General features: G+C 63.8%; 51 protein-coding genes (1 of these 51 cut by a window edge). 29 read left to right on the plus strand and 22 right to left on the minus strand.

Annotated features, from left to right (window positions below):
• Positions 1–181: 181 nt before the first annotated feature.
• From O4H32_RS09495 to O4H32_RS09510, 4 genes are all read left to right on the plus strand, one after another.
• Positions 182–586 carry a hypothetical protein gene (locus O4H32_RS09495; protein WP_269358594.1) on the plus strand — a complete coding sequence of 135 codons (405 nt, stop codon included), beginning with the start codon at positions 182–184 and terminating at the stop codon, positions 584–586.
• Positions 573–1,115 (plus strand): GNAT family N-acetyltransferase, encoded by a 543-nt coding sequence (locus tag O4H32_RS09500; RefSeq protein WP_269358596.1) that lies wholly within the window; start codon positions 573–575, stop codon positions 1,113–1,115. The genes O4H32_RS09495 and O4H32_RS09500 overlap by 14 nt, the downstream gene beginning before the upstream one ends.
• Positions 1,116–1,195: 80 nt before the next feature.
• Positions 1,196–1,465 (plus strand): helix-turn-helix domain-containing protein, encoded by a 270-nt coding sequence (locus O4H32_RS09505; protein WP_269358598.1) that lies wholly within the window; start codon positions 1,196–1,198, stop codon positions 1,463–1,465.
• Between the two features lies 1 nt (position 1,466).
• Complete coding sequence (locus O4H32_RS09510; RefSeq protein ID WP_269358600.1) at positions 1,467–2,807, plus strand: type II toxin-antitoxin system HipA family toxin; 1,341 nt, start codon at positions 1,467–1,469, stop codon at positions 2,805–2,807.
• An 11-nt stretch (positions 2,808–2,818) separates the two neighbouring features.
• Here the strand turns inward: O4H32_RS09510 and O4H32_RS09515 are convergent, their stop codons facing one another.
• The 6 genes from O4H32_RS09515 to dbpA all read right to left on the minus strand — a co-directional run bounded on the left by O4H32_RS09515 (position 2,819) and on the right by dbpA (position 8,806).
• Positions 2,819–3,517 (minus strand): SDR family NAD(P)-dependent oxidoreductase, encoded by a 699-nt coding sequence (locus O4H32_RS09515; RefSeq protein WP_269358602.1) that lies wholly within the window; start codon positions 3,515–3,517, stop codon positions 2,819–2,821.
• A gap of 24 nt (positions 3,518–3,541) precedes the next feature.
• Entirely contained in the window at positions 3,542–5,098 is a 1,557-nt protein-coding gene (locus O4H32_RS09520; RefSeq protein WP_269358604.1) for a cryptochrome/photolyase family protein, read from the minus strand.
• 106 nt (positions 5,099–5,204) lie between these two features.
• Positions 5,205–5,363, minus strand: a complete 159-nt coding sequence (locus O4H32_RS09525; protein ID WP_269358606.1) for a DUF2256 domain-containing protein — start codon at positions 5,361–5,363, stop codon at positions 5,205–5,207.
• A 33-nt stretch (positions 5,364–5,396) separates the two neighbouring features.
• Positions 5,397–6,950 (minus strand): cryptochrome/deoxyribodipyrimidine photo-lyase family protein, encoded by a 1,554-nt coding sequence (locus O4H32_RS09530; RefSeq protein WP_269358608.1) that lies wholly within the window; start codon positions 6,948–6,950, stop codon positions 5,397–5,399.
• Between the two features lie 121 nt (positions 6,951–7,071).
• Positions 7,072–7,389, minus strand: coding sequence for a YnfA family protein (locus tag O4H32_RS09535; RefSeq protein ID WP_269358609.1), 318 nt, complete (start codon positions 7,387–7,389; stop codon positions 7,072–7,074).
• 28 nt (positions 7,390–7,417) lie between these two features.
• Entirely contained in the window at positions 7,418–8,806 is a 1,389-nt protein-coding gene (dbpA, locus tag O4H32_RS09540; RefSeq protein WP_269358610.1) for an ATP-dependent RNA helicase DbpA, read from the minus strand.
• A gap of 76 nt (positions 8,807–8,882) precedes the next feature.
• Here dbpA and O4H32_RS09545 point away from each other — a divergent pair, with 76 nt between their 5' ends.
• Positions 8,883–9,701 carry a thioesterase family protein gene (locus O4H32_RS09545; protein ID WP_269358612.1) on the plus strand — a complete coding sequence of 273 codons (819 nt, stop codon included), beginning with the start codon at positions 8,883–8,885 and terminating at the stop codon, positions 9,699–9,701.
• On the opposite strand, the gene O4H32_RS09550 is transcribed toward O4H32_RS09545, so the two are convergent.
• Positions 9,668–10,612, minus strand: coding sequence for an LOG family protein (locus O4H32_RS09550; protein ID WP_269358614.1), 945 nt, complete (start codon positions 10,610–10,612; stop codon positions 9,668–9,670). The genes O4H32_RS09545 and O4H32_RS09550 overlap by 34 nt on opposite strands.
• A complete protein-coding gene (locus O4H32_RS09555) occupies positions 10,609–12,027 on the minus strand; it encodes an MBL fold metallo-hydrolase RNA specificity domain-containing protein (RefSeq protein WP_269358616.1) in 1,419 nt (472 codons plus the stop codon). Before O4H32_RS09555 ends, O4H32_RS09550 begins: the two co-directional genes overlap by 4 nt.
• Before the next feature lie 164 nt (positions 12,028–12,191).
• Here O4H32_RS09555 and O4H32_RS09560 point away from each other — a divergent pair, with 164 nt between their 5' ends.
• The 12 genes from O4H32_RS09560 to O4H32_RS09615 all read left to right on the plus strand — a co-directional run bounded on the left by O4H32_RS09560 (position 12,192) and on the right by O4H32_RS09615 (position 31,188).
• On the plus strand, positions 12,192–15,092 hold the full coding sequence (locus O4H32_RS09560; RefSeq protein ID WP_269358618.1) for an HD domain-containing phosphohydrolase: 2,901 nt from the start codon (positions 12,192–12,194) through the stop codon (positions 15,090–15,092).
• Positions 15,089–15,679 (plus strand): putative pterin-binding protein, encoded by a 591-nt coding sequence (locus O4H32_RS09565; protein ID WP_269358620.1) that lies wholly within the window; start codon positions 15,089–15,091, stop codon positions 15,677–15,679. Before O4H32_RS09560 ends, O4H32_RS09565 begins: the two co-directional genes overlap by 4 nt.
• A gap of 169 nt (positions 15,680–15,848) precedes the next feature.
• Positions 15,849–16,622 carry a glucose-1-phosphate cytidylyltransferase gene (gene rfbF / locus O4H32_RS09570; protein WP_269358622.1) on the plus strand — a complete coding sequence of 258 codons (774 nt, stop codon included), beginning with the start codon at positions 15,849–15,851 and terminating at the stop codon, positions 16,620–16,622.
• Positions 16,622–17,707 carry a CDP-glucose 4,6-dehydratase gene (gene rfbG, locus O4H32_RS09575; protein ID WP_269358915.1) on the plus strand — a complete coding sequence of 362 codons (1,086 nt, stop codon included), beginning with the start codon at positions 16,622–16,624 and terminating at the stop codon, positions 17,705–17,707. Before rfbF ends, rfbG begins: the two co-directional genes overlap by 1 nt.
• On the plus strand, positions 17,704–18,270 hold the full coding sequence (locus O4H32_RS09580; RefSeq protein ID WP_269358624.1) for a dTDP-4-dehydrorhamnose 3,5-epimerase family protein: 567 nt from the start codon (positions 17,704–17,706) through the stop codon (positions 18,268–18,270). The genes rfbG and O4H32_RS09580 overlap by 4 nt, the downstream gene beginning before the upstream one ends.
• The gene (locus tag O4H32_RS09585) at positions 18,267–19,493 is read left to right on the plus strand and encodes a class I SAM-dependent methyltransferase (protein WP_269358626.1); all 1,227 of its coding nucleotides are present in this window, start codon (positions 18,267–18,269) and stop codon (positions 19,491–19,493) included. The genes O4H32_RS09580 and O4H32_RS09585 overlap by 4 nt, the downstream gene beginning before the upstream one ends.
• 56 nt (positions 19,494–19,549) lie before the next feature.
• Positions 19,550–20,623 carry an FkbM family methyltransferase gene (locus O4H32_RS09590; protein ID WP_269358628.1) on the plus strand — a complete coding sequence of 358 codons (1,074 nt, stop codon included), beginning with the start codon at positions 19,550–19,552 and terminating at the stop codon, positions 20,621–20,623.
• Entirely contained in the window at positions 20,620–21,495 is an 876-nt protein-coding gene (locus O4H32_RS09595) for an NAD-dependent epimerase/dehydratase family protein (RefSeq protein ID WP_269358630.1), read from the plus strand. The genes O4H32_RS09590 and O4H32_RS09595 overlap by 4 nt, the downstream gene beginning before the upstream one ends.
• Positions 21,473–22,123 (plus strand): LbetaH domain-containing protein, encoded by a 651-nt coding sequence (locus tag O4H32_RS09600; RefSeq protein WP_269358632.1) that lies wholly within the window; start codon positions 21,473–21,475, stop codon positions 22,121–22,123. The genes O4H32_RS09595 and O4H32_RS09600 overlap by 23 nt, the downstream gene beginning before the upstream one ends.
• Before the next feature lie 112 nt (positions 22,124–22,235).
• Complete coding sequence (locus O4H32_RS09605; protein WP_269358634.1) at positions 22,236–29,003, plus strand: glycosyltransferase; 6,768 nt, start codon at positions 22,236–22,238, stop codon at positions 29,001–29,003.
• A gap of 155 nt (positions 29,004–29,158) precedes the next feature.
• A complete protein-coding gene (locus tag O4H32_RS09610; RefSeq protein WP_269358636.1) occupies positions 29,159–29,989 on the plus strand; it encodes a flagellin N-terminal helical domain-containing protein in 831 nt (276 codons plus the stop codon).
• Positions 29,990–30,132: 143 nt separating this feature from the next.
• A complete protein-coding gene (locus O4H32_RS09615) occupies positions 30,133–31,188 on the plus strand; it encodes a glycosyltransferase family 2 protein (protein ID WP_269358638.1) in 1,056 nt (351 codons plus the stop codon).
• 58 nt (positions 31,189–31,246) lie between these two features.
• Here O4H32_RS09615 and O4H32_RS09620 read toward each other — a convergent pair whose 3' ends face one another.
• The 6 genes from O4H32_RS09620 to O4H32_RS09645 form a co-directional block, all read right to left on the minus strand.
• Positions 31,247–31,654, minus strand: a complete 408-nt coding sequence (locus O4H32_RS09620) for a YchJ family protein (protein ID WP_269358640.1) — start codon at positions 31,652–31,654, stop codon at positions 31,247–31,249.
• A gap of 26 nt (positions 31,655–31,680) precedes the next feature.
• On the minus strand, positions 31,681–32,364 hold the full coding sequence (locus O4H32_RS09625) for an ABC transporter permease (protein ID WP_269358641.1): 684 nt from the start codon (positions 32,362–32,364) through the stop codon (positions 31,681–31,683).
• On the minus strand, positions 32,361–33,077 hold the full coding sequence (locus O4H32_RS09630) for an ABC transporter permease (protein ID WP_269358642.1): 717 nt from the start codon (positions 33,075–33,077) through the stop codon (positions 32,361–32,363). The genes O4H32_RS09625 and O4H32_RS09630 overlap by 4 nt, the downstream gene beginning before the upstream one ends.
• A 100-nt stretch (positions 33,078–33,177) precedes the next feature.
• Complete coding sequence (locus O4H32_RS09635; protein ID WP_269358644.1) at positions 33,178–33,996, minus strand: transporter substrate-binding domain-containing protein; 819 nt, start codon at positions 33,994–33,996, stop codon at positions 33,178–33,180.
• Positions 33,997–34,060: 64 nt separating this feature from the next.
• Positions 34,061–35,425 carry a TrkH family potassium uptake protein gene (locus O4H32_RS09640; protein WP_269358645.1) on the minus strand — a complete coding sequence of 455 codons (1,365 nt, stop codon included), beginning with the start codon at positions 35,423–35,425 and terminating at the stop codon, positions 34,061–34,063.
• A 43-nt stretch (positions 35,426–35,468) separates the two neighbouring features.
• Positions 35,469–36,125 carry a potassium channel family protein gene (locus O4H32_RS09645; RefSeq protein WP_269358646.1) on the minus strand — a complete coding sequence of 219 codons (657 nt, stop codon included), beginning with the start codon at positions 36,123–36,125 and terminating at the stop codon, positions 35,469–35,471.
• Positions 36,126–36,301: 176 nt separating this feature from the next.
• Here O4H32_RS09645 and O4H32_RS09650 point away from each other — a divergent pair, with 176 nt between their 5' ends.
• Positions 36,302–37,291, plus strand: coding sequence for an alkene reductase (locus O4H32_RS09650; protein WP_407932642.1), 990 nt, complete (start codon positions 36,302–36,304; stop codon positions 37,289–37,291).
• Between the two features lie 185 nt (positions 37,292–37,476).
• On the opposite strand, the gene O4H32_RS09655 is transcribed toward O4H32_RS09650, so the two are convergent.
• Positions 37,477–37,932 carry a GatB/YqeY domain-containing protein gene (locus O4H32_RS09655; protein ID WP_269358648.1) on the minus strand — a complete coding sequence of 152 codons (456 nt, stop codon included), beginning with the start codon at positions 37,930–37,932 and terminating at the stop codon, positions 37,477–37,479.
• Positions 37,933–37,965: 33 nt separating this feature from the next.
• On the minus strand, positions 37,966–38,730 hold the full coding sequence (locus O4H32_RS09660; protein WP_269358650.1) for an NRDE family protein: 765 nt from the start codon (positions 38,728–38,730) through the stop codon (positions 37,966–37,968).
• Positions 38,731–38,904: 174 nt separating this feature from the next.
• Here O4H32_RS09660 and O4H32_RS09665 point away from each other — a divergent pair, with 174 nt between their 5' ends.
• From O4H32_RS09665 to fabB, 4 genes are all read left to right on the plus strand, one after another.
• Complete coding sequence (locus O4H32_RS09665; RefSeq protein WP_269358652.1) at positions 38,905–40,509, plus strand: methyl-accepting chemotaxis protein; 1,605 nt, start codon at positions 38,905–38,907, stop codon at positions 40,507–40,509.
• Positions 40,506–40,943 (plus strand): flagellar protein FlhE, encoded by a 438-nt coding sequence (locus O4H32_RS09670; RefSeq protein ID WP_269358654.1) that lies wholly within the window; start codon positions 40,506–40,508, stop codon positions 40,941–40,943. Before O4H32_RS09665 ends, O4H32_RS09670 begins: the two co-directional genes overlap by 4 nt.
• Before the next feature lie 119 nt (positions 40,944–41,062).
• On the plus strand, positions 41,063–41,575 hold the full coding sequence (gene fabA / locus O4H32_RS09675; protein WP_269358656.1) for a 3-hydroxyacyl-[acyl-carrier-protein] dehydratase FabA: 513 nt from the start codon (positions 41,063–41,065) through the stop codon (positions 41,573–41,575).
• Between the two features lie 11 nt (positions 41,576–41,586).
• Positions 41,587–42,804 carry a beta-ketoacyl-ACP synthase I gene (gene fabB, locus O4H32_RS09680; protein WP_269358658.1) on the plus strand — a complete coding sequence of 406 codons (1,218 nt, stop codon included), beginning with the start codon at positions 41,587–41,589 and terminating at the stop codon, positions 42,802–42,804.
• 80 nt (positions 42,805–42,884) lie between these two features.
• On the opposite strand, the gene O4H32_RS09685 is transcribed toward fabB, so the two are convergent.
• The gene (locus O4H32_RS09685) at positions 42,885–44,081 is read right to left on the minus strand and encodes a CynX/NimT family MFS transporter (RefSeq protein ID WP_269358660.1); all 1,197 of its coding nucleotides are present in this window, start codon (positions 44,079–44,081) and stop codon (positions 42,885–42,887) included.
• Positions 44,078–45,295, minus strand: a complete 1,218-nt coding sequence (locus O4H32_RS09690; RefSeq protein ID WP_269358662.1) for an MFS transporter — start codon at positions 45,293–45,295, stop codon at positions 44,078–44,080. The genes O4H32_RS09685 and O4H32_RS09690 overlap by 4 nt, the downstream gene beginning before the upstream one ends.
• A gap of 153 nt (positions 45,296–45,448) precedes the next feature.
• On the opposite strand from O4H32_RS09690, the gene O4H32_RS09695 reads away from it, so the two are divergent.
• Positions 45,449–46,330, plus strand: coding sequence for an urea transporter (locus O4H32_RS09695; RefSeq protein ID WP_269358664.1), 882 nt, complete (start codon positions 45,449–45,451; stop codon positions 46,328–46,330).
• On the opposite strand, the gene O4H32_RS09700 is transcribed toward O4H32_RS09695, so the two are convergent.
• The 4 genes from O4H32_RS09700 to O4H32_RS09715 all read right to left on the minus strand — a co-directional run bounded on the left by O4H32_RS09700 (position 46,312) and on the right by O4H32_RS09715 (position 50,714).
• Complete coding sequence (locus O4H32_RS09700; RefSeq protein ID WP_269358666.1) at positions 46,312–48,009, minus strand: cbb3-type cytochrome c oxidase subunit I; 1,698 nt, start codon at positions 48,007–48,009, stop codon at positions 46,312–46,314. The genes O4H32_RS09695 and O4H32_RS09700 overlap by 19 nt on opposite strands.
• Positions 48,010–48,022: 13 nt before the next feature.
• The gene (locus O4H32_RS09705) at positions 48,023–49,006 is read right to left on the minus strand and encodes a cytochrome c (protein ID WP_269358668.1); all 984 of its coding nucleotides are present in this window, start codon (positions 49,004–49,006) and stop codon (positions 48,023–48,025) included.
• Complete coding sequence (locus tag O4H32_RS09710; protein WP_269358670.1) at positions 49,003–49,263, minus strand: hypothetical protein; 261 nt, start codon at positions 49,261–49,263, stop codon at positions 49,003–49,005. Before O4H32_RS09710 ends, O4H32_RS09705 begins: the two co-directional genes overlap by 4 nt.
• A gap of 539 nt (positions 49,264–49,802) precedes the next feature.
• Complete coding sequence (locus O4H32_RS09715; protein ID WP_269358672.1) at positions 49,803–50,714, minus strand: YicC/YloC family endoribonuclease; 912 nt, start codon at positions 50,712–50,714, stop codon at positions 49,803–49,805.
• Between the two features lie 82 nt (positions 50,715–50,796).
• Here O4H32_RS09715 and rph point away from each other — a divergent pair, with 82 nt between their 5' ends.
• The 6 genes from rph to ntrC all read left to right on the plus strand — a co-directional run.
• Positions 50,797–51,549 (plus strand): ribonuclease PH, encoded by a 753-nt coding sequence (rph, locus tag O4H32_RS09720; protein ID WP_269358674.1) that lies wholly within the window; start codon positions 50,797–50,799, stop codon positions 51,547–51,549.
• A gap of 20 nt (positions 51,550–51,569) precedes the next feature.
• On the plus strand, positions 51,570–52,199 hold the full coding sequence (gene rdgB / locus O4H32_RS09725) for an RdgB/HAM1 family non-canonical purine NTP pyrophosphatase (RefSeq protein ID WP_269358917.1): 630 nt from the start codon (positions 51,570–51,572) through the stop codon (positions 52,197–52,199).
• Complete coding sequence (hemW, locus tag O4H32_RS09730; RefSeq protein WP_407932643.1) at positions 52,196–53,428, plus strand: radical SAM family heme chaperone HemW; 1,233 nt, start codon at positions 52,196–52,198, stop codon at positions 53,426–53,428. The genes rdgB and hemW overlap by 4 nt, the downstream gene beginning before the upstream one ends.
• A 257-nt stretch (positions 53,429–53,685) precedes the next feature.
• Positions 53,686–55,098: a type I glutamate--ammonia ligase gene (glnA, locus tag O4H32_RS09735; RefSeq protein ID WP_269358676.1), complete on the plus strand. Its 1,413-nt coding sequence runs from the start codon at positions 53,686–53,688 to the stop codon at positions 55,096–55,098.
• Between the two features lie 11 nt (positions 55,099–55,109).
• Positions 55,110–56,063, plus strand: coding sequence for a nitrogen regulation protein NR(II) (glnL, locus tag O4H32_RS09740; protein WP_269358678.1), 954 nt, complete (start codon positions 55,110–55,112; stop codon positions 56,061–56,063).
• A gap of 19 nt (positions 56,064–56,082) precedes the next feature.
• A protein-coding gene (gene ntrC / locus O4H32_RS09745) for a nitrogen regulation protein NR(I) (RefSeq protein WP_269358680.1) crosses the window boundary here: on the plus strand, positions 56,083–56,878 show its 5' portion. The gene runs 776 nt beyond the window's last position; 796 of the gene's 1,572 nt are visible here — the first part of the coding sequence; it begins with the start codon at positions 56,083–56,085; the stop codon falls past the right edge of the window.

Raw genomic sequence — 56,878 nt, forward strand, 5'->3', positions numbered from 1 at the left:
GGCGCTGAAGATGAAAACCCCGGCTGAGGCATTTGCATTAGCCGCCTGATCTGTGCAGGTTCTGATGGGTCAATACAATCATTCCAAAAAATCCAGGCGCAATCAAAGGGCAGAAAAATATTAGAATGGGCGCGATCCCGCGTCAGGGAATGACGTTCCGCATCGATCAAACAGTCACGTGATGAAGCCAAATATCCACTATCAGTTCCACCATATGGGGATTCCGACCGAGCAGGTCCGTCCGGGAGAGATCTTCAGCGCCGCGGCAGGGATGTTCACGACCGACAATCCAGGGAAATTCCGCATCCAATGGCACCGGTTTACTCCGGACTCTCCATTGCATCCATTGATACGAACCGTACCGCATCCCGCGTTCAAGGTGGAAAACCTGAAGGCCGCCATAGACGGGGAAGAAATTCTGCTTGGGCCTTATGAGCCCATCGATGGTTATTTCGTCGCCATGATCAATGATGGGGGTGCTCCAGTGGAGCTGATCCAGACGGATCTTTCCGATGAGCAGATCTGGGCGCGTGCAAAGAACGGCCAAGGTTCTCTGTATCGCAAGGCAAGTCTTGACGATCGCTAGCTCGCGCCTGGCGCTTCGGCCATGGCAGGTTCCGGATCTGGACGACCTGCTTGCCTTGAATCGCGACCCCCGGGTGTCTCGCTGGCTGGGCGGGTCTTCTTTGGCCGATGCCTCGGAAACTGCGTTGGTACGCTACAGGACCCAATTCCAGAGTAACGGATACGGTGTATTCCACATATCGGATCGCGCTGGACATTTTCTGGGCCTTGCCGGCGTGCAACCTGTCCGCCAAGGGCTTCCCACGTTTCCCGGGACTGAAGTCGTGTGGCGGTTTCGCTCGGATTGTTGGGGGCGGGGATATGCGTTTGAGGCGATGACGGCCATTCTGGCGGGGATGCCGTCTCACGCGCCGAAAGATCTGATTGCCGCCATTTCTCGTCCCAATCTGCGGTCGGCCAAGTTGGCGGAACGGCTGGGATTTTGTCACCATCCAGAAGACGACTACCTCTATCCTGATGACGGTATCGATGCGGTCCTTCGTCCGCATCGGGTGTTCCGCCTGCGGAGCAATTCGCAGCGCGCCGCTTGAACTTTTACTCGAATTTCAGGTATTTGACGCATATCTGATTAACAGATATATTGCATTTATCTGAATTTCAGGTAAACGCTATGTCTTCGACATCACATCCGCTGGTCACCGCCGGCCAACTGGGGGCGATGCTCCAGGCCGCGCGCAAGGCGCGGGGGTGGACCCAGTCGGCCCTTGCCGGTCATATCGGCCTGAGCCAGTCACGGGTCTCTCATCTGGAACTCAATGCCCAAGAGATGAGTGTGGAGCAACTCCTTGCATGGTGCGCGGCGCTGGGCCTGGAGCTGGCCTTGGGGTCCCGGGGCGGCGCGGCAATGTCAGCGACGCCGACGTCGACACCGGATTGGTGACATGGGGCGCCGATCGCACAGCCGCAGCCTGTCCATCTGGGCCAACGGCGTGCGTGTGGGCCGATGGACGATTCCGGCCCGCGGCGAAATGGAACTGCAATATGACGCGGATTGGCTTGCCGCCGCTATCGGCCGGCCTTTGTCCTTGTCGTTGCCTTTCAATCTGCAGAACTTGCCGGTCAGGGGAGAGAAGGTCGGCAATTATTTCGACAACCTGTTGCCGGACAGCGACGCGATCCGCCGCCGTGTGGCCGAGCGATTCCGGACGGGCTCCACCGATCCGTTCGATTTGCTGAAGGCCATCGGGCGCGATTGCGTGGGCGCTGTTCAGATCCTGGAGGAGGACGAAGTGCCCGCCGGCTTCGACCGGGTCGAAGGCGTACCCCTGACCGAGGAGGATATCGAGCGGCACCTGATCGAAGCCGTTTCACCGCAGGCCTTCGCTGGAGGCCGAGACCCCGATGCGGACTTCCGCATCTCGCTGGCCGGTGCGCAGGAGAAGATGGCTTTCCTTTGGTGGGGCGGGCAATGGCTCGCGCCGCGCGGTGCCACACCGACGAGCCATATCTTCAAGCTCCCGCTCGGCCTGATGGGCGGGCGGCGAGCGGACTTCAGCACGTCCGTCGACAATGAATGGCTGTGCTTGCGGCTGCTGAAAGCCTATGGCTTGCCCGTGGCGGACGCCCGCATCGCGACCTTTGGCCGGCAGCGCGTGCTGGTGGTGGAGCGCTTCGACCGGCGCGTCGCACCCAATGGACAGTGGCTCATGCGTCTGCCGCAGGAGGACTTTTGCCAGGTCGAGGGTTGTCCGCCATGGCGTAAATACGAGAGCGAGGGCGGTCCGGGGCTCAAGGCGCTGTTCAGTACGGTGCGGCAATCCGTGGATGCCGAGGCCGACATGAAGACGCTGATGGCGGCCCAGGTGCTGTTCTGGTTATTGCACGCGCCCGATGGCCATGCCAAGAACTTCAGCATCCAGCTTTTGCCGCGCGGGCGGTTCCGACTGGCCCCGCTGTACGACGTGATGTCAGTCTATCCGGTGTTAGGCAGCGGCCCGAACCAATGGTCGCCTCACGACATCAAGCTGGCCATGGCCTTGCATGGCAAGAACAGGCACTACGGGATCCAAGGGATTCAGCGAAGGCATTTCAACAGCACCGTGCAGAAGGTCGGCTATGCATCGACGGCAGAGCCGGTCATCGAGGAAATCCTTGCCCGGACTCCGGCGGCCATTGCCGAGGTGCAAGCCGATCTGCCTCAGGACTTCTCACCGCGTGTCCGCGATGCCATCCTGGGCGGGCTTGAGCAGGCGGCCCGGACACTGGACGGGATGGCGCCGTAATCAGCGGATGGCTACCAGGGCAGGCGCTGGCCGTCGTAAGCCCAGAAGCCGCCGCTGTCTTGAGGCTGCAAGCCGTCGATCACCGCCAACAGGTCGCGCGCGGCGTCGCGGGCGGGCCGCTTGGCCTTTGCACCCCGAAACGGAGCCGAAAGGGCCGACTCCACGGTGCCCGGGTGCAGTGCCGCGATCACCGACAGGGGATGGGTACGGGCCAGTTCGATGGCTGCGGTCTTCACCACCATGTTCAGCGCCGCCTTGGAGGCGCGGTAGCTGTACCAGCCGCCGAGGCGGTTGTCGCCAATGCTGCCGACCTTGGCGGAAAGCACGGCCAGCACGCTGCGCTCGCCGCGCGCCAGTTGGGGGGCGAAGTGCGCCATCGTCAGGGCCGGCCCGATGGTGTTGATGGCAAAGCTGGCCGCCATGTGCTCCGGGTCCAGGTCGGCCAGGCGTTTTTCGGGCGTACCCGTGGGACCTTGCAGCATGCCGGTGGCAAGCAGCAGCAGGTTCCACGGGCCTTGTGATCGCAACGCGTGCGCCGCCTCGGCAATGCTGGCCGGGGCGTCGAAGTCCACCGCTGGCGTGCTGGCGCGTCCCAGCACCAGTACTTTGCCGCAGCATGGGTCTTCCCGAAGCTGGGCGGCGAGGGCGGCGCCAATGGCGCCGGAGGCGCCCAGAACCAGCGCGCGATAGCCGGGTGGGAAAGAGTGCATGTCGTGTCCATTGGGGCGCATGGGTCAGAGGGTGTCCAGCCGTTCGCGCAACTGTCCGGCCTGTGCGCGCAGGGCTTCGCGCTGCGACTCGGGCATTTTGCGCAGTTGACGGTACATCAGCGCCAGGCGCGGGTTGCTGGCAAGCGCTGGCTCGTGGCGCTCAAAAAAATCCCAGTACAGGGCGTTGAAAGGGCAGGCGCGCGCGCCGGTCTTTTGTCTGGGATCGTAGGTGCAACCCTGGCAGTAGTCGCCCATGCGCTGCAGGTAGGCCGCGCTGCTGACATAAGGCTTGGTGGCAATCACGCCGCCGTCGGCGCGCTGGCTCATGCCAAGGGTATTGGGCAGTTCCACCCATTCGAAGGCATCGATGTAGATGCCCAGGTACCAGCGGTGCAACGCCTGCGGCTCCAGTCCGGCGAGCAGCGCGAAATTGCCGATCACCATCAGCCGCTGAATGTGGTGCGCATGCGCCGTTCTCAGCGACTGCGTGATGGCCAGGCGCAGGCAGCGCATGTGGGTGTCCCCGGTCCAGAACCAGCGCGGCAGCGGGGCGTGATGGCCCAGCGCGTTGTGCGACGCGTAGCCGGGCATGTGCGACCAGTAGATGCCGCGCATGTATTCTCGCCAGCCGATGATCTGGCGCACAAAGCCTTCCACGGCGGCCAGCGGCGCCCGGCCGGCGCGCCAGGCGGCTTCGGCGCGCCGCACCACTTCCAGGGGGTGCAGCATCTTCAGGTTGAGCGCGAACGACAGCAGCGAATGGAACAGGCGCGGCGCCTCGGCCGCCAGCGCATCTTCGTAGTCGCCAAAATGCGGCAGCGCCGTGTGGATGAAGGCGTCCAGACAGTCCAGGGCTTCGCTGCGGTTCAGAGGCCAGCGCAGCGCGACGGCTTGCGGGTCGCCAAAGCTGCGCACCCCCTCGCGCCGGACCATGTCCCACAGATCGCCATGATCATGCCGGGGGCGCCAGTCCGCTGGCTCGGGAGGGGTGCCGGGCCAGCGCTTGCGATTGTCGCGGTCAAAATTCCACTGCCCGCCGGCCGGGGCGCCGTCGGCGTCGAGCAACAGCTTCCAGCGGCGGCGCATGTGGCGGTAAAAGTGCTCCATCAACCACTGCTTGCGCCGGCCCATCAGCGAGGCAAGGTCGCCGCGCCGGGTCAGAAAATGCTCACTGTCGACCACGGCCCATTCCAGTGGCTGGGCGGCGCCCCAGGCCCGCAGTTGGGCATCGAGCCGCCACTCGTCGGGTTGCTGCCATTCGATGCGCCGGGCGCCGTATTGAGCGGCCAGTCCGGCCAGGTTGCCTTCGATAGACTGACGGTTGCCGACGTCATCCAGCGTCACATAACGCACGCGATGGCCTTCCGCGCGCAGGTGACGCGCGAAATCGCGCATGGCGGCGAAGATGGCGAGGATTTTCTGCGCGTGGTGCAGCACATAATCGGTCTCCTGGCGCACCTCCATCAACACATGGACCACCTGCGCGTCCGTCTGGGAAAACCAGCTGTGGCGGGGGTTGAGCTGGTCGCCCAGGACCAGGCGCAGGGTGTGGGCGTGAGCGGGTGTGGCCGGGGCGTTCACGCCGTGCTCCCCGGACGTCGATAGGCGCCGCCCGGCGCGCAGTCGGCCCTCAGCGCGGACCGGTCGTGCAGGCGCAGGTCGTTGCGCAACCCGAGCAGCACCGTGCTCATGTCCGCTGTCCCCCGGGTTGCGGTCGGGCGCGTTCACGGCGGCAACGCTCGGAGCAGTACTTGACCTCGTCCCAGACCTTGGACCATTTTTTACGCCATGCCATCGGGCGCTCGCAACAGGCACAAAGCTTGGTCGGGAGATCGCTTTTTCGCACACCAGTCCACTGAAAAAATCCAGGCGCTTCTGTTTACAGATCCAGGCAACCTTGCAAGGGCGCCGATGCCTTGCGTCGGTTGGTTCGATTGCGCGGAGTGGCGCCACGGCGCGAGCCGTGTTTTTCCACGATCGCCGCCTTGGCCGCACGCACGGTTTCTTGGGCGCGCAGCGCGTGCATGCGCGCCTTGGCGGCTTTGGTGGCGCTGGTCAGGTCGACCAGGGGAGCCGGAATGTCCCGCCCCACGTTCACACCGTAGCGCGCTTGCACATCGGGCGGCATGCGCCAGGGTTCGAACAGCCAGGCGTCGGGCACGCGCCGCAGCGCCGGCACCCAGCGGCGCACGAACAGGCCCCTAGGGTCATGATCCTGCGCCTGCTTGACCGGGTTGTAGACGCGGGGGGCGTTGATGCCGGTGGTGCCAGCCTGCATTTGCATCTGGCTCCAGTGGATGCCGGGTTCGTAGTCCAGGAACTGCCGCGCCAGCCACAGTCCGACCGGGCGCCAATGCAGCCATAGCGGATAAGCGGCCACTGACACCAGCATGGCGCGCATGCGGAAGTTGATCCAGCCGGTCTCGCGCAGCATGGCCACGCACGCGTCCACCATGGGCCAGCCGGTCTGGCCCGCTTGCAGGGCTTCGAAGTAGGCGGGGTTCCATTCATCTTCGCGCAGTCCGTCGTAGCCCCGGTGCAGGTTGCGCCACTCCAGCCCGGGCTCGGATTCGAGCTTCTGGATGAAGTGGCAGTGCCAGTGCATCCGGCTCATGAAGGCCGTCAGGCCCTGGCGCAGGCGTCGTGCCTGCGGGTCGTCCATGGCTTTGAGCAGTCTCTGTTGCCGTTGGGTGGCCTGTACCACTTCACGCATTCCCAGGCTGCCCGACGCCAGATACGGCGACAGGCGCGAGCACGCGGCGGGCGCTGTCAGCGGCGATGAAATGCCGCCCCGGTACGAAGCCCCGCGTGCCTCCAGGAAATCGTGCAGCACCCGCATCCCTGTCGTTCGCCCGCCGCGTTGGCGCAGGGGGGGATCGTGCCTGTCGGCCAGCCCCACCGCCTCGGGCGCCGGCCAGGCGTCGCGCCATGGCAGGGAAACGGATTGCAGGCTGGCTGGCGGCGGCGCCGGCAGACATGGTGCCTGCATGTGCGCCTGCCACAGGCTGTGCCAGCGATCGCGCGAACGCAGGCGGCGCACGACGCCGTGTTGCGGCCACTCCCGCCATTCCACACCTTGCCGGATGCACCAGCGGGCAACAGCGAGGTCGCGGGTATAGGTGGCACCGTTGCCGGTTTCCTCGTGCGACACCAGACGGGCGAAGGGCCGCAGCGCGTGCAGCCTGGCCAGCACCTCGGACGCCTCGCCCACGGCCAGTTGGAGCGGCGCGCCGCATGTGCGCAGTTGCTGTGCCAGGTCGCGCAGGCTTTCACGCAGAAACTGGAAGTGCCGCAGGGCGCTGTCCGGCTGCGCCCACAGGCTGGGTTCAAGCACGTACAGGCACAATACCGGCCCATGCGCGGCCGCGTCCAGCAGGGGCGCATGGTCGTGTACCCGCAGGTCGCGCTTGAACCAGACGACGGTGTAGGCCATGGCCAGTTGAATTCAGTGGGTGCCAGAGAATGCTTGACGGAAAGGTCCGGTGAATTAATTGTCTAGTACAAAAATTATTTTGTCTAGCCAAGGCGCCGACGGAACGGCGCAGTCAGGTTTCTCAGCGTGGCTGAAAGGCGATGATGCCCATGCCCGCCAAGGCCACGGCGCCTCCCGTCAGGTCCCAGCTTGTCGGGCGGATGCCGTCCACTGCCCATAGCCACAGGATCGCCGTGGTGATGTACACCCCGCCGTATGCGGCGTATACGCGGCCGGATGCCGCATCGTGCAGCGTCAGCAGCCACGCGAATGCCGCCAGGCTCGCGACGGCGGGAATCAGCAGCCACGCCGATCCATTGTGTTTGAGCCAGAGCCATGGCAGATAACAGCCGACGATTTCGGCCAATGCCGTCATGAAATAGAGGCCAAGGGTTTTCATGTTGCCGGATGTGTTGTGCGCGCCCGGTTCAGTGGGTCTCCATAAACCGCATGCGGAATCGTCGCCCCTTGATATTGCTGCCGGATAGCCGCGCAAACGCTTGCTTGGCGATCCGGCGGTCCAACGCCACGTAGGCGTTGTATTCAGTGATGTGGATCTTGCCGACCTGCTCGAAGGCCAGGCCGCCGTCGCCGGTCAGGGCGCCCACCAGATCGCCGGGGCGCAGTTTGTCTTTTTTGCCGCCCTGGATGCACAAGGTGATCATGGGTGCGCTCAGCGGGCGGTCGGACTTGGGGCGCAGCGCACCAAGGTCGGCCCATTTCAACGGGGCGCCCTGGTACCGCTCGACCAGTTCGGCCCAGCGCATTTCTTCCGGCGAACACAGACTGAGCGCCAGGCCTTTCCGGTCGCCCCGGCCGCTGCGGCCGATGCGGTGCACGTGGACCTCGGTGTCCCGCGTCACGTCCACGTTGATCACGGCGTCCAGGTTCTTGATGTCCAGGCCGCGTGCGGCCACGTCGGTCGCGACCAGGACCGAGCAGCTCTGATTGGCGAACTGGATCAGGATTTCGTCGCGCTCGCGTTGTTCGAGATCGCCGTTGAGCGCCTGGGCACTGATGCCTTCGGCCCGCAGGCGTTCGATCAGGTCGTAGCCGCGAATCTTGGTATTGCAGAACGCCAGCGTGGAGACCGGGCGGTAGTGGGCCAGCAGCCTGACCACGGCGTTCAGCCGGTCGTCTTCGTCGATTTCGTAGAAGATCTGTTCGATGCGGCTGGTTTCATCGGCGACTTCGATTCTGATTTCGACCGGATTGCGCAGGAAGCGGGCGCTGAGCTTGCGGATGTTGTCCGGGTAGGTCGCCGAAAACAGCAAGGTCTGGCGTTTGTCCGGACAGTGCGAGGCGATCGCGACGATGTCCTCGTAAAACCCCATATCGACCATGCGGTCGGCCTCGTCCAGCACCAGCGTGCGCAGCCCGGACAGATCCAGGCTGCCGCGCGCCAGGTGATCCTGGATGCGGCCGGGCGTGCCCACCGCCAGGTGGACGCCGCGGGCCAGCGATTCGGCCTGGGGACGCGTGGCGGCGCCACCGCACAGTGTCTGCACCTTGACATTGGGGATCAGGCGGGCCAGCCGGCGCAGTTCCTGGGCGACCTGGTCCGCCAGTTCCCGGGTGGGGCAGACTACCAGGGCCTGCGGGGCCAGGCGATCGACGTCCAGGCGCTGCAGCACGCCCAGGCCGAACGCGGCGGTCTTGCCGCTGCCGGTTCTGGCCTGCGCGATCAGGTCGCGGCCTTCGAGAATGAGCGGCAGGCTTTCCGCCTGGATGGGCGTCATCCGTTCGAAACCCAGGCTGTGCAGATTGTCTTGCAGGACGGGCAGGAGGGGCAGGGTGGCAAAGGCCGTATCGGTCACGATGAGGGGGGCGCACAAACGCGCAGGAATGGATCGACCGTCAGTGTATGCGTTTTCCGACGCTATACTCTTGCGCATGTCTACCGCCCTCAATCAACACCTCGGCCACGACGGCGCCCCCTGTCCGCAGGCTTACTACGTGCGTCGCGGGGAAACCGGATTCCTGTCCACCCTGCATTCCCAGGGCGCCTGGCAACCGGGCGAGCAGCACCTGGCGGTCGCCGCCGGGCTTGTGCTGGCCGAAGCGGAACGCCGCCTGCCCAGCGACAAGCTGGTGTCCCGGGTGTCGTTCGATGTGTTGGGGGTCATCCATTCCGGGCCGTTCACCGTCGATGTGCGGATGCTGCGCCCGGGCCGCTCGATCGAATTGATCGAAGCCAGCATGCGCCATGGGGACCAGGTCAGCGTCCAGGCCCGCATCTGGCGACTGCTCGCCAGCGACACATCGCAGGAGCAGGGCGATGAATGGACGCCGCTGCCGCCGCCCGAGTCCATGCTGCCCTGGGTGTTTTCAGAGGTCTGGGGCGGGGGATACATCGGCTCGCTGCAGGCGCGCCGCAGCGTCGATTCCCGGCCGGGCCGGGGGCGCAGCTGGATCCGGACCGCTTATCCGTTGGTCGAGGGTGAAACCGATCCGCCCGTCGCCGCCTTCGCCAAGCTCATCGACACCGCCAACGGGCTGGCGGTGCGCGCGGATCCGAACGCGGTGTTTTTCGCCAATGTGGACCTGACCATTCATTTCACGCGCCAGCCCCAGGCCGGGTGGGTCGGCTTCGACACGCGCGTCAGTTTCGGCCCCACCGGGCTGGGCGAGACTTTTTCGGTGCTGAGCGACAGCCAGGGGCCTGTCGGCACGGCGGCTCAAAGCTTGACCGTGCGGCTGCGGGACCGGTAGGGAAAGCGCTCCAGCGCGGTCATGATCTCTTCCGCATCATCGGCGTATTCGAACAGTTCCACATCCCCAGGCGCAATATAGCCTTCTTCGATCAGGTAGTCGAAATCGATCGCGCGGCGCCAGAACGCGCGGCCGACCAGCACGACGGGAATCGGGGTCATCTTGCCGGTCTGGATCAGGGTCAGGACTTCGAACAGTTCGTCCAGCGTGCCGTAGCCGCCCGGAAAGGAGACCAGACCGCGCGCGTGGATCAGGAAATGCATTTTGCGCAATGCGAAATAATGAAAGCGGAAGGCCAGTTCGGGCGTGATGTAGGCGTTCGGGACCTGCTCGTGCGGCAGGGTGATGTTCAATCCGATCGAGCGCGCGCCGGCATCGTATGCGCCGCGGTTGGCGGCCTCCATGATGCCCGGTCCGCCTCCGGTGACGACGACGAAGTCGCACCGTTTCTCCTGCTGGAAGCGTGTCGAGATCAACTGGGCGAAACGCCGCGCTTCTTCGTAGTGGCGGGCTTGCTCGACGCGGCGGCGCGCCAGGGCCAGCACTGGCCCTGATGGCGGATCGCCGCTGTCCGCTTGCTGTTCCAGCGCCGCGAGCCGGGTGCGGGCGCTGGCGGCGTCGTGTACGCGCGAGCTGCCGAACACCACCAGGGTCGAATGCACGCCCTGTTCGCGCAGGATCCGTTCCGGTTTGAGCAGTTCCAGCTGCAGACGCAGCGGGCGCAGATCATCTTGGCTGAGCAGGTCGGGGTCTTCGTAGGCGAGACGATACGTGGGTGAGGCCAGGATGGCGCGCAGCCGCCCGGCTTCATCCAGCGGCGGATTCATGGCCGGTCCGCCGGGGCAGCCGGCCAGAGGTTCCGGGCCGTTTTCGGACGGCGGAGAGGCCTTGCCGGAGGGCGTGTCGCTCATCTCATTGCCCCGGAACGGGACGTTTCAGGCCATTCCGCCACCTGGCCTTGTTCCGGGATGTCCACCCGCCAGCCGAATCGTTGGCGCAGCTTGTCGGCCAATGTTTGCGCCGCCTCCGGTTCGCCGTGCACCACGAAGGTCCGGGTCGGCGGCCGGAGGAAATGGCTTGCCCAGTCCAGCAAGGCGGCCTGGTCGGCGTGGGCGGAAAGACCGCCGATGGAATGGATCCGTGCGCGCACGGGGATGTCCTCGCCGAACAGGCGCACCCGTTGTGCCCCGTCGACCAGGCGCCGGCCGAGCGTGCCCTGGGCCTGGAAGCCGGAAATCAGCACACTGCATTCGGGCCGCGGCAGGTTATGGCGCAGGTGGTGGCGGATGCGCCCCGCGTCGCACATGCCGCTGGCCGAGATGATGATGGCGCCGGAGCGGATCTGATTGAGCGCCATGGATTCCTCCACGCTGGCGGTGAAGTGCAGGTAAGGCAGGTCGATGCCGCGCGCGTGCCAGCCCGCCAGGCGCCGGGCTTCTTCGTCGAAAAGCTCCAGGTGGCGGCGGGTGATGCGGGTGACTTCGGTGGCCATCGGCGAGTCGACGAATATCTGGGGATGGCGCAGCCGGCCTTCGGAGACGAACCGGTGCAGATGATAGAGCACCTGCTGGGTGCGGCCGACCGCGAACGCCGGCATGATGACGTTGCCGCCGCGCTTGAACAGGGTCTCTTCGATGACGGCGATCATCTCGTCCTCGGTGGCCGCCTGATCCTGATGCAGGCGATCGCCATAGGTGGATTCCATGACCAGGATATCGGCTTCCTGGATCGGTGTGGGATCGCGCAGGATCGGGCGTCCGGGTTGTCCCAGATCGCCGCTGAAGACCAGACGGGTGTCGTGGCCGTGTTCCGTGACGACCACTTCGATGATGGCCGAGCCAAGGATGTGCCCGGCATCGCGGAACCGGCAGCGCACCCGGGTGTGCGGCGAGAATTCCCGGTCGTAGCCGACACGCTGCACACGTTTCAGGGATGCCCACGTGTCCTCCAGGGTGTAGAGCGGCGGCATCGGACGCTTCCCTCTGGCGTGCCTGGCCTCGCGCCTGCTGTCCGTTTCCTGGATATGGGCGCTGTCGGGCAGCATCACTTCCAGCAGTTCGGCCGTCGCTTCGGTCGTGTGGATCGGCCCCCGGAAACCGGCGTGCACGAGTTTGGGCAACAGTCCGCTGTGGTCGATATGGGCATGGGTGAGCAGGACGAAGTCGAGGGCGGCGGGTTCGAACCCGAAGGGTTTGCGGTTCCTGGCCTCGGCCTCGCGGCCGCCCTGGATCATGCCGCAATCCACGAGAAAACGGACGTGCGCGGTTTCCACCAGAAAGCATGAGCCGGTGACTTCGCGGGCGGCGCCGAGAAAGCTGAGTTTCATGAGGCATTCACTCCGGCATGCGCAATGAACAAGTATCCAGATCCGACCGACAGTGCTTCAACGGTAAAGAAAGAATACACCGATCGCCGCCTTGCGCCATGGATGGCGTTCCGGCATGAACAGGCGGATACTGGCGACACATTGAAAAAAAAATGGGGAAATCGATGCCACGAGTCCCTCGCGTGGAGCGCGCATGGCCTGTCCGGTTCGTCATCGCGGGGCTGGCGGTGTCGGCCATGGCGCTTGTCGCGGCGGTGCTGATCACGCTCAGCTGGTACGGCTCGCGCGCCATCATGCTGGACATGGCCGCCATGATGGCGCGCGACGCCGGCCAGATCGTGGCCGGGCGGGCGCGTCGCCTCGTGGAACCGGGTTCCTTGTCCTTGCGCAGCCTGGCGTTCGATCCGGTGGTCGATGCCCGGCGGCTCGACGAGCGGCTCGACCGGCGCAGCGTCCTGGCGGCCGAACTGGCCGACAATCCCCTGATATCGGCCATTCATGTCGGCTATGAGAACGGCGATTTCCTCCTGATGCGCGCCCTGGACCGGCGCGATATCCGCGAACAGTTCCAGGCGCCGCCCCAGGCCAACTATCTCGTACAGGCGGTCACGCACGGCGATGACGGCCAGCCTCACGGGCTGTACCTGTTTTATGACGCCAGGCACGAACTCGTGATGCGCCGCCCCATGCCCGACTACCGTTTCGATCCGCGCGTTCGGCCCTGGTACATCGGCGCGATGGAGACGGTATCCACCGTCACCTCCCGGCCCTATGTTTTCTTTTCGACCCGTCAGGTGGGGATCACGCTCTCGCGACTGTCGCATTCGGGACGGGCCGTCGTGGCGGTGGACGTGGCGCTGGAAGATCTGGGCGAGGCGCTGGACGGCCTGCGCATGACCCCCGGCGCCGAACTGGCCCTGGTGGAGAAAAGCGGTGCGGTGATCGGTTATCGCGACATGGGGGCGCTGCTGGTGCGCAAGGGGGGGGCGGATGACTTCGACATCCGCCTGCTTGGTGACCTGGGTATCGACGCATTGACGCGTCTGTGGCGGACACCGGCCGCCGCCGACGGCCGGGTCGTTTCCTACGAGTCCGGCGGACGGGAATGGCTGGGCGCGATCCTGCCCTTCGACGGGATCGATGGCGTGGACATGCGGCTGCTGACCGCCACGCCCATCGACGAACTCCTGGGCGAACTGGTGCGCAGCCGTGCGCGCATGATCCTGATATCGCTTGCGCTGATCGCGCTGATCCTGCCGCTGGGCTGGCAGGTCGGCAGCGCCGTGGGTCATGCATTGGAAGGGATCGCGGCGCAGTCGCTGCGACTGGCGCGATTCAATTTCCGCCGCCGCAAAGAGCGGTCCGCGTCGGCGCTGCGCGAAGTGGAAGCCCTCAACGACGTAATGGACAAGGTTGCGGGCTCGATGGAATCGATGCTCGAGATCAGCCGCGTGCTGGGCACCGATCCGCGGATCGAAACGATGCTGGTCCAGGTGCTCGAGAAATTCGTCCAGGCCACCCGCTGCGCGGGCGGCGCGGTCTATCTGTTTGAAAATGAGCGCAGCCGTCTGTCGCGCGCGGCCGCATTCGGAGCGCAGGGCGCGCTGCCGGATTCCATGAGCGCGGCCGAGGGCGAGGCGGCGCTGGCCGGCGCCCGGGAGGGCCGGAATCAGGCCCCCGGGCATCGCTGCATCGCCTTCAAGCTCCAGGGCCGCGAGACAAAGTCCCAGGGGCTTCTGCTGCTGGTCCACGACGAGGATTGGGATCATTCGGCGCCCGCGTTCCTGGGCTTTGCCGAACGCCTGACCGGCATGCTCGCCGTCGCCATCGAGACCCGCCGGCTTATCGAGGCGCAACGCCAGTTGCTCGAATCCATCACTCACATCCTGGCCGATGCCATCGATGCCAAGAGCCCTTACACGGGGGGGCATTGCGAACGCGTGCCGAAGCTGGCCATTCTGCTGGCCGATCGCCTGCAGGCCGAGGCCAGCGGCCCCTATGCGGATTTTCATCTGGACGAAGGCGAGCGCGAGGCCTTCCGGCTGGCCGCCTGGCTGCATGACTGCGGCAAAGTCACCAGCCCCGAGCACATCATGGACAAGGCGACCAAGCTGGAGGTCCTCTATAACCGCATCCATGAAATCCGCATGCGCTTCGAGGCCCTTTGGCGGGATGCCGAGATCGACTGCCTGTTGGCCCGTCTGCGCGGCGAAGATCGGCATGCCGCCGAGGCGCGCCGCGATGCGCGCCAGGCGCGACTGCATGAAGACCTCCAGTTCGTCGCCGCGTGCAATATCGGCGGCGAGTTCCTGTCCGACGAGGCCGTCGAGCGGTTGCGGGCCATCGGCGCCCAGACCTGGATGCGGCATTTCGACGATGCCCTGGGCCTGGACGCGCAGGAAAGCGCCCGACTGGCCGGCAGCCGCCCGACGCCGCCCGTATTGCCCGTCGCCGAGCCGCTGCTGGCCGATCAGCCGCATCACATCGTCCCCTGGGACGATGCGCGGCGGCCCGCCGTCGAGCGCGGCGATCCGCGCAACATCTGGGGGTTCGACATGCGCCTGCCCACGCACCGGCGCAACATGGGCGAATTGCACAATCTGGCCATCCGGCGCGGTACCTTGACCGATGAAGACCGTTTCGCCATCAACGACCATATCGTGCAGACATACATCATGCTCAAGCGCCTGCCGTGGCCGCCCCATCTGGAGCGGGTGCCCGAGATCGCCGCCAATCACCACGAGCGCATGGACGGCGGCGGCTATCCGCGCCGCCTGCGCGCCGAGCAGCTCGGCACCACCGAGCGGATCATTGCGTTGGTCGACGTGTTCGAGGCGCTGACGGCGGTCGACCGCCCTTACAAAGCGCCCAAGACCCTCTCCGAATCGTTGCGCATCATGGTATCGATGTGCAAAGGCGGCCATCTGGATCCTGAATTGTTCCAGTTCTTCATTCGCAGCCGGGTGTGGCAGACCTATGCGCAGACCTGCATGCGTCCGGAACAGATCGACGCCGTGGATGTCGAGGCTCTGGCCCGCGCCGCGCAACCGGAGGGCCCGGCATGATCCCTTTCCTGCGCCACCGGGGACAAACCTCCGGGCGCCGCCGGCGCCGCACGGACGGACGCCGTCTCGTGCTGCTCGGCGGGTTCTACCTGGGCCTGCTGGCTGTTATGGCCGTCCTCATCGTGACCTTCATCCGTCCACGGGACATCAGGGTGCCCGCCGCGCGAGCGGCGGTTGCGGGCGTCACCGTGCTGACCGTGGAAAGCCGCGGACAGCGCACCCGGTTCGACATGCGGGCGCTGGAGGCGTTGCCGCAACGCACTTATCGTGTGACCACGCCCTGGTATTTGCGCCCCGTGACGTTCCGGGGACCTTTGCTGCGCGATGTGCTGGCCGCCGCCGGCGCCAGCGGCACCCACATCGAAGCGGTCGCGGTCAATGATTACACCGCCGACATCCCCTTCGAGGACGTCGAGGCCTACGACGTGATCATTGCGCTGCGCATGGACGGCAAACCCATGTCGCCGCGTGACAAGGGGCCGCTGTTCGTGGTGTACCCCTACGACCGGCTGCCGCCGGAGATGCTCCCGCGGTCTTTCGACTGGTCGGTCTGGCAGCTGGATGGGCTCAGGGTGAAGGGGCCGTAAGTAGTGCTTCTGATTTCCCTCTTTCCTCATCTATTCCTCGAATTATCTTCTTTTCGCGTCTCGTATACTTTCCTGGGCATCCTGTGCTGAATTGAACGTCAGCAGCGACAGGGCCTACAGCAAAAGTTCCAATTACACCTAGTTGATTGCAACATCTAAGGAATCGCTTGTGAAAGCAGTCATCCTGGCCGGGGGGCTGGGCACCCGGATTTCAGAGGAAACGCACCTGAAACCCAAGCCGATGGTGGAGATCGGAGGCAAGCCCATTCTGTGGCACATCCTGAAGATGTATTCGCATCACGGCATCCAGGACTTCGTGATCTGCTGCGGCTATAAGGGCTATGTGATCAAGGAGTATTTTGCCAATTACTTTCTGCATATGTCGGACGTGACCTTCGACATGAGCACCAATCGCATGGAAGTGCATCAGCGGCATGCCGAGCCCTGGCGGGTGACGCTGGTCGATACGGGCGAGGACACGCTCACGGGCGGGCGCCTGAGGCGGGTGCGCGACTATGTGCGGGAAGAAGAGGCTTTTTGCTTCACCTATGGGGATGGCGTCAGCGACGTGGACATCGGCGCTTCGGTCCGGTTCCACCAGCGGCATGGCCGCCTGGCGACGGTGACGGCGGTGCAGCCGCCGGGTCGCTATGGCGCGCTCAGGCGCGACGGCGACCTGGTGGCGGGATTTACAGAAAAGCCTCGCGGTGACGGGGGGCTGATCAATGGCGGGTTTTTCGTGCTTTCACCCAAGTGCCTGGATCGGATCGAGAGCGATCAGACCAGTTGGGAAGGCGAGCCGCTGATGTCGCTCGCGCGCGACGGCCAACTGATGGCGTTTGAGCACAATGGCTTCTGGCAGCCGATGGATACCCTGCGGGAGAAAAACCTGCTCGAAGACCTGTGGGTGTCGGGCCAGGCGCCGTGGAAGAGCTGGGCGTGATGCGCACGGAAGGTTCCGCTCCGGTCAATCCAGATCCCGCATTCTGGCGGGGCCGGCGGGTGCTGCTGACCGGTCACACGGGGTTCAAGGGCGGCTGGCTGACGCTGTGGCTGCATCGGTTGGGCGCGCGGGTGACGGGCATCGCGCTGCCGCCGGCCAGTGAGCCGAACCTGTATGCCCTGGCGCGGATGGACGAGCTGTGCGACAGCCATGTCGTCGACATCCGCGATGCGCGGGCCGTGGCCCAGCGGATTCGCCGGGCCGAGCCCGAGATCGTCTTTCACCTGGCCGCGCAGGCGCTGGTGCGGGCTGGCTACGAGGATCCACTGGCGACCTATGCCGCCAACGTCATGGGCACGGCGCATGTGCTCGACGCGCTGCGCGGCCTGGAGAGCGTGCGGGCCACGGTGGTGGTGACCACCGACAAGGTCTATCGCAACCTGGAGCAGGCCTGGCCCTATCGCGAGGACGATGCGCTGGGCGGGCACGATCCTTACAGCGCCAGCAAGGCGGCCAGCGAACTGGTGATTGCCAGCTACCGTGACGCCTGGCTGTGTGCCCAGGGCGTGGCGGTGGCCTCGGCGCGGGCGGGCAATGTCATTGGTGGGGGCGATTGGGCGGCCGAGCGCCTGATTCCCGACGCGGTGCGCTGCTGGCAGGCGGGCAAGGCCTTGCCGATCCGGCGCCCGCAGGCGATCCGGCCCTGGCAGCATGTGCTCGAGCCGCTCGGAGGCTATCTGCGTCTGGCCGAGACCCTGCATGCGCGGCCGGCGTCGGCGGGCGCTTACAACTTTGGCCCGCATACACACGAAGCCGCGACGGTGCGCCAGGTGATCGAGCAGGCCCGGCAAGCCTATGGGCATGGAGACGTCCTCTGGGGCGACGGTACCGAGGGACCGCACGAAGCCGGCTGGCTGGCCCTGGAGACCGCCCGGGCGCGCGTGGCGTTGGGCGTACGACCGCGCTGGGGACTGGAGGCCTCGATCGACAGGACGATGGCCTGGTATCGCCGCCAGCACGAGGGCGCGCACGCCCGTGCGCTGTGCGAGGCTGAGATCCAGGCCTTCGAGGCGGCGAGATCATGAGCCGTTTCACCCTCATCGAAACGGGCATCGGGGGTTTGCGCATCGTCGAGCGCCAGCGCCTGGGCGATGAGCGGGGATTCCTGTCGCGGCTCTTTTGCGCCGAGGAACTGGCGTCTGCGGGCTGGGACAAGCCTGTGGCCCAGATCAATCACACCTGGACCCAGGCGCGGGGCACGGTGCGGGGCCTGCATTTCCAGCGCCCGCCGCATGCCGAGATGAAACTCGTCACCTGCCTGCGCGGGGCGGTGTGGGACGTGGGCCTGGACCTGCGGGCCGGATCGCCCACGTTCCTGCACTGGCGCGCCGTGGAGCTGTCCGCCGACAATGGCCGCGCCCTGCTGATCCCGCAGGGGTTTGCGCACGGCTTTCAGGCGCTCACCGACGATTGCGAGCTGTTGTACCTGCACTCCGCACCTTATGCCGCCCAGGCCGAGGGGGGCTTGTCGGCCACCGATCCGGCCCTGGGCATCAATTGGCCCTTGCCGATCGCCCTGCGGTCCGGGCGCGACGAGCGTCATCCCGGCGTGACCCCGGAATTCACCGGACTGGATTTGAATTCATGAATTGCCGTCATTGCGGCGCGCCATTGCGCCATACGTTCCTGGACCTGGGCTTTGCGCCACCTTCCAACGCCTACCTGAAGGCGGAGGACCTGAGCCGGCCCGAGATCTGGTTTCCTCTGAAGATCCGCGTCTGCGACCGGTGCTGGCTGGTGCAGACCGAGGACTATGCGCGCGCCGACGAGTTGTTCAGCCCCGACTATGCCTACTTTTCCAGCACCTCGGCCGGGTGGCTGGCGCATGCGCGGCGCTACGCGCAGGCGATCACCGGGCGCCTGGGCCTGGGGCCCGGCAGCTTCGTGATCGAAGTCGCCTCCAACGATGGCTACCTGCTGAAGAATTTCGTCGTGGCCGGCATCCCGTGCCTGGGCATCGAGCCCACGGCCGGCACGGCGGCCGCGGCCGAGGCGATCGGCGTGCCGGTGCTGCGCGAATTCTTCGGCGAGGCGCTGGGTCGCCGGCTGGCTGGCGAGGGACGCCAGGCCGACCTGATCGCGGGCAACAACGTCTACGCGCATGTGCCCGACATCAACGATTTCACGCGCGGTCTGGCGGCGGCGCTCAAGCCCGAGGGCACGATCACGCTGGAGTTTCCGCACCTGCTGCGCCTGATCGAGAACAATCAGTTCGACACGGTCTATCACGAGCACTTTTCGTACTTGTCCCTGCATGCGGTGCAACGGATCTTCGAGGCGGCCGGCTTGCGGATCTACGACGTCGAGGAACTGCCCACGCACGGCGGCAGCGTACGGGTCTACGGCTGCCATGCGGCCGCAGCCATGGCGCAGTGGCCCGAGGTCGAGCGCGTGCTGCGTCTGGAGGCCGAGTGCGGCCTGCTGGAGCTGGCCACCTACCAGGCCTTTCAGCCGCGCGCCGACCGGATCAAGGACGCGCTGCTGGGCTTCCTGCTGGAGCAAAAGCGCCTGGGCAAGACCGTGGCGGCCTATGGCGCCGCGGCCAAGGGCAATACTTTGCTGAATTACGCGGGTGTGAAACCCGATCTGCTGCCGTTCGTGTGCGATGCGGCACCAGCCAAGCAGGGCAAGTACCTGCCGGGCAGCCACATTCCGATCCTGGCGCCGCAGGCGCTGGCAGAGCGGCGGCCGGACTACGTGCTGATCCTGCCGTGGAACATCGCGGCAGAGGTCAGAAGTCAGAATCGGTACTTGGAAAGTTATGGTACAAAATTTGTGGTTGCGGTGCCTAAACTGGCCCTGGTGTACTGAAGTTAGGCAGTTAGGTCCTTTCTGCTTTTTTGTAGTGAAAATCAGGAATATTTCTTATGAGCAATGATCCTCGCGACCATGGCGGGTTGCGCTTGAAGCAAGCCTTGCTGCAACTGGGACGCAACGAGATGTTGCGTGCCGAGTTAGTGCGGTGGCTAAAGGCGGCTGAACAGCATTTTGACAGTACCCTCTCTGTGCGAGATGAAATTACGGGTCCCATCATCGACGCGTTGCACGCAGATAGCGATCAGTACGAGAAGTCTCTGGAAGATGGGACCAAGTTCAGTTTCTACTATCGAACGAAGATTGCTCGCGATTTTTTACTCTCTGATCGAGAGCATCCCTCGCATGTATGGGAACCTCAAACAACACGTTTGTTGAAATACCTGTCTCAGCAAAACGAGGGGGATGTGCTGGTGGGTGGGGCGTACTTTGGCGATCATGCCATCTTGCTGGGTCGTCAGTTGGTCGGATCCTGCCGTCAGGTGCATTGTTTTGAGCCCAACGCCGCTCAGGCGGAAATGCTGCAGAAGAACGTTGCTCTGAATCAGCTGTCCAATTTGGTCATTAATCGGACGGGTATCTGGGATGCGACCAACCAACTTCTCAAGCTCGACGGCTTCGACTCCTTTGCCAATGCAGTGCTGGTGGACGGTGGTGAGGATTCTTTCCCCACAACGACGATAGATGATTACTGCCAACAGGCTGGTCGTCAGTTGGGCTTGCTGATGTTGGATATCGAGGGGGCAGAGTATCGGGCACTCAAGGGTGCCTTGAATATGCTCAAACGGGATCGCCCTGCGGTCGTGTTCGAGCTTCACCGTGAATATGTAGATTGGACCTCTGGGTTGTTGCATACGCCGATTTGTGAGTTACTGACCAGCTTGGGGTATACGTTATATGCCATCCGTGACTTTAATAGCCATCGTGAGATGGGGAATCAGTTGATTGAATTGATTCCAGCCGGGTCTGTATATTTGGAAGGTCCTCCGCATGGATTCAACATGCTCGCAGTGCAGGACCGTGCCGTGATAGAGACGGCTTTGTTTCGTATCGTGTCCGGCGTAAGCCCCAAGCTACTGGTACATAAGGACCCTAAGCTGCACCATCCTCTTGATGGATTGCAATGAAAGATCAGAGACGCTCTTGTGAGGCTTCTGCGCCACAGGCAACGATCCTAGGCGGTCATGGATTTATCGGCCAAGCGCTCCACAGCCGCTTGACGCATTTAGGGTGGTCGGTTTGGGTGCCTGAGCGTCAACATCTTTGGCCGGAGGCCGAGCGTGCCTTGGGGCATGTGTTCTATTGTGCAGGGTTGACGGCAGACTATTTGCAGCGGCCCGCAGATACTGCCCATGCCCATATATGCCTGCTTAATCAGGTGCTGCAATCGGCGCGCTACACCTCGTTGGTCTACCTGTCTTCTACTCGAGTATATGATGCCTTGGCTGGACACGTGAGGCAGGCGACGGAAGAAATGTCATTACCAGTCCAACCTAGCAATCCTCGGCATCTGTATGACCTGAGCAAACTTGCAGGCGAGGCGCTGTGCCATGCGCTGGGGGCCGGACGGGCGCGCGTCGCACGTCTCTCGTGTGTTTACCAGGAAACCAAAGAGGCAACAGGTTTTTTGCCTGATCTGTTGCGCCTGGTCAGCAGCTCAACTACGAGAATTGAGCTTGATTCTTCACCATATTACGTCCGAGATTATATTCATTTGGATGATGTGCTAAGAGCGTTGATTGATATTGCCGTTCAGGGTAGGCAAGCAACATATAACGTTGCTTCTGGCGCCAATGTCAGCAACGCAGAGTTGGCCGCCTATATCCATCAGGTCAGTGGGAAGCAACTGCATTTTCTGCAGCACGCACAGGGAGAGCCAGGGCCTGTGGCCGATATTACGCGTCTAGCCGATGAGTTCGGATGGCGCCCGGAGCCTGTGCAGGCCCGGATCTATCGTTATTTGTTAGGTCTGACACATGCTGAAAACGGTTCATATTGAGCAAGAACATATGGTTGCGTATGTGCGGACGCAGTTAGAACGGTTGTTTCCCCTGCCAGATATGCCCGATTTGACTGTGTTGGTTCGATGTATGCCGGTTGCATTGAAGCGATTGCATCGTTGCATTAATGAAGTCAAGCTCTGGGCGCCGGATCGATTTGATGTCTTGCATTCGACGCAGTATTGCATTTTTTTATACTACTTGGCCAATACGATTTGGAAGGAAACCGGCGAGCGAAGCGTCTGTACCCTATTGTTCTTGCTGAACAAGGCGCTTAATGGCATTGACCTGTTCTACGAGATCGAGATGCCAGAGGTCTTTTTTATTGGACACTCAGTGGGGATCGTGCTTGCCAAAGCGTCCTATGGCAACTATCTCGTACTGTATCAAAACTCGACTGTAGGGAAAAACCATGGAGTGGCGCCCGTGTTGGAGGATCGCGTCATCATGTATCCAAACACGGCGATCATTGGACGCAGCCATGTGAGATCCGGTTCGGTGATTGCTCAAGGCGTCAGCGTGATTAATACAGATACACCGGGAGATTGCTTGGTCTTTTCTGGATCTGATGGGCGTATTTTGTTTAAAGATGTTAAAAGAGATTTTTTCAGAGATTTTTTTAATTAGATTAAGCCTGCCTGATTTTATAGATTTAATTCATTAAATTATAAATTAATTTCAATTAAATATTTTTACTGTGCAGCTAAATTTTGTGCAAAACAATAGGGTGGATTGATATATGTTTTCTGGGGATTTGATTGACTTTCCTGCCATCCCTGAGTCGGCAAAATTTGCTATTCTGATTCCTACTGCAAGATGGGATTTTAAAGTTAGAGCTATTCTAGCTTCTTTGATTGGTGTTGCGGGTGGGGATGTTGTAGTTTTGATTTCTGATAACAGTGAAATCACAGAAAAGCATGAATTTTTAATGAATATAAAAAATATAAATAATAATATATTTTTCTATGCTCATAAAAAAAATATTGGCGCCATCGATAATTTTTATTTCCTCCATCAGTGGTGTGCCAATGTTGAGTTTAGTGCCATTATGGCTGACGATGATTTTGTTTCCCCGGAATATTATTTGGATGCCTATAATTCATTTTTGAAGAATGGGCGGGCATCATGCATATCTGCTGGTGCGGTTTTTGTTGACTTTGGTAATCGACAATTTCATAAAATTAATCAACCTACAATGGAAGGTGAGTGTCCAATTGATAGGATACGTTATTGGAACGGCTGGGCACCACGAGTTACTATGTACGATGTTAGTCGGCGAGTAACACTTAATCCGGCTATTGATTTTTTAATAAATACTCCTCTCCAAGGGCTCACCTTGATGGAGAGTATTTTTGAGCTAAGTAGATTATCACAAGGAGATTTCCATCAACTTTCAGGAAAGGGTTTCTTTGTTCATTATCCCTTTCATGGAGGAGGTGGCGGAGAGGAATTTGATAGGTTTTATAAATTGCTTTTCGAGGGCGTTGGATTAAAATTTCCAATGGTTTACTTCATGAAGCTTAGCACTGCCGTGCAGTGCGCTGTTTTTCTTCAAGGGAGGTTTTCTCCAATTGTTGATGAAAATCAAAAAAAGATATGTGCGCAGCATGTTTTTCGGCATTTGTTTTTTGATGGTTTTATTGCGGCCGATTTATCCAGGGATGGGGTTCGGATTTTTATAAGAGGTTTGCTTAAAGACAGCGATTCTGCTTTAGTTGGATTTGATTATTATTGTAATTTAAAAGATAAAAATTCAATTGAATTTGATTTTGGTTTTGTAAAGTGGTTCTTGGAGATAGTTAAGTTATTTGAATCTCCTGCTGAAGACGGGAAGGAACTGCTTTCGGAAAAATTTGCCAAATTTTGCGCAGATGCTTTGAATGTGGGTGTTTCGGCTATAGATCAAGCGGTTATCGGTAGGGATTCCAGTGCAATTTCGAGTGATGAAAGGGCATTGCAATGGTCTGTCCCCAATTGGATGAATGAGCGCGCTCCATCTGCCGCCCGCATTCTCGCCATTCAAGCCATGTTGCAAACCAACCCTGATGTGGGGACGCTGGGTGTTGCCGTGGTTGTGCCGGATGACTCAGACCCGCATGTTCTGGTCGATACCTTGGATAGCTTGGCCGCACAGCACAGGCCTGTAGATAGTATCTGGCTTATTGGCCCCCAGATTCCGCCTGAAGCAGTAGGTGGGATGGTTGAAGCCGTCATCGGCAATGAACCCTGGCCTGCGCTGTTGTCCCGTAAAATCGAGCAAGGTAGCGCACCTGATTTCCTATGGATTTTGTATGCGGGAGATCAACTGCTCCCTCATGCCTCTTTGACGCTGGGCGAATACCGCTTGCGCAATCCAGATCCTTTGATCTGGTATGCCGATGAAACCGTTTTGCAAAACGGTGTGGCGGCCAACCCGATGCTCAAACCCGATCTCAATATCGATCTGTTACGCAGCTACCCCTATGTTGGCCGGAATCTTGTGCTTAGTACTGCAATGATTCAGGCGGTAGGCGGGCTTGATGCGAGGGTGGCCGACCTAGCCCCGATCGATTTGGTCTGGCGCCTGGTCGAGCAGGCGGGTCCGCCTGTGGTGGGGCATATTCCCGAGGTCTTGCTGCATGCGTCGGTCGGTTTGATGGACTGGGTCCGGGATACGAGTACGCAGGTCTGGTCCCCCGTAGTGACACAGATGCACTTTGAACGCATGGGAGTAGATGCGCAAGTTCAGCTTGGACCTGCTTTGGGATTTTTCCGTGTGGAATATCCCTTGTCTGAGCGGCCCTTGGTGTCCATCATCATTCCAACACGCGATCACTTTGTCGTGCTGCGTGATTGCGTTGAAGGCTTGATGGAACATACCGCCTACCCAAACTACGAACTGTTGATCGTGGATAACGGTAGCGTGGATCAAGAGGCTTTGGGCTTTTTGTCCGGTCTGGAAGGCATGGGCACGAATCAGGTACGCGTGTTGCGTTGGCCACAAGCCTTTGATTTTGCCGCTATCAATAACTTTGCCGTTGAACAGGCGCGAGGCGATGTCTTGCTCTTTCTGAACAACGACATTCAATTTTCGCCTCAGACGCGCTCGGATTGGCTGGAACGTCTGCTGCGGCTGGCCGTGCGCCCCGAGGTCGGCATGGCTGGTGCTCGACTTGACTTGCCCGATGGTCAGGTTGATCAGTATGGCCTGGTGCTTGGATTGGATAATAGTGTGGGGGCGGCATTCCGGGGGATGGCCTCCGACGCACAGGGGTATATGTATCGTCTGGTTGTGCAGCAGAACGCCAGTGCGCTGAGCGCGTCGTGCCTGATGATGCGGCGGACGGTTTTCCAGGAATTGGGCGGCTTTGACACGCAGGCGTTCCCGGTGTATCACGCAGATACAGATTTGTCTTTGAAAGCGACGCAGGCGGGTTATCTACTGGCTTTGGAACCCGAGACCGGTTTGCAGCATATGGGTGGAGCCACCCGTTTGCTGAAGGAGAAATTCGGCCTAGAGGCTCATCCAGACGACGATCAGCGCGATCGCCTCTACGCCCGCTGGCTACCACAACTGGCGCGTGACCTGTATTACCATCCAGCATTTGATAAATCTATTCCCGGATTTAGTTTGAGTCGGGATGCTGCGCGGATTCACGACCCCTTGCCGGGGCGCCCCTTGCCAGTGGTGTTGGCCTCGCATTCGGATTGGCACGGTTGTGGTCATTATCGGATTCTTCATCCATTCCAGGCTCTGGCGGGTGAGTTGCGCACTGAAGGCGGTGTTAAATACCGGGATTTTCACTTTACAGATGTAGCGCGTATCCAACCGGATGTGATTGTGCTGCAAGGGGCTTGGCTCAATGAAGGTATTTTGACCCAGATCAGGCGTTACCGCGAGATTACCGGCGCCAAGGTTGTGCTGGAGTTTGATGACTATTTACCCAACATCCCGACCCGCAGCGCTTATCGCAAGACGTTTAAGCAAAGCTGGATCAAGCAGATGCGCCGGGCCATCGAGCAGGTGGATTGGCTGGTGGTATCCACTCCTGTGCTGGCTCAGGAGTATGCCGGGTTCCATGGTGATATCCGGGTCGCTCAGAATGGCTTGCTGCCTGCGTGGTGGGGGGGACTGGAGGGTCGTCGCCGTGCGGGCAAGAAGATGCGCGTGGGTTGGGCGGGCGGTAGCAGTCATACCGGAGATTTGGCTGAGCTCCGTGCTGTCATCAGAGATCTGCAAGACGACGTAGAATGGGTATTCATGGGCTCGAAGCCGGACGGTATTTCATGTGAGTTTCATGCTGGCGTCCCGATTGCGCAATACCCAGCCAAGCTGGCATCATTGAATTTGGACTTGGCGGTCGTGCCTCTGGAAATGAACCAGTTCAACCGCAGCAAGAGCAACCTACGCTTGTTGGAACTGGGCGCGTGTGGGGTACCGGTAATCTGTACAGATATCGAACCTTACCAAGGGGAGCTGCCTGTTTCACGCGTGCGCAATCGCCCTCAGGACTGGGTGCGGACGATTCGCGAGCAACTGGCAGATCCTGTGGCCTTGGCACAGCAGGGCGACGCGCTGTGCGATGCGGTGCTACGCGATTGGATGCTGGAGGGCGCTTTCCTGGATCAGTGGGTCCGTGCGTGGGGCGTGGCGCCTGCGGGGGAGCCCGAACCGCTAGCTCGGCAGGAGATCGTGGTGACGTCTCAGTCGGAATTGGTTGAGTCTGGCGCTGTGATCAAACCTCAGGAATCTGGTGCGTTAACTACAAATCCGACGGCAGCCCCCCTTCCTTCTGCTGCTGTGCGTGAAATGAGGGTAGCGAAGTCTCGGTCACCAAGCTCTGACTCAGAGGATCCATTGTCTCGTTGGCTGGCTAAGCGGGTATTCAGTCCAGCGCAATCCAGATTGTTGACTGAATATTTTTCTCAACAAGGCGGTATGCCCAAGGTTGCACTGTTTATTCAGTGGATAGAGCAGGATGCCGGCGCCTTGGCGCGTACGTTGCGTAGCCTGGAATCCCTATGTGACGGTTTTTCTCCGACGCAAATTTTTGTCGTCGGAGGGCAAGCGTCGAATTTACCCTCCACCATGCCACAGTTGCAGCATGCGCCCGCCGGCGATGCGGTTCAAGTGCTGGATGTCGTCAACCGCCTGGCGGGCGAACTGGCATGCGACTGGCTATTGGTCGTTGATGCGGGAGATGAGTTCACCTCCGCGGGCTTGCATATGCTGGCCCAGCATATATTGGCTGCGCCGGATACGCGCGCGGTGTATGGCGATGAAATGGCGCGCGATGCGTCGGGGCAGTTGTCGGCCTTTTTTCGCCCGGATTTCAATCTGGACTTATTGCGCTCGACACCCGCCACGATGGCGCGCCATTGGGTCTTCCGCCGGGATGTGTTCCTGAAAGCTGGGGGCTTTGACCCGGATTTTGGCGATGCGGCAGAATTTGATCTGTTGTTGCGCTTGATTGATAGAGGGGGGGTGGCCGGCTTGGCGCACATCGCGGAGCCTGTGTTGGTGACCTCGATGCCGGTCTTTGAAACCAAGGCATCCGAAGAAAAAGCGCTGCTGCGCCATGTGCGTAACCAAGGCTATGAGTATGCGGCGGTTTCCGCGCATCTGCCAGGCTGCTATCGGGTGCAATATGGACATCAGGAAAAGCCCGGTGTATCCATCATCATCCCGACGCGCAATCAGTTGCCCATGCTGCTGCGCTGCGTGGATAGTTTGCTGGAAAAAACCACCTATCAAAATTACGAGGTTCTGATCGTAGACAATGGCAGCGACGAGGCGGATGCCTGCGCGTGGCTGGATGGGATCGAGGCGATGAACAGCCCCCAATTGCGTGTGTTGCGCTACCCGTATCCCTTCAATTATTCAGCTATGAACAACCTAGCGGCCAGCCAGGCGCGGGGTGAATACCTGGTGCTGTTGAATAACGACACGGCCATTCTGCAGTCCGATTGGCTGGATGCCATGCTGAATCATGCCCAGCGCCCGGAGGTAGGTGTGGTGGGGGCCAAGCTTTTGTATCCTGATGGTCGCATTCAGCATGCCGGCGTTGTGTTAGGCCTGCGCGGGCCGGCGGATCACCCCTTTATCGGTGGCGATTCCAACCAGCCGGGTTACATGTATCGGCTGCAGGTGGATCAGGACTACAGCGCCGTCACTGCGGCATGCTTGATGATACGTGCGTCGCTTTATTGTGACGTGGGCGGGCTGGACGAAGGCGCGTTCAAAGTTTCCTATAACGACGTTGATCTGTGCTTGAAGGTGCGTGAATCGGGGCATCTGCTGGTCTGGACGCCTCATGCCGTGTTGATGCATGAAGGCAGCGTCAGCCAGAACAAAGTAGATATCACGGCGGTGCAGACCAAAATACAGCGATTCCGGGCAGAGCAGGATGCGTGTTATGCCAAGTGGATGCCGACCATTGCGCGTGACCCTGCGTACTCTCCGCTCCTGACCTTACAAGGGCATGGCTTCAGTGTGAATACGCGGGCGGAACTCAATTGGCAGCCGCTGCGTTGGCGGCCTTTGCCCGTGGTGCTGGCTGTGCCTGCGGATCGTCAGGCTAGCGGCTATTATCGGGTTGTGCATCCCGGCCGGACGCTGAATATCTCAGGTCTGGCGGCAATCGGCATTAGCGATCAAAGCGACCTACTGATTGAAACAGAACGCCTAGCTCCGGATACCGTAGTATTTCAGCGCCAGGTTCGGGTGGATCAGATTGATGCGCAGCAGCGCTTGGCGAAATTCTCCCATTGTTTTAAGGTGGCGGATCTGGATGATTACTTGCCCACTCTGCCTGGCAATAGCGCGTACCGAGAGCACCAACCCAAAGAAATCTTGAAGTTCATGCGGGAATCCTTGGCGCTGGTGGATCGTCTTATCGTGTCTACCGAGCCATTGGCGGAAGCCTTGAAGGGCTTGCACCCTGATGTTCGAGTGGTGGAAAACCGGCTTTTCGTGCCGGATTGGTCCTCACTATCCAGTTTGCGCCGACAGGGACGAAAACCGCGCGTGGGCTGGGCCAGCGGGTTGGATCATTACAATGATTTGGATCTGATCGTGGATGTGCTCAAGGCTTTGGCGGATGAGGTTGAGTGGGTCTTCCTTGGAGCTTGCCCCGATGCAATCCGGCGCTATGCGTATGAGTGGCATGCTGAAACCAGCATGGATGACTATCCTGCGCAACTGGCCAGCCTGAATCTTGATGTGGCCTTGGCGCCGCTGGCAGACACGCGCTTCAACCAATGCACAAGCAACCGGCGTGTGCTGGAGTACGGCGCTTGTGGTATCCCGGTCGTTTGCAGTGATGTGCAGCCTTATCGCGGCAATCTGCCGGTCACGCGGGTCAACAAGCCGCGCTTCAAGGATTGGGTGAATGCGATCCGCATGCATACGTATGATCTGGATGCGTCCGCCCAGGCAGGCAATGTCTTGCGCGATGCGGTGCTACGCTCTTGGATGTTGGATGAGAGACATGCGGAGACTTGGCGAGCGCAGTGGGTGGGGAATTGATACGAACTGAATCGGAGTTGGAGTACAAAAATTTTTCCAGCTGCCCCTAAAGTTCTCCGTTTCACCTCCGTTAACGAGGCAGAACAGGAGGTCACTCGGTTTGTCATCCTGGGCAAAAAGGGCGAATCCTTCGCCGAATCTCTTAGGAGTCTCTCATGGCTGTTATCAACACCAATTACCTCGCTCTGGTCTCCCAGAACAATCTGAACAAGTCCCAAAATTCCCTGGGTACCGCGATCCAGCGTCTGTCCTCGGGCCTGCGCATCAACAGCGCCAAGGATGACGCCGCTGGCCAAGCCATTGCCAACCGTATGACCGCCCAGATTCGCGGTATGACCCAGGCTGCCCGCAATGCTAACGACGGTATTTCGCTGGCTCAAACGGCTGAAGGCAACCTGAGCGAAATCAACAATAACCTGCAGCGTATCCGCGAACTGGCCGTGCAAGCCGCCAACGACGTAAACGGTACGGCCGATCGAACTTCCATTCAGGAAGAAATCAAGTCGCGTCTGGAGGAAATCGATCGCGTGGCTAAGGGTGCCAAGTTCAACGAGACCCAACTGTTGAACGGCACGGGCACCATCAACCTGCAGGTTGGTGCCAACACGACCGCCAATGACTCGATCGCCATTAGCACGACTGATGCGACGGTTTCGGGTCTGGGCATCAGTGGTACGGCGTCGGGCGGTGACGTGTCTACCAGCGGTAATGCGCAGACCATGATCAATGCGATGGATGCGGCTATCAAGAAGGTTGATTCGGCTCGTAGTACTCTGGGCACCTACCAGAACCGTCTGGAGTCCACCGTTGCCAACCTGAACAACACCATCACCAACCTGTCGGCCTCGCGTTCGCGGATCGAAGACGCGGACTACGCGACGGAAGTCTCCAACATGACGCGTTCTCAGATCCTGCAACAGGCCGGCACCGCCGTGCTGGCGCAGGCCAACCAGGTCCCGCAGACCATGCTGTCCCTGCTGCGTTAATTCGACGCTGCAGTCCGGGGCGGTTCCGGCCGCTCCGGGGTTTCAAGAACCACCAGGTCTTCCCTGGTGGTTTTTTTCTTTCCGGGTATCGAGTAAGCTCCAGCCATTTCCTATGTCCCATGCACACGGATGAATCCAATTCCATGACGGATCCAACGATTGCCCTGGTCATGATCGTCAAGAACGGTGCGGCCACGCTGCCCCGCTGCCTGTCCAGCGTCCAGGGCTGCGTCGACGAGATCATCGTGCTGGACACGGGCTCGACCGATGACACCGTCGCGATTGCCAGGCGCTTCGGCGCCCTGGTCCATCACTTCAAATGGGTCGATGACTTTTCCGCCGCGAGGAACGCGGCGCTGAGCCATGCTTCTTGCGACTGGATCCTGATCCTGGATGACGACAACTGGCTGGAATCGGGCCACGAGCAGTTGCGTCGGCTGGGTTCGGAACCGTTCCTGGGGCAAATCGCCATCGTCAATCGCTTCATGCAGAATGGCGCGATCCGCGAGTCCACGGAGTGGGTGACCCGGATTCTGCCGCGCGGCACGATGTATGCCGGCCGGATCCACGAACAGGCGGTCAACACCGCCGGACTCCCTTGGCGACGCCTGGATATCCGCGTGGGCCACGACGGTTACATGCCGGAGGGCCTGGAAGCCAAGAAAGGGCGCAACGAGGCCTTGTTGCGCTTGGCGCTGGAGGAATCCCCCGGGGATCCGTACTGGCTCTATCAGTTGGGCAAGGAACTGGCGATCTACGATCGTCATGCCGAGGCGTCCGAGCACTTTCTGCAGGCGATCGACCGGTCCGCGCAGGGTGATCCGTTCAGGCATGATCTGATCATGCGGTCGCTATACACGCTGAAGCAGGCCGGCCGTCTGGAGCAGGCGATCCTGCTGGCGGAAAACGAATTCGCCAACTGGCCCGATTCCCCTGATTATTTCTTCTGTGTCGCGGACGTCTTCCTGGATTGGGCGATCCGGTATCCCGCCGAGGCGGAATCCCAATTCCTGCCGATCGTGGAATCCAGCTGGCTGAAGTGCCTGGAGATCGGCGAACGCCCGGATCTGTCGGAATCCGTCGCTGGCCGGGGCAGCTATCTGGCCGCACAGAACCTGTCCGTGTTGTACGAGAATACCGGGCGGAAAGCGCTGGCGGCCGACTATCGGGAAAAGGCCCGGGAAATGCGCGGGGTGTAGGCCGCGGTATCCGGATCGTCCGTTGCCGGAGGCTGAATGGCGTGTTCCATGTCCTGCCTCAGGTCGGTCTGATGTCCCCATCCACATAAACCCAGACGCCTTCCACCCGCGTGAACCGGCTGATTTCGTGGATTCTGGAGGCGCGGCCTTGAATCCGCACCCGCGCGACGAATTCCACGATCTCATGATCGGCGTCGATCCTGTCATGGCGGCGCACGTCAAGCCCCAGCCAGCGTGCCCCCGCTTCGTTGGGTTCCAGCGCGGCCGGCCGGGTGTCCGGATGCCAGGTTCGCAGCAGGTAGTCCAGCTCATCCAGCACGTAGGCGCTGTACCGAGAGCGCATCAAGACCTGCGCGTCGGGCGCCTGCAGATACTGCGGGCCGTGGTGCCAGCGGCCGCAGCAGTCGGCGTAGGCGGCCGGAAGGCCGCAGGGGCAGGCGGCGGGGAGGGCGGAGGCGCGTTTCATCGTGGCGGGATGGCGGGTCGCGGCTTCTATTCCCCCGAGCGGATCCCCAGGCCGCGCTCCACCAGCCAGGCGCAGCCGAGCAGGGTGACGTTGATGGCCAGGTACAGGATGCCGGCGATGACGAAGGTTTCGACGATCAGGTAGCTCTGGCTCATCAGGCGGCGGGCAAAGCCGGTCAGCTCCATCACGGCGATGGTGGAGGCCAGGCTGGTGCCCTTGATGGCCAGCACCAGTTCGTTGCTGTAGGCCGGGAAGGCCTGGCGGATGGCCAGGGGAAAGCGGATGCGGCGGAAGATCTGCAGGCCGCTCATGCCGCAGGATGCGGCGGCGTCCAACTGGCCGGCGGGCACGGATTGCAGGCCGCCGCGAATGGCTTCGCTCATGTAGGCGCCGCTGTTCAGGGCGATCGCCAGGATGGCGCAGCGCGCACCGTCGGAAAACAGCCACCACAGGATGGGCTGGTCGTGCACGAACGCCAGGGTGCCGATGCCGTAGTACAGCAGGAACAGCTGGATCAGCAGCGGCGTGCCGCGAAAGACGGTGCTGTAGGCGAGGGCGGTGCCCGATACCAGCGGATGGCGCGCGGTGCGCATCAGCGCCGCGCCCAGACCCAGCAGCGAGGCGAACAGGATGGAGAACAGGCCGATGCGCAGGGTGACCCAGAAGCCTTCGATCAGGACCGGGACGGCTTTTTCAAACAGGTCGATCATCGTCCGGCCCCCCGCATGCCGCGCCCGAAATGGCGCTCGGCCCAGGCGAACAGCCCCTGGCTGCAGGCGCCGATCAGGAAATACAGGATGCCGGCCATGAGATACAGGGCCAGGGGCGCGCGCGTGGCGGCCGAACCCAGCACGGCGGCGCGCATCAGTTCGACCAGGCCGACCAGCGAGACCAGGGCGGTGTCCTTCAGGGCGGCCTGCCAGACGTTGTTGGCGCCGGGCAGGGCGTACCAGAAGAGCTGCGGCAGGGTGATGCGTCGCAGGCACTGGCGGCGGTCCATGCCGATGGCGCGGGCGGCCTCCAGTTGGCCGGGGTCGATGGCCTTGAAGGCGCCGCGGAAGACCTCCACGCTGTAGGAGCCCGAGATCAGGGCGATGGCGAGGATGCCGATCAGCATCGGAAAGACGGTGCTCATCAGGTCGTCCCATTCCAGCCAGTCGGCCAGGTCGGCGGCGGGTTGTACGGCTCCGAAGAACAACAGGTAGATGATGAGCAATTCCGGGACGCTGCGCACGATCAGGGTGTACAGGCTGACGAGCGCGCGTGCCGGACGGTTGGCGCCGGTCTTGGCGGCCGCGCCGGCGATGCCGATGGCCATGCCCAGGACGATGCCGCACACGCTGATGAAGACGGTCATGGCCGCGCCGCGCAGCAGCATGCCGCCCCAGCCGGCGCTCAGGATGTCGTGCAGGGTCTGAATCATGACGTTGATTGAAAACCCCAGGGCGGTGCCGGCGCGCGGCGATCGGCGGCCCTGGGGGAGTGGCGCCGGCCCGAGGAGGAACCGGCGGCGCGGTCAGGCATTACTTCTTGCAGGCGGCGTAATTGGACAGATCGACGCCGAACCACTTGGTGCTGGAGGCCTTGATGGTGCCGTCGGCGATCAGCTCGCACAGCGCCTTGTCCACCTTGGCTTTCAGTTCGGTGTTCTTCTGGTTGATGCCCGCCCCGATGCCCAGGCCCAGGATTTCCGGGTCGGCGCTGCTCTTGACCACGGCGTCGGCCAGGGCGAACTTGCCCTTGCCGGCGGTGTCCAGGAACTGGCTCTGGGGGGTGACTTCGGAGAAGGTCGCGTCCAGGCGGCCGGCCGACAGGTCCATTTGCATCTGGTCCTGGGTCTCGTAGGTCTTGAGCTTCAGGTCCGGAGCGTATTTCTGCAGGAAGGCGCCCTGGGTGGTGCCGCTTTGCACGCCCACGGTCTTGCCCGCCAGGCCGGCCATCAGGGCCTTGGGATCGGCGGCCTTCAGCAGGGCGTCGTTCTTGGGCAGGACGAAGGCCGAGTCTTCGGTGGCGTAGGGAATGCTGAAAGAGATCACCTTGGCGCGTTCCGCGGTGACGGACATGCCCGAGATCACCAGGTCGAAACGATCGGCCTGCAGAGCGGGGATCAGGCTGTCGAAGGCCTGGACCACGAAACGGCATTTCATGTCGAGCTTCTTGCACAGGGCGTGGCCGACGTCGGCGTCGAAACCGGTGACCTTGCCGCTGGCGTCGACCATGCTCCAGGGCGGGTAGCCGCCCTCGGTGCCGATTTTCAGCGTGGCGGCCGAAACCGTGGTGGCCAGGCCTGCAAGGCCGAGGGCGGCGCACAGCGCCGCCTGTCGTGCGATGGAAATCACCATGGACGGGATCCTAAAGAAAGGTGGGGACTGAAAAAAGTAATAGTAGTACATCGGGCGCCGCGATTCATCCGATCTGCACGACGGTCTCCGGGTAGCGCACCCGGCTGCGGCGTTGCGTGCCGAGGCTGTAGACCAGGGTCAGGGGCCCCAGCCGTCCGATGAACATCAGCAGGATCAGCACGGTCTGGCTGGGCAGGCTCAGGGTTCTGGTCAGATCGGGGCTGATGCCGGTCGTGGTGAAGGCCGACATCACCTCCATGACCACCGCGATGAAGGGCTGGTTTTCAAACAGGCTGACCAGAAAAATGCCCAGGCAGACCAGCAGGCCCGAGACCATCATCAGGGCCAGGGCCTTCTGGATGGTTTCCGGGGCGATGGTGCGGTGCATCAGCACGACTTCCTTGCGTTGCAGGATGTAGGCCCGGACGACCGCCAGCAGGACGATGAAAGTGGCGAGCTTGATGCCGCTGGTGGTGGACAGCGAACCGCCGCCGATGAACATCAGACCGGTGAGCAGAAAGCGCGAACTGTCATATAACTGGCCGACGTCCATGCTGGTGAAACCGGCCGTGCGCGCCGCAATGACCTGGGTCCAGGCCGCCAGGCCCTGGCTGGCGACCGGCAGCGCGCCCAGGGTGTGGGGGTTGCGCGCCTCGATCAGCCAGAACAGCGCGAAGCTGGCCAGGTTCAGGATCAGCGTGCCGATCAGCATCAGCCGCGTGTAATAAGCCAGCGAGGCCCAGCTGCGTTTCTGTTGGATGTCGGCCAGCACGCTGAACCCCAGCCCCCCGAGGATGATGCAGCCGGTGATGACGAAGGTGGTGACCGGATCCCCGGTGAAGCCCGCCAGGCTATGGGGAAAGAGCGACATGCCGGCGTTGTTGAAGGCCGATACGGCATGGAATCCGGCCAGCAGGAAGGCATGCTCCAGGCTGTCGTGACGCCACCACCACAGGGTCAGGATCAGGATGGCGGCACCCTCGATCACGAGGGAGAATTTCAGCACGGTCATCGCCGTCTGGCGGATGCGGGACACGCTGGTCTGGTTGAAGGCTTCCAGTGCCAGCGCCTGGTATTTCAGGCTGACGCGCCTGCCCAGCGTCAGGGTGGCGATGATGGCGAAGGTGACGAAGCCGATGCCGCCGATCTGCACCAGGGCCAGCAGCACGGCCTGGCCGAAGAAACTCAGGTCCGTGGCCGGGTCGATGATCATCAGGCCGGTGACGGTGACGGCGGATGTGGCGGAGAACAGCGCCTCGAATATGCCGAAGGGCTGACGTTGCGCGATCGGCAGGGAAAGCAGCGCGGTTCCGGCCAGGATCAGCAAGAGGAAGCTGCCGGCCAGGACGGCGGGCGGGCTGGCCTGCAATTGGCCGGTGTGGCGCGCCTGACGGTAGGCCCGCAGCGGGTGGATGTGAATGCGGGCCATGGTCAGTCTGGACGGTAGGAGGGGCGGGCCACGGATGTGCCGTTCAGATCAGCTTGGGCGCGGCGGTTTTCAGATCCTGCAGCGAGCCGAACAGGATCAGTGTGTCCTTGGCGCGCACGACGAACTGGTCCGTGGGCTGCACGGTGGTCTCGCTTCTGCGCTTGACGGCCAGGGCGTGGATGGCGCCCGGTGGGTCGGTGGTCAGCGCATCGCCCAGGGTGCGGCCGTCCAGTTGTGCGCTGGCTTCAATTTCGACCACGAACTCGCCGTTGCCCAGGGAAATGTAGTCGTTGACCATGGGGTAGCTGAGCACCTGGGCGATGCGGATGCCCATTTCGTCTTCGGGGTGGATGATCCGGCTGGCGCCCAGTTTGGCCAGGATCAGGTGGTGCGCGCGCGAGGAGGCCTTGACCCACAGGACCTTTACACCCAGCGATTTCAGATGCACGGTGCAGACCAGGCTGGCCTGGAGATCTTCGCCAATGGCGACCAGCACCACGTCGTATTCTGGCAAACCCAGTTCCGCCAGGGCGTCGCGGTCGGTGACGTCGGCGATGGCGGCGCGGGTCAGCCTGTCGGCCATCTGATCGACGACGCGGCTGTCGGCGTCCACGCCCAGGACCGAGTGACCCAGCCGCATCAGTTCCAGAGAGGTGGCGCTGCCGAAGCGGCCCAGGCCGATGACGGCGAATTGTCCCATGATGTTCCTTCGTGCGGGTCCCGGATGGCGTTTCCGCCATGGTCAGGGACGTGAAAATCTGGTAAAAACCCTGATGGATTTTCGTATGAATTTGATATCTGGATGGTGCGTTGCAGCAAATTACGATAGGGAATGCGCTGAACCAGCCCCGCTTTTTCCCGCATGATATGACAAGTTTGTTCGATCCGGTCAGGCTGGGTGAAATCGAACTGCCCAACCGTATCGTCATGGCGCCGCCGGCGGGCGGGTGGCCTGTGCAGCGTCGCGTGCCCGACGACGGCATGCGCGCGTACTACGCTCAACGCGCCGACGCGGGCCTGATCCTGGCCGGGGCCGCCTCGGTGTCGCCGTTGGGCATCGGGCATCCGGATACGCCGGGCATCTGGAATTCCGCCCAGGCGCAGGCCTGGCGGTCGGTGACGGACGCCGTGCACCGGCGCGGCGGGCGCATCGTCCTGCAGTTGTGGCATGCCGGGCGGGTATCGGACCCGGAATACCTGTCGGGCGAAATGCCGGTGGCGCCCAGCGCCATTGCTTGCGGCTTGGGATCGAGCCCTCAGGCCGATGGTTTCGTCGTGCCGCGCAGCCTGCGGCTCGACGAGATCCGGCGCGTGATCGCGGATTTCGAGCAGGCGGCCCGACACGCCTGGCAGGCGGAGTTCGACGGGGTGGAAGTGCATGCCGGGGACGGGTACCTGATCGACCAGTTTCTGCACGATGGCTCCAACGGTCGTCAGGACGACTATGGCGGCTCTGTGTGCAAACGCAGCCGCTTCCTGCTGGAAATCGTCGACGCCTGCGCCGGCATCTGGGGGGCGGGGCGTGTCGGGGTGCATCTGTCGCCGCGGGGCGATCGCCACGACATGCGGGATTCCGATCCGGCGGCGTTGTACCGCCACGTAGCCCGAGAACTGGGCAAGCGTCGCGTCGCGTTCATCTGCGTGCGAGAGCGCGAGGGCGCGGATGCGCTGACTCCGGTGATCCGGGACGCTTTCAGCGGCGCGTTGGTGCTGAGCGAGGGCTATGATCCGGATTCCGCGCTGCGCGCCGTCCAGGCGGAACGCGGCGAGGCGGTTGCCTTCGGCCGGGCGTTCGTGCGCAATCCCGACCTGGTCCGGCAGGTCCGGGACGGTCTGCCGCTGGTGCCGGAGGCCGCTGCGGGCTGAATCAGCCGGGCTCGCATTCGACCGGAGCACGAGGATGAGGCTGGACACGGAATAGTCCCCGCGGACTATTCCGAGCCTGTCGAATCCGAGCCGCTTGCAAGTCGCGAGGTGGGCAAAGCCGAAGACAGTGCTGTTGCACGGCGAGGCGAACCAGCGACGTGTGATCCGGCCGAATGCGGGTCCGGCTACAGCCGGGCGCGGACCTGGGCGGATACGGCGGCCATGTCGGCGCGGCCCGCCAGGGCCTTTTTCAGCTGGCCCATGACGGCGCCCATGGCGGCGCCGCCCTGCAGACCCTGGCCTGCGGCCTGGGCGAACGCGGCGTCGATGGCGGCCGCAATCTCCTCGGGCGAGGCGCCCTGGGGCAGGAATTCCCGCAGAATGTCCAGTTCTGCGCGTTCCTGGTCGGCGCTGGCGGTGCGGCCGGCCGATTCGAAGGCCGCGATGGACTCGCGGCGTTGCTTGACCTGCTTTTCGATGATCGCCAGGATCGCCGCGTCGTCGGGTTCGACGCGCTCGTCCACGGCTTTCTGCTTGATGGCGGCTTGCAGCAGCCGCAGGGTACCCAGGCGGGTGCTGTCGTGCGCGCGCATGGCGGTCTTGATGGCGTCGGATATCTGGCTGGCGAGCCCGGTGCTCATGAGGATTTCCTGTGAGGCGTGAAAAGCGGCATTTTACAACCGCCAGTCGTGGCGCTCGAGCGGCCGGCCGGCCGCGTCGTAGCCTTGTTCGCAGAAGAAAATCCGGCCGTCGGCGGCCCTGGCCAGCACCGTCGAGCAGCGGGTGCCGTAGTCCGGGCTGATGATGAAGGGGCTGCTCAGCAGGCGCTCACGCTCCAGTGCGAGGCCCGTGTCCGGCAGTCGCGCATCCTCGGCCGGTGTGGTGTCGCGCAGTCGTTCCAGGATCTTGTCGGGCGCCGATGCCCAGTCCGAGGGCGGCAGATCGTCCAGCGCGGCGCGCAGACGCGCGGCCTTGGGCCAGGGCGTGTCGAGCAGGTGGTTCGACAGCACATAGCGGCCGCCGCCCAGTTGGCGAGGCGCGCGCGCGGGGTCACGGTTGCCCAGGCACCAGGTCTGGCGCGCGTCGCCCACGATCAGATTGAAGCCCGCCCAGTCGTCCGCCCGGGCCGCGACTGCGGCGATCCAGGCGGCGGGGTCTTCCTCGCTCAGCAGGAAGTCGCGCACCAGCAAACCGCGCGAAGGGGCGCCGGGCGGCGTCGGATGCCCCGGCTCGCGGTAGTTGGTCAAGAGGGCGTGGCGACCGTCGACGGTCGCGCCCATCCAGGTGCCGCCACCCCGCAGGTCACACCCGGCGATCAGGCGCGGCGCTTCCGGCCAGGGGCCCGCCGCCCGGGTCGGGCGTGTGTGGAATTCGTCGCGGTTCGCGGCGATCAGCAGGGGCCATTCGGGATCCCCCAGAAAAAGGTAGGCGATGCACATGAGCGTGGGCCGGCGGGACAGAAATCCCGGAATATGGCCTTTTTTCGGTGGCTTGTAGCGAATCTTTCAATCGTATACTACTTTCGCGACCGCGCTGAGATCCGCTGGCGGCCGTCCCGGGGTGCGCCTTGGGAGCATCCGGATTGCGGCGGACAATAACAAAAGGCAGACATCATGTCACGGTCATTCAAGGCCTGGACGCGCACGACCGCGTTCAAATTTTCTTTATTCACTCTGTTGGCGATCATCGGCATCGTCGTGTTGACCGCCTCCTTTCTGTGGATGGAGCGCAATGCCCTGCTGCAGGAACGCCAGATCGGCGCGCGCCAGGCCGTCGAAACGGCGTACGGAGTGATCACTTATTACCAGCGCCAGGCAGAGAGCGGCGTCCTGACCGAAGAGCAGGCCAAGCAGCAGGCCATGGATGCCATCCGCGGCATGCGCTACAGCGGCCAGGAGTATTTCTGGGTCAACGACATGACGCCACGCATGTTGATGCATCCGATCAAGCCCGAGCTCGAAGGCAAGGACCTGGCGGGCATGAAGGATCCCAACGGCCTGAAACTGTTCGTGGCCTTTGTGGACACCGTCAAGGCCAGCCCGACGCACGACGGCTATGTCTATTATTTGTGGCCCAAGCCGGGCGTCGAGCAGCCCGTGCAGAAGGTTTCCTACGTCAAGGCATTCACGCCCTGGGGCTGGATCCTGGGTTCGGGCGTCTACCTGGACACGGTTGACGCCGTCGTCTGGGGGCAGGCCGGCGACTTCGCGCTGGCGGCGATCCTCCTGGCGCTGGTCCTGCTGGTCCTGGGCCGGGTCCTGTCGCGCCGCCTGGTGCGGCAGCTGGGTGCCGAGCCCGATGCCGTCATCCGGATCGCCGACCGGATGTCGCAAGGCGACCTGCGTGTGGAAATTCCGGTGCGTCCGGGCGACGAGGCCAGCCTGATGCACGCCATGCGGCTCATGCGCGACGGCATCGCCCAGGCCGTGGCCCAGGTCCGCCAGGGCACCGAGTGGATCGGCCAGTCCGTCGGCCAGATTGTCCACGGCAACCTGGAACTGTCGGCGCGCACCGAACAACAGGCCGCCTCGCTGCAGGAGACCGCCGCCAGCATGGAACAGATCACCAGCACGGTGGGCCACAACGCGGCCAACGCCCAGCAGGCCAACACGCTGGCGGCCACGGCTTCGGAAGTCGCCTTGCGGGGCGGCCAGACCGTGTCCCGGGTGGTCGAAACCATGGGCGAAGTCAACGCTTCGACGCGCCAGATGTCGGATATCGTCGGCGTGATCGACAGCATCGCTTTTCAGACCAACATCCTGGCCCTGAACGCGGCGGTAGAGGCCGCCCGGGCGGGCGAGCAGGGCAAGGGGTTCGCGGTGGTGGCCTCCGAGGTCCGCGCGCTGGCGCAACGGTCCTCGAACGCCGCCAAGGAAATCCGCGGCCTCATCGATTCCACCGTGCAGAGGATCCAGGCCGGCGCCGAACTGGCCGAGGGCGCCGGGCAGACCATGACCGAGGTCGTCTCCAGTGTGCGACGTGTGGCCGACATCATGTCGGAAATCACGCTGGCGAGCCGCGAGCAGGCTTCGGGCATCGAGCAGATCAACCTGGCCATCGGCCAGATGGATCAGGTGACCCAGCAGAACGCCGCGCTGGTGGTCGAGGCGGGCACGGCCGCCCAGTCCTTGAACGACCAGATGAATGGCCTGAGCCGGGCCGTCGGGGTCTTCCAGTTGAGCGGGCCGGGCGCCGCGCCCGCCTTGCCGCGGGAATGAAGCACGCGCGCCGGGTTCTGCGCGGCGCCATCGCGGCCACGCTGATTCTGGCCGCAGGCGCGGTCTGGGCTGGCGGCGATCAGGCCTGGACCCTGGACCGGGTCAGCCAGGGCTTGCAGGCGCTGGGCCGTGCGGTGGCGGTCCGCTACGAACCCGGTCCCCGGGGCCCGGAGGTGCCGGCCGCCGCCCGCATCACCCGGGTCTATGCCTCGCGGGACTTCGAAAGCTCCGCCCAGGTCGCCACCTTCTTGTGCTGGGGAACGGAACAGGGGCCGTGCGTGCCGCTGCGAGGACACAGTGTCGAAACGCATGCCTTTGACGGGCGCGCGGCGCATGGGCCGCTGCTGCTGGTGCATCGGGTCGATGGATGGGGCGCCGATCACCCGCCATTGTTCGTCCGGGGCACGGTGACGGTGTGGTTCGATGGCCGTTAGCTTCGTCGGCCGCGCGCCATCGGCTGAAAATATATCGGGTTATACTAGCAAGCTTACCTAGTTTGTAGGGCGCCTTGCGCCCGGAATGGCCGCCGAGCCGGGGATCTCAGACGGAAATCATGCAAAAGAACAGCTATAGCTACGACGAACTGCTGGCGTGCGGGCGCGGGGAACTCTTCGGGCCCGGCAATGCCCAACTGCCGTTGCCGCCCATGTTGATGCTCGACCGGATCACGCATATCGATGACAAGGGCGGCGCGCACGACAAGGGCCAGATCGTGGCCGAGCTCGACATCCGTCCCGACCTGTGGTTCTTCGACTGCCATTTCCAGGGGGATCCGGTCATGCCGGGCTGCCTGGGACTGGACGCCATGTGGCAATTGGTGGGATTCTTTCTGGGCTGCTGCGGCGGCCAGGGACGGGGCCGCGCCCTGGGTGTGGGCGAAGTCAAGTTCACCGGCCAGGTCCTGCCTACCGGCAAGCTGGTCCGATATACCATCGACATGAAGCGCGTCATGATGCGCAAGCTGGTGATGGGGATCGCGGACGCCCGCATGGAAGTCGACGGCCACGAGATTTACGTCGCCCATGATCTGCGCGTGGGTCTGTTCACCCGCACGGACAATTTCTAGGAGGTTCGATCATGCGTCGTGTCGTCGTCACCGGCATGGGCATCGTGTCCAGCCTGGGCAACAACCAGTCCGAGGTCCTCGACAGTCTGCGCCAGGGGCGCTCCGGCATCAGCTTCCAGCCGGAATACGCCGAGCAAGGCTTGCGTTCGCACGTGGCGGGTTCGGTGCGTCTGGACGCGCTCGGCCTGATCGACCGCAAACTCGGCCGCTTCATGGCCAACGGCCACGCTTATGCCTGGCTGGCCATGCAGGAAGCCATCCAGGACGCCGGACTGACGCCCGACCAGGTATCCAATCCGCGCACCGGCCTGATCGTCGGTGCCGGGGGCGCTTCGCATTCCTCGATCAATGACGGCATCCAGACGCTGCACGAAAAAGGCGTGCGCCGCGTCGGTCCCTACATGGTCACCAAGGCCATGGCCAGCGGCGTGTCCGCCTGCCTGGCCACCGGCGCCCAGATCAAGGGCGTGAATTATTCCATCAGCTCGGCCTGCTCGACCAGTGCGCATTGCATCGGCAACGCGGTCGAGCAGATCCAGCTGGGCAAGCAGGACATCGTGTTCGCCGGCGGCGCCGAAGAAGAACACTGGTCGTTGTCGTTCATGTTCGATGCCATGGGAGCGCTGTCCACGCGCTACAACGAGACACCGGAACGCGCGTCGCGCACCTATGACGCCGAACGCGACGGCTTCGTCATTTCCGGCGGCGGCGGCATCCTGGTGGTCGAGGAATATGAACACGCCAAGGCGCGAGGCGCCCGCATCCTGGCCGAAATCGTCGGCTATGGGGCGACCTCCGACGGCTATGACATGGTGGCGCCGTCCGGCGAGGGCGCGGCGCGCTGCATGCGCCAGGCGTTGACGGATGTGACCACGCGCGTGGATTACATCAACACCCACGGCACCAGCACGCCGGTGGGCGATGTCAAGGAACTCGAGGCCATCCGGGAGGTCTTCGGCGACGACCAGCCCTGGATCGCCTCCACCAAGTCCCTGTCCGGCCACGCGCTGGGCGCGGCGGGCGTGAACGAGGCGGTCTACACGCTGTTGATGATGCAGCATGGCTTCGTGGCCGCCTCGGCCAACATCGACACGCTGGATCCGGCGGCCGATGGCATGAACATCTTGCGCGAAACCCTGCCGCAGGCTCGCATCGAGACCGCATTGTCCAACAGTTTCGGCTTCGGCGGCACCAACGCCACCCTGGTGTTCTCGCGCGCGGGGCTCTGAACCCGCTTCCCGGGACCGTTCCAGTTCGCACCATCACGACGGCCCGCCGCGCCCCTCAGCGCGGCGGGCCGTCGTGATTTTCAGCGGACCCGATCCCGGACGACGGTGGCGCGCACCAGCGCGTTGCGGCCCGCCGCCCAGCCGGCCAGCGCCGTGCAGAGGCCGAGCGCGGCCACCAATCCGGTCGAGGCCCGGAAATCGCCCGTCCAGTCGTGCAGCACTCCGATCAACAGGGGGCCGCCCGCGGCCAGGACGTATCCCGTCGTCTGGGACATGCTGGAGAGATGGGCGGCCACGTGGGCGTCACCGGAGCGCAGCACGATCAGCATCACGGCCAGGGCGAACAGTCCTCCCTGGCCGACGCCCTGGATCAGGGCCAGAGGCCAGATGGCCCCGCGCGGCCCCAGGATCATGCCGGTCAAGGCCAGGGTCGCCGAGGCGGACAGCAGGACGGCCAGGCCGCGCTGATCCCGGCAGCGCGAGGCCACCACGGGCGTCAACAGGCAGGCGGCGACCTGCACGAGAATCGACATCGAGGTCACCAGGCCGGCCTCGGTGCCGCCCAGGCCGCGATCGCGCAGCATCGGCGCCATCCAGCCCAGCACACAATAGGCCAGCGCCGATTGCAGGCCCATGAAGAGCGTGACGGCCAGGGCCAGGCGATCGCGTCGCAAGCCCTCGACCGGCAGAATATGACGCCCGCCCGCCGGGCGACCGGAAGCGCGCAGGGCGATGGGCGTCCAGGCCGCAAGCGCCACCAGGCCCGGGACGGCCCACAGGGCCAGGCCCAGATCCCAGCGGTTGCCCAAGGACCGGGTGAGCGGCAGCGTGACGGCTGCCGCCAGGGCGGCGCCGCCCACGAGGCTCATGGTGTAGAGGCCGGTCATCAGGGCCGCGCGGTCGGGAAAATCGCGCTTCACCAGGCTGGGCAGCAGCACATTGCCCAGCGCGATGCCCGCGCCCGCCAGGCCGGTGCCCAGGAACAGGCCTGCGATACCCAGGACGCCACGCAGCGCCGTGCCGGCGATGATCAGCGCCAGCACCAGCGCCAGGGTACGCTCGATGCCGGCGCGCTGTGCCAGGCGGGGTGCGAATGGGGCGAACAGTCCCATGCACAGCACGGGTAGCGTGGTCAGGTAGCCGGCCTGTGCGCCGGACAGGTGCAGGGCCTGCTTCAGTTCGGGCAGCAGAATGGCGGTGCTGGGAAAAAGAGGGCGCAGGTTGAGGGCCAGCAGCAGCAGGCAGGCCGCCGTCAGCCAGGCACCGGGTCGTTTCATGTCGAGCGGCGCCGCGTGTCGGGCAGGAAAAAGGCCGCCAGGCCAAGCAGAGGCAGAAAAGCGCACACATGGTAGACGAAGGCGATGCTGGTGGCGTCGGCCAGCCTGCCCAGCGCGGCGGCGCCGATGCCGCCCATGCCGAAGGCCAGGCCGAAGAACAGGCCCGAGACCGTGCCGGTCTTGCCGGGCATCAGTTCCTGTGCGTAAACGACGATGGCGGGGAAGGCCGAGGCGATCATGAATCCGGCGCAAAAAACCAGGATCAGTGTCCAGTGCAGATTGGCGTAGGGCAGGGCCAGCGAGAAGGGCGCGGTGCCCAGGATCGAGGCCCAGATCACACGCTTGCGCCCGATGCGGTCGCCGATCGGACCGCCCGTCAGTGTCCCCGCGGCCGCTCCCGCCAGGAACACGAACAGGGCGTATTGGGCTTGCTGGATGTCCAGGCCGAAGCGGTCGATCAGGAAGAAGGTGAAATAGCTGTTCAGCCCGGCCAGGTAGAAATACTTGCTGAAGATGAGCAGCAGCAGGATGAGGATGGCACCGCGCACCTGGCGCGGCGACAGGCCGTTGTCGACCTTGCCCAGGGACGCCCGGCCGCGCAGGCCGGACAGGTTGGCGGCATACCAGCGGCTGACTCCGATCAGGATGCAGATGCCGAGCAGGGCGGCCAGCGACACCCAGGCGACGCTCCCTTGGCCGTGAGGCACGATCAGCAGCGCGGCCAGGAGGGGGCCGATCGAGGAGCCGATGTTGCCGCCCACCTGGAAGATCGATTGGGCCAGGCCGTGCTGGCCGGCCGAGGCCATGCGCGCCACCCGCGAGGACTCCGGATGGAAGACCGAGGATCCGGCGCCCACCAGCGTGGCGGCCAGCACCACCAGCGGGAAACTCCAGGCCTGGGATAACAGCAGCAGGCCGCAGCAAGTGAAGCCCATGCCGACCGGCAGGGAATAGGGCATGGGGTGGCGATCCGTGAATCGCCCCACCAGCGGCTGCAGGAGCGAAGAAGAAAACTGGAAGGCCAGGGTGATGATGCCGACCTGGGCGAAGCTGAGGTCGAAGCGGCCCTGCAGCACCGGATAGATCGCCAGCAGCACCGACTGCATCATGTCGTTGAGCAGGTGGGTCAGGCTGATGGCGCCCAGGACGGGAAAGGCGACGCCGGGTTCGGGCCGGACCGTGCCGGATGGCGCCGTGGCGAGGGTGTTTTTCATGAGATTGAACGGGCGATGATACCCAATGGATTGTACGCCGGTCCGCTTCATGCGCCGGACGTGATGGACACCATGCCGCGCGCCGTATCCGCCCTCATCGTCTCCGCAGTACGATCGCGGCTCGGGTTCCATTCTTTCTCTCGGGTTTCCATCATGCCTGTGCGGATTCGCAATTCCTTTGGCGTTGTGTTCGGACGCATGCTGCTGCGCGGGATCGGTCAGATCTATCTGCTGCCCAGCGCCCGTGCGGGCGCGATCCTGCTGGGCGCTCTGGCCTGGCAGTCCTGGACGCTGGCGGGCGCCTGTCTGCTGGGCGTGTTGACCGGCACCGCATGGGGTCTGTCCGCGGGCGATGCCGCCGGCAGTCGCGCAGGGCTGGACGGCTACAACGGCGCATTGACCGGGCTGGGGGTCATGGCCGTGCTGCCGTCCGGGCCGCTCGCCTGGTCCCTGGTGGCGCCGTTGGCCTGTCTGGCCGCCTGGATGACCCATGCCTGGCGCCGCCGGTGCGCCGTACCGCCTTATACGGCGCCGTTCGTACTCGTGACCTGGCTGCTGATGGCGATGGTGGCCGGCCTGGATTTTCCGCAGGCGGCGGCGCCGGCCGCCGCCGACCCAGGCTGGGGTGGGGCGACTCAGGGCGTGCTGCGCGGAGTCGGTCAGGTGATGTTCCTGGATGATCCCCGGGCCGGCGCCCTGTGCCTGCTGGGGCTGGCGCTGGGCGCCCCCCGGGCGGCGCTGTCCGCCGCCCTGGCGTCCGGCCTGTGCCTGTGGGTGGCAGGCCTGGCGGGCTTCCCGGCCGACGCGGCACAGTCGGGCTTGTATGGTTTCAACGCCGTGCTGGCGGCCGAGGCGCTGCGGATGGTCCGCCCGGGCCGCTGGCTGTGGCCGTGCCTGGGCGCGCTGCTCAGCCTGGGCCTGATGCGCGGCTTTCAGTTGCTGGAGCTGCCCTCGCTGACGGCGCCGTTCCTGCTGGCGACTTGGGCGGTGCGCCAGGCCGCCCTGCGCCGGCCGGCTCAGGCACGGACAGCCTGATCGGCGGATTGCCCGAAGTCCGCAGGTGCCGGCCCGGGGGCCGGCCGGGCTTCCAGCGAGGCGAGGAAGCGCCAGACGAACAGCAACGTGATCAGCAGCAGGCCCGGGTAGCCCAGCCCCGCCAGGATATAGGGGATGGTCGGGTCGCCCTGGGCCACGGCGTCCAGGTTGAAGCTGAGCAGGCCCAGGGTGATGAAAGCGCCGAAGATCCACATTCCCGCCAGCCACAAGCCGGCTTCCGTGCCGTGCAGCGTGCGGCGCCAGCGGCCCGGGTTGGCTGCCCGGAAGACCGCCCGGGGCCGGGAGGCGTTGCGCGCGCGCAGTCCCAGCGTCAGCAGATCGTAGATCAGCAGGCCGGCGCCCGCCAGGAAGATCAGGCCGAACACCGGTACCAGGACCTTGTAGAACTGCATGGCGGGGAAGATTTGTCCGCCGAACCAGCTCAGGCCCATGGCGCGGTACAGGAAGACCTGGATCGTGCCGCCGATCGCGAAGGCGAAAGCGATGCCCAGCATGCCGGCGAAGACCAGCCAGAAAGCGATCCGGCCCAGCCGCTGGTCGAAGTCCTTGACGCCTCGCAGCAGGGGAATCGCGTAATAGGCCGCCGCGATGCCCAGCATGCCGAAAGTGCCGAACAGCGCCAGGTGGGCGTGGCTGGGCGTGACCCAGGTGCCGTGCGACCACACGTTGGTCAGCGCGAAGGTCATGGTGAACCCCAGGATGCCCGCCCCGACCTGCTCCAGCACCACCGAGCCCAGGATGAAGTAGAAGGCCGGCGCGTTTGCCAGCGGTCGGCGATCCTGGTGGGCATCCAGGTAGATGTGCCAGAAGCAGAACACCAGGGGCAGCGGTTCCAGGGCGCTGAACAGCGACCCCCAGAACTGCCAGAATTCCGGCGTGCCGATCCAGAAATAGTGGTGGGCATTGCCGATCAGGCCCGACAGCCAGACCAGCGCGACCCCCCAGAACACGGCGTAGCCGACCGCCTTGACGTCGGCCTTGAACATCAGCACCAGAAGGAAGCCCACCAGGCTGATGTGGATGACTTCCCAGACGCCCTCGACCCAGTAGTGCACCACGTACCAGCGGAAATATTCCTGCAGGTCCAGCCGCTCGATGAAGAACACGCCGAACAGCCAGACGAAGGTCAGGGCGGTGACTCCGATCGCCAGCCCCCAGTGGATCTCGTTCCAGTCGCGGCGCGCCGGGAAGGTGCGCAGCACCACCCAGGCCAGAATGGCGAAGCCGACGAAGATGACGACGTCGGCGGCGCGCCCGGCCTCCAGGTATTCCAGGCCTTCCTGCAGCCAGGGCTGCCCCAGCCACCAGCCGGCGATACCCCGCGCCGCCAGGGACTGGGTGGCGATGTTCCACAGGGTGACCGCCAGCAGGGCCCAGAACAGGAAGCGGATCAGTCCGGGGGCGGCCAGTTCGCGGCGCGACAGCAGGGGGCCGACGAACAGGATGGTGCCGATGAAGCCCGACAGGATCCAGAGGATGCCGAGGTTGGTGTGCTCGGCGCGCAGGATGTTGAAGTTGAGAATGCCCGAGAGCAGGCGCGGGTCCACGTGCTGCACGGCGATCAGCAGGCCGAACAGGACCTGGAACCCGAACAGGATCAGCATCAGCAGGAAGAAGCGCAGGCTCAGGCGCTGCGTGTGGAAATCGATCTGGATCATGAGGGCTTCCTTTTCACAGGCTGCGCAGGTAGGCCACGATGGCCTTCATGTCGGCCTCGTCGATCAGCGCGTCGTAGGACGGCATGACATGCGGCGGGTAGTCGGCGACGATCTGGGCGTCGGGCTGGCGGATCGAGCGGACCAGGTAGGCCTCGTCCGCCGTGACGGTCGTGCCGTCGGTCAGCCGGACCTCGTGGCCGGCCACGCCGCCCCATCCCGGGCCCACCGTGCGCTTCTGGTCGCTGGCGTGGCAGGCCACGCAGCCCAGGTCGGAGACGAGTTGCCGGCCGCGCGTCACGGGATCCTGGGCTTGAGCGTCGGCCGTGGCAGTGGCCGGAACCGACGGGGCGGTTGCGGCGGCCTGGCCGGATGCCGCGCCGTTTCCGACTGCCTGCGTGTGTCCGGCCAGGCCGCCGGGAATCCGCCGGTCCTCGCGCGGCTTGGGCGGCCAGCCCTCGGTGTGCAGGGCCGAGGTGTATTTCAGGAAAGCGATCAGCGCCGTGACTTCATGGGCGCTGAGCGGCAGGTTGGGCATCAGGGTATGCTGTCCGCCGCGCCGGTCCAGGCGCTCGGCGGCGCCGGGGTAGCGCCGCAGGTAGGCTTGAAGATCCGCTGTGCCGGCGTCCTCCCGGGCGGCCGGGTTCTGCAATTGGACCCGCACGGCGGCGGACGTGGGCCAGCCGCCCGCCGAGGGCAGGAAGGCGGCCAACCAGGCGGCGCCGGCGTCGGCGTGGATGCGCGTCAGGTCGGGCCCGAAATAGGCGCCGTTGCCGACGATGGTGTGACAGCCCATGCAGTTGTAGGCCTGGAAGACGCGCTTGCCTTCCACCGCGCCGGCGCCGCCGTACTGGATGTCGTCGGGGACGGCCTGTCCGCGCGAAGGCAGGAAGGACCAGGCGGACAGCAGCAGGAAGATCGCCAGCATCAGCGCCAGCACGGCCAGGGCTGAGCGGCGTTTGGCCGTTTCACGGCAGTCGGTTCCGTTCAGGCAGCTCATGGCCGTTCCTCCCGCGCCAGGCTGTCGCGCCCGGCATCCGGGCGCGCCTGTTCGTCGTGCAGGAACAGGGTGCGCAGGCTGCCCAGGAAAACGTAGAACACGTAGACCGCCAGGACATAGCCCGCGGCGATGTACAGCCACCACAGGGCATGGGATTCCGGCCAATACTCGAAATCCCGCCAATAGGGCCAGGACAGCAGCACGCTGACCAGGCCGGCCAGGGCCGACAGCACCCCGTCGATGATGCGTTGCGCCATGATTGTCTCCCCTCCGTATCGTGGATGGCGGAACCAGTCTAGGAGCGGGGGGCGGGCGGGTGCCTAGAAGCCATCACCCCGGATGAGGGATATGGTTGATGCGCAATCGTTCAAAAAACATCAAACGATGGTTTTGATTGCTGCGATGCGGGATGGGGCTGGGTTGGCAGTCTGAAATTCAACAGGTAAGCATTAAAACATTATCATTTATAATCAATTATTTATATCGTATTTTTAATGTATTGCTTTAATTTTGGAAACGTGGATGTCGAAGATAGGGCGTGCGTGGCTTTGCTCAGATGGATCTTCTTTTCCGGAAAATGCCTTAACTTGTATCAAGTCGGTGCGGGAATAGGGATTTTCCCCTGAACCATCCCTGAGACCATGCTGCCGCTGGAGCAGCGCCGGGTCGGCGGCCTGCCCGAGCCCCGATCCGGGGCTGAATCCGGCCCGAGTGCGAATGCCGCGCGGCCTGACGCGCTCTGATGCGCGATTGGTCAGGACACGGTGGTGGTGCCAGCGTGCCTAGGGTTCGTCGCTCATTCGATATTCTGCGCCTGTTCCCGCATCTGCTCGATCAGCAGCTTCAGATCGATGGCGGCCTGGGTGACGGACAAGGCGGCGGCTTTGGAACCCAGGGTGTTGGCCTCGCGGTTCATTTCCTGGAACAGGAAGTCCAGGCGTTTGCCGCTGCCACCGCGCGTGGAGGATGCGTGGCGGCCAGACAGGATCTCACGCAATTCCTGCAAGTGGGAGCGCAGCCGGGTGAGTTCCTCGGCCACATCCACGCGCAGGCCGAACAGGCTGGCCTCCTGGGCGATGCGGGCGGTCAGCTCGGCTCCGCCGATAGCGGCGAAGCCCTCCGGGCTGGCGGACTCCAGGGCCTCGCGCAGGCGCTGGGCGACGCGGTCCTGATGCTGGCGCACCAGATCGGGCAGTTCGGCTTCCACGCGCACCACGATCCCGTCGATCTCGTCGGCCATGCCCAGCATGGCCTGCGCCAGCCGGGCGCCCTCGCGCAGGCGCGTGGCGCCGAATTCCTCCAGCGCCTGCTCGCAGGCCTGTTCGCACAGGGGCAGCCAGACCTCCGCGTCCAGGCCGCCGCGCATCGCGCCTTCGCGCGGGAGTTCGGCCAGCGTCGGCGCGGGCAGATCCGGGATGAGCCGGCGCGCCCATTGCAACTGCTCGGCCAGCGCGCGCACGGCTTCGGCGTCGATGGGCCGCAGAGCCTCGCGATCGATCGCGGCATAGGACAGTTTGAGTTCGACCTTGCCGCGCAGGGCCTGGCGGCCGACGAGATCGCGGACGCGGGATTCGGCGAAACGCAGGTCTTCGGGGATCCGCAGGCTCAGGTCCAGGTAGCGGTTGTTGACGCTGCGGATCTCTGCGCTGATCGAACCCGCGTCGGAGTCCAGGCGGGCGGAGCCAAAGGCGGTCATGCTGCGGATCATGGGGCGGTCTCGTCGGCGTTTCTCTACAATGGAGCCTTATTGTAGTCCGGCCCCGTTGGGCTTTCTGGCAGGAAATTTCTTCATGACGATCCCCCCCACCCACGATTCCGCCCCCGGGCGGCCGGCCGGCCGCCGGCCGGATGAACTGCGCCGCGTCGAACTGCTGACCGGCTATACGTGCCACGCCGAGGGCTCGGTGCTGGCCTGCATGGGCGATACCCGTGTGCTGTGCAATGCCAGCGTGCTGGACAAAGTCCCGCCTTTCCTGAAGGGGCGGGGGCAGGGCTGGGTCACGGCGGAATACGGCATGCTGCCGCGCGCCACGCACACCCGGGGCGACCGCGAGGCGGCCCGGGGCAAGCAGAGTGGCCGCACCCAGGAAATCCAGCGCCTGATCGGCCGCGCCCTACGCGCGGTGTTCGACCTGGAGGCGCTGGGCGAACGCACCCTGCATCTGGACTGTGATGTGCTGCAGGCCGACGGCGGCACCCGCTGCGCCAGCATTACCGGCGCCTGGGTGGCGGCGGCCCTGGCGGTGCGCGGACTGATGGCCAGCGGCCAGTTGGCGGCCGACCCGCTGCGCGGCCAAGTGGCCGCCGTCTCGGTCGGCATCGTGGACGGGCGTCCGGTGCTGGATCTGGACTATCCTGAAGACTCCGCCTGCGACACGGACATGAACGTGGTCATGACCGGCGTCGGGGATTTCGTCGAGGTCCAGGGAACGGGCGAGGGCGGCAGTTTCCGCCGCGATGAGCTGAACGGCCTGCTGGACCTGGCGACCGGTGGCGTCCGTGAACTGATCCGCGCGCAGGCCGCCGCGCTGGAGGCCACATGAAAAATGGCTGCCACGCCGCGATGAAAAAGGTCGTGCTGGCCTCGGGCAACCCCGGGAAGCTGAAGGAATTTTCCGCCAGTCTGTCGGCGGCCGGCATCGAAATGGTGCCGCAAAGCGCATTGGGGGTACCCGAGGTCGATGAGCCCTTCCACACTTTCGTGGAAAATGCCCTGGCCAAGGCGCGCCATGCCAGCCGCGTCACCGGCCTGCCGGCCCTGGCCGATGATTCCGGCCTGTGCGTTCACGCCCTGGGCGGCGCGCCCGGCGTCCATTCGGCGCGCTACGCCCAGGCGCCGGACGGCACGCGCTCGGACACGGCCAACAATGAAAAACTGGTGGCCGAAATGGCAGGCCGGGCCGACCGGCGCGGCAGCTATGTCGCGGTTCTGGTCTATGTCCGCAGCGCCGACGATCCGCGCCCGATCGTGGTCGAAGGCGCCTGGGACGGCGAGGTTCTGGAGGCCCCCAGAGGAATCAATGGATTCGGCTATGACCCGTATTTCTACCTGCCCGACCTGGGCATGACCGCCGCCGAATTGCCTCTGGAACAAAAGAATATCCTCAGCCATCGCGCCCGCGCCCTGCGCGGCCTGCTGCGGGCGCTGCGCGGCGAATTCGGTCAGGACGTCGGGAAAGCGGAGAAACAATGAAAAGACTGGTTCCCGTCCCCACGCCCGAGCGCGAGGGCGATGGCCGTCCCGGCGTGCGCGGCAAGCCCGGGCTGGTGGCGTTGCCTCCCTTGTCGCTGTATGTGCACGTGCCCTGGTGCGTGCACAAATGTCCGTATTGTGATTTCAATTCGCACGAGCGCACCGGCGACCTGCCGGAAGAGGCCTATCTGCAGGCGCTGCAAGCCGATCTGGAGCAGGCCGTGCCCGATGTCTGGGGCCGGCCGGTCACGACGGTGTTTTTCGGCGGAGGCACGCCCAGCCTGTTGTCGGCGGATGCGATCGACAGGATCATCGGTCTGTTCCGCGCTTACCTGAATCTGCCTCCCGATGTGGAGATCACCCTGGAGGCCAATCCGGGCACGGCCGAGGCGGCCCGCTTCCAGGGCTATGCCCAGGCCGGAGTGAACAGGATTTCGTTGGGCATCCAGAGTTTCGACGACGACAAGCTGCGCCGCCTTGGGCGCATCCACGATGGCGCCCAGGCGCGGGCGGCCATCGAAATGGCCCAGCGCGCCGTGGACCGGGTCAACCTGGACCTGATGTTCGCGCTGCCGGAGCAGACCCTGTCCGAGTGCGAACGGGATGTGCGCGAGGCCCTGGCATTCGGCACGGGCCATCTGTCGATGTATCACCTGACGCTCGAGCCCAATACGGTTTTCGCCAAATTTCCGCCTCGCGTTCCGAATGACGAGCTGGGGGCCGCGATGCAGGACCGGGTGGCCGAACTCATCCAGGCGGCGGGGTTCGACCGCTACGAGGTCTCGGCCTACGCGCGGCCGCACCAGGCGTGCCAGCACAACCTGAACTACTGGCGTTTCGGCGATTATCTGGGCATCGGCCCCGGGGCGCATTCCAAGATTTCCTTCCAGGATCGCATCACGCGCCAGGCGCGGGCGCGCATGCCGGACGCCTGGATGCGGCTGGCGACCGAAGGCTCGGGCAGGCATGTGGTCGAACACCGCGAACTCACCCGCGACGACCTGGGCTTCGAGTTCATGCTGAACGCGCTGCGTCTGCGCGAAGGCGTTGAGGGCGGGCTGTTCATCGAACGCACCGGCCTGTCATTGATGGCCATTCTGTCGGCCATGCGCCGCGCGGTCGATCGAGGCCTGCTTCAACCGGGTCTCGACCGGATCTGTGCCACGCCGCAAGGCTGGAATTTTCTGAACGAACTGCAAATGGAATTCCTGGATGAAACCGGGGGCTGACCGTGCTGTGAATCTTTCAAGGTCGCCGACCCCAAAAGTTCATTTGCAACGCCCTCACATGGTGCATCCATTTTGGGGCGCATTGAAATACGCACTAAAATGGTGCGCTGATGCACCATTGCAATCATCGCGCAGTCCGTCAGCGGACATTGCGGCCTGCAATAGTCCTCTGAAAAGTTGGCACGATCATTGCTTATGAATCTGATGAAGCCTAGGGGCTTTTCCCTTTGACGATATGACTTGGCGCAGGAGCTTTTATGTCCACCCCTGAAAACGTTGTGCAGATGATCGCCGAACGCGAAGTGGCGTTCGTGGATTGCCGCTTTACCGACACCCTGGGTCGGGAGCACCACCTGACCGTTCCCGCCGGTCAGATGGACGAAGACCGCATGGAATCGGGCGTCGCTTTCGACGGATCGTCGATCGCCGGCTGGAAGGGCATCGAGGCGTCCGACATGATCCTGGTCCCGGATGCCAACACCGCCCGCCTGGATCCGTTCCGCGAGGAAACCACGTTGATCCTGACCTGCGACGTGGTCGAGCCCTCCGACCTGAAAGGCTATGACCGCGACCCGCGTTCCCTGGCGCGCCGCGCCGAGGCCTACCTGAAGTCCAGCGGCCTGGGCGACACCGCCTATTTCGGTCCGGAACCCGAGTTCTTCGTCTTCGACGGCGTGAGCTGGAACGCGGACATGAGCGGCAGCTTTGTGAAGATCTCTTCGGACGAGGGCGTCTGGTCGAACGCCAACGAGGCCAATGGCAACAATCTGGGCTATCGCCCGAGCGTCAAAGGCGGCTATGTGCCCGTGCCCCCGATCGATTCCTTCGCCGACATGCGTTCGGAAATGTGTTTGCTGATGGAACAGATGGGCGTGCCCGTCGAGGTCCATCACCATGAGGTCGCGAACTGCGGCCAGCTGGAAATCGGCACCCGGTTTTCCACCCTGGTGCAGCGTGCCGACTGGACTCAGATCATGAAGTACGTGATCCGCAATGTGGCCCACGTCTATGGCAAGACCGCGACCTTCATGCCCAAGCCCGTGGTAGGCGACAACGGCTCGGGCATGCACGTGCACCAGTCCATCTGGAAGGACGGCCAGAACCTGTTCGCCGGCAACGGCTATGGCGGCCTGTCGGAGTTCGCCCTGTACTATATCGGCGGGGTCATCCATCATGCCCGCGCCTTGAACGCCATCACCAATCCGGGCACGAATTCCTACAAACGCCTGGTGCCGCACTATGAAGCCCCGGTCAAGCTCGCGTATTCCGCCCGCAACCGTTCGGCCTCGATCCGCATCCCCTACGTCAGCAACCCCAAGGCGCGCCGCGTCGAAACGCGCTTTCCGGATCCCCTGGCCAACCCGTACCTGGCGTTTTCGGCGCTGATGATGGCGGGCCTGGACGGCGTCCAGAACAAGATCCACCCGGGCGACCCGGCCGACAAGAACCTGTACGACCTGCCGCCGGAAGAAGACGCCAAGATCCCGACGGTGTGCGCGTCGCTGGACCAGGCGCTGGAGGCGCTGGACCGCGACCGCGAGTTCCTGACGCGCGGCGGGGTCTTCAGCAACGATCTGCTGGACGCTTACCTGGATCTGAAGTCCAACGAACTCGACCGCCTGCGCGTGACCCCGCATCCGGTCGAATTCGACATGTACTACACACTCTAGCGAGACGCGCGGTGGACACGACCAGCCTCGACCTGCTGTGCACCGCGGTCCTGCTGCTGGACGAGTCCCACCGCATCCGCCACGCCAATGGCGCGGCGGAGGAATTGCTGGGCCAGTCCCGCCGCCAATTGGCGGGGCAGCCCGCGCAGCCCTGGCTGGATGGCCGCGACAGCGTCCTGAAAACCCCGCTGCGGGGCCAGCCCTGGGCCTGGCTGATCGAAATCCCCGTCCACCAGGGCGTCCATCTGGACGACCTGCGGCAGGCACGGGGCAGCCAGGAGGCGCAGCGCGAGACCTTGCGCAACCTGGCGCACGAAATCCGCAACCCCCTGGCGGGCCTGCGGGCCGCCGCCCAGTTGCTGGAAATGGAACTGCCGCGCGACGATCTGCGCGAATACACCCGCGTGATCGTGGCCGAAGCCGACCGGCTGGCCGGCCTGGTGGCCCGGCTGGCCTCGTCCAGCCAGCCTGCCGCGGCACCCAGTGTGTTCAATGTCCACGAAGTGTGCGAACGGGTCCTGTCCCTCATTCGTCTGGAATTCGGCGAACGGATCCGTCTGGAGCGCGACTATGACGCTTCGGTGCCCGACATGCGCGCCGATCGCGATCCGTTGCTGCAGGCGCTGCTGAACGTGGCGCGCAATGGCGCGCAGGCGCTGGCCGAAGCCCCCGGCAAGGCCGACCCCGTGCTCCGGCTGAGCACCCGCATCCTGCATCAACCCATGCTGGCCGACGGCCAGTACCGCATGGGATTGCGGATCACGGTCACCGACAATGGGCCGGGCGTGCCCGAGGCGCTGCGCGACAAACTTTTTCATCCCCTGGTCACCGGCCGGGCCCAGGGCACCGGCCTGGGGCTGAGTCTCGCCCAGGAATGCCTGCAGCGTCAGGGTGGCCTGCTGGAGTTCGACTCCGTTCCGGGCCGCACCGAGTTCCGCCTGTCGCTGCCGCTGGAGGTTGCATGAGAACGGGACGGGAAACGGCATGAACACGATCTGGATCCTGGACGATGAACCCGGCATGCGCTGGGTGCTGGAAAAGGCCCTGGACAAGGCTGGCTGGCCGGTGCGCAGTTTCGCCGACGGCGCGGCGTTGAAGGCGGCGCTCGATGCCCTGGAGGGCGCGCAGGATCCGCAAGCGCCCGCCGTACTGGTGTCCGACATCCGCATGCCCGGCCCCGATGGCCTGACGCTGCTGGCCGCGGTGCGTGCGCGCCTGCCGAGCCTGCCCGTCATCATGATGACGGCCTATACCGACCTGGACACGACCGTGGCGGCCTTCGAGCAGGGCGCCTTCGACTACCTGGCCAAGCCATTCGACATCCAGGCCGCCGTCGAACTGATCGCCCGCGCCGCCCAGTCGGCGCCATCCCGGTCCGGAAGCGATGCCGTGCGGGAAGATCAGGCCGATGCCGGCATCGTGCTCGGCGAGGCGGAAATGGCGCCTTCGCAGTCGCCGGCCATGCAGGATGTGTTCCGCGCCATCGGCCGTCTGTCCCAATCCGGCGCCACCGTGCTCATCACCGGGGAATCCGGGACCGGCAAGGAACTCGTGGCCCGTGCCTTGCACCGGCACAGCCGCCGCGCCGCGGGCCCTTTCGTGGCGGTGAACGCGGCCGCGATCCCGCGCGATTTGCTGGAGGCGGAACTGTTCGGCCATGAGCGCGGCGCCTTCACCGGCGCGGTCCAGTCGCGTCGGGGGCGCTTCGAGGAAGCCGACGGTGGGACGCTCTTCCTGGACGAGATCGGAGACATGCCGGCCGAACTGCAGACCCGCCTGC

The sequence above is a fragment of the Castellaniella denitrificans genome, from assembly GCF_027214045.1.
Lineage (GTDB): Bacteria > Pseudomonadota > Gammaproteobacteria > Burkholderiales > Burkholderiaceae_B > Castellaniella > Castellaniella denitrificans_A.

What these genes read in the sequence shown, in the direction of transcription:
- O4H32_RS09495 (WP_269358594.1), top strand. Translation starts at nt 182, where the DNA reads ATGAAGCCAAATATCCACTATCAGTTCCACCATATGGGGATTCCGACC.
- O4H32_RS09505 (WP_269358598.1), top strand. Translation starts at nt 1,196, where the DNA reads ATGTCTTCGACATCACATCCGCTGGTCACCGCCGGCCAACTGGGGGCG.
- O4H32_RS09510 (WP_269358600.1), top strand. Translation starts at nt 1,467, where the DNA reads ATGGGGCGCCGATCGCACAGCCGCAGCCTGTCCATCTGGGCCAACGGC.
- O4H32_RS09515 (WP_269358602.1), bottom strand. Translation starts at nt 3,517, where the DNA reads ATGCACTCTTTCCCACCCGGCTATCGCGCGCTGGTTCTGGGCGCCTCC.
- O4H32_RS09530 (WP_269358608.1), bottom strand. Translation starts at nt 6,950, where the DNA reads ATGGCCTACACCGTCGTCTGGTTCAAGCGCGACCTGCGGGTACACGAC.
- O4H32_RS09535 (WP_269358609.1), bottom strand. Translation starts at nt 7,389, where the DNA reads ATGAAAACCCTTGGCCTCTATTTCATGACGGCATTGGCCGAAATCGTC.
- O4H32_RS09545 (WP_269358612.1), top strand. Translation starts at nt 8,883, where the DNA reads ATGTCTACCGCCCTCAATCAACACCTCGGCCACGACGGCGCCCCCTGT.
- O4H32_RS09550 (WP_269358614.1), bottom strand. Translation starts at nt 10,612, where the DNA reads ATGAGCGACACGCCCTCCGGCAAGGCCTCTCCGCCGTCCGAAAACGGC.
- O4H32_RS09555 (WP_269358616.1), bottom strand. Translation starts at nt 12,027, where the DNA reads ATGAAACTCAGCTTTCTCGGCGCCGCCCGCGAAGTCACCGGCTCATGC.
- O4H32_RS09560 (WP_269358618.1), top strand. Translation starts at nt 12,192, where the DNA reads ATGCCACGAGTCCCTCGCGTGGAGCGCGCATGGCCTGTCCGGTTCGTC.
- O4H32_RS09565 (WP_269358620.1), top strand. Translation starts at nt 15,089, where the DNA reads ATGATCCCTTTCCTGCGCCACCGGGGACAAACCTCCGGGCGCCGCCGG.
- rfbG (WP_269358915.1), top strand. Translation starts at nt 16,622, where the DNA reads ATGCGCACGGAAGGTTCCGCTCCGGTCAATCCAGATCCCGCATTCTGG.
- O4H32_RS09580 (WP_269358624.1), top strand. Translation starts at nt 17,704, where the DNA reads ATGAGCCGTTTCACCCTCATCGAAACGGGCATCGGGGGTTTGCGCATC.
- O4H32_RS09585 (WP_269358626.1), top strand. Translation starts at nt 18,267, where the DNA reads ATGAATTGCCGTCATTGCGGCGCGCCATTGCGCCATACGTTCCTGGAC.
- O4H32_RS09590 (WP_269358628.1), top strand. Translation starts at nt 19,550, where the DNA reads ATGAGCAATGATCCTCGCGACCATGGCGGGTTGCGCTTGAAGCAAGCC.
- O4H32_RS09595 (WP_269358630.1), top strand. Translation starts at nt 20,620, where the DNA reads ATGAAAGATCAGAGACGCTCTTGTGAGGCTTCTGCGCCACAGGCAACG.
- O4H32_RS09600 (WP_269358632.1), top strand. Translation starts at nt 21,473, where the DNA reads ATGCTGAAAACGGTTCATATTGAGCAAGAACATATGGTTGCGTATGTG.
- O4H32_RS09605 (WP_269358634.1), top strand. Translation starts at nt 22,236, where the DNA reads ATGTTTTCTGGGGATTTGATTGACTTTCCTGCCATCCCTGAGTCGGCA.
- O4H32_RS09610 (WP_269358636.1), top strand. Translation starts at nt 29,159, where the DNA reads ATGGCTGTTATCAACACCAATTACCTCGCTCTGGTCTCCCAGAACAAT.
- O4H32_RS09615 (WP_269358638.1), top strand. Translation starts at nt 30,133, where the DNA reads ATGACGGATCCAACGATTGCCCTGGTCATGATCGTCAAGAACGGTGCG.
- O4H32_RS09620 (WP_269358640.1), bottom strand. Translation starts at nt 31,654, where the DNA reads ATGAAACGCGCCTCCGCCCTCCCCGCCGCCTGCCCCTGCGGCCTTCCG.
- O4H32_RS09625 (WP_269358641.1), bottom strand. Translation starts at nt 32,364, where the DNA reads ATGATCGACCTGTTTGAAAAAGCCGTCCCGGTCCTGATCGAAGGCTTC.
- O4H32_RS09630 (WP_269358642.1), bottom strand. Translation starts at nt 33,077, where the DNA reads ATGATTCAGACCCTGCACGACATCCTGAGCGCCGGCTGGGGCGGCATG.
- O4H32_RS09635 (WP_269358644.1), bottom strand. Translation starts at nt 33,996, where the DNA reads ATGGTGATTTCCATCGCACGACAGGCGGCGCTGTGCGCCGCCCTCGGC.
- O4H32_RS09640 (WP_269358645.1), bottom strand. Translation starts at nt 35,425, where the DNA reads ATGGCCCGCATTCACATCCACCCGCTGCGGGCCTACCGTCAGGCGCGC.
- O4H32_RS09645 (WP_269358646.1), bottom strand. Translation starts at nt 36,125, where the DNA reads ATGGGACAATTCGCCGTCATCGGCCTGGGCCGCTTCGGCAGCGCCACC.
- O4H32_RS09655 (WP_269358648.1), bottom strand. Translation starts at nt 37,932, where the DNA reads ATGAGCACCGGGCTCGCCAGCCAGATATCCGACGCCATCAAGACCGCC.
- O4H32_RS09660 (WP_269358650.1), bottom strand. Translation starts at nt 38,730, where the DNA reads ATGTGCATCGCCTACCTTTTTCTGGGGGATCCCGAATGGCCCCTGCTG.
- O4H32_RS09665 (WP_269358652.1), top strand. Translation starts at nt 38,905, where the DNA reads ATGTCACGGTCATTCAAGGCCTGGACGCGCACGACCGCGTTCAAATTT.
- O4H32_RS09670 (WP_269358654.1), top strand. Translation starts at nt 40,506, where the DNA reads ATGAAGCACGCGCGCCGGGTTCTGCGCGGCGCCATCGCGGCCACGCTG.
- fabA (WP_269358656.1), top strand. Translation starts at nt 41,063, where the DNA reads ATGCAAAAGAACAGCTATAGCTACGACGAACTGCTGGCGTGCGGGCGC.
- fabB (WP_269358658.1), top strand. Translation starts at nt 41,587, where the DNA reads ATGCGTCGTGTCGTCGTCACCGGCATGGGCATCGTGTCCAGCCTGGGC.
- O4H32_RS09685 (WP_269358660.1), bottom strand. Translation starts at nt 44,081, where the DNA reads ATGAAACGACCCGGTGCCTGGCTGACGGCGGCCTGCCTGCTGCTGCTG.
- O4H32_RS09690 (WP_269358662.1), bottom strand. Translation starts at nt 45,295, where the DNA reads ATGAAAAACACCCTCGCCACGGCGCCATCCGGCACGGTCCGGCCCGAA.
- O4H32_RS09695 (WP_269358664.1), top strand. Translation starts at nt 45,449, where the DNA reads ATGCCTGTGCGGATTCGCAATTCCTTTGGCGTTGTGTTCGGACGCATG.
- O4H32_RS09700 (WP_269358666.1), bottom strand. Translation starts at nt 48,009, where the DNA reads ATGATCCAGATCGATTTCCACACGCAGCGCCTGAGCCTGCGCTTCTTC.
- O4H32_RS09705 (WP_269358668.1), bottom strand. Translation starts at nt 49,006, where the DNA reads ATGAGCTGCCTGAACGGAACCGACTGCCGTGAAACGGCCAAACGCCGC.
- O4H32_RS09710 (WP_269358670.1), bottom strand. Translation starts at nt 49,263, where the DNA reads ATGGCGCAACGCATCATCGACGGGGTGCTGTCGGCCCTGGCCGGCCTG.
- O4H32_RS09715 (WP_269358672.1), bottom strand. Translation starts at nt 50,714, where the DNA reads ATGATCCGCAGCATGACCGCCTTTGGCTCCGCCCGCCTGGACTCCGAC.
- rph (WP_269358674.1), top strand. Translation starts at nt 50,797, where the DNA reads ATGACGATCCCCCCCACCCACGATTCCGCCCCCGGGCGGCCGGCCGGC.
- rdgB (WP_269358917.1), top strand. Translation starts at nt 51,570, where the DNA reads ATGAAAAAGGTCGTGCTGGCCTCGGGCAACCCCGGGAAGCTGAAGGAA.
- hemW (WP_407932643.1), top strand. Translation starts at nt 52,196, where the DNA reads ATGAAAAGACTGGTTCCCGTCCCCACGCCCGAGCGCGAGGGCGATGGC.
- glnA (WP_269358676.1), top strand. Translation starts at nt 53,686, where the DNA reads ATGTCCACCCCTGAAAACGTTGTGCAGATGATCGCCGAACGCGAAGTG.